The sequence below is a fragment of the Microbacterium sp. ZOR0019 genome (genome assembly GCF_000800925.1).
Classification (GTDB): Bacteria; Actinomycetota; Actinomycetes; order Actinomycetales; family Microbacteriaceae; genus Microbacterium; species Microbacterium aurugineum.
The window spans coordinates 1-55,757 of record NZ_JRKC01000056.1 but is presented as its reverse complement, the minus strand read 5'-3'; the positions used below and the strand labels follow the sequence as shown (position 1 = coordinate 55,757).

Sequence of the window (55,757 nt, the reverse complement as noted above, 5' to 3'; positions counted from 1 at the left end):
TCCACGCTCAAGGTCGCCGAGCCGAAGGCTCCCTTCGAGGTCGACGCGTCCAAGAAGTCCGTCGTCAAGCCCAAGGCCGAGAAGAAGGCGGAGGCTCCCGCTGAGGAGGCTCCCGCCGCCGCCGACGCGGAGGCCGCTGAGGCTCCCGCCGCAGACGCGGAGTAATCCGTCGTGCTCGCCGCCGCGCTCGAACACATCGTCAAGGGGATCGTCGATCACCCGGAGGATGTCCGCATCAACGAATCCACATCGCCGCGAGGCGATCTCCTCGAGGTGCGCGTGCACCCCGACGACCGTGGACGCGTGATCGGGCGCGGCGGCCGCACTGCGAAGGCCCTTCGCACGCTGGTCAGCGCTCTTGCTGACGGGCGTCGGGTCCGCGTCGATGTCGCGGACGACTGACGTGGTGTCGAAGGACCGCAATCAGGGCAAGAACCAGCTGCGCGTCGGACGTCTCGTCAAGGCGCACGGCCTGAAGGGTGGGCTCAAGCTCGAGCTCTACACCGACAACCCCGAGGGGCGATTCGTCCCCGGTGCCGGTTTCACGTTGCAGGTGCCCGAGGCATCTCCGTGGCACGGCAAGGACATCACCGTACGTGAGTATCGAGTGATGAACGGCAACCCGGTCGTCTTCTTCGAAGACGTCGACGACCGTGACGCGGCCGAGAGCCTCGTCAAGGCGATCCTCTGGATCGACCAGAACGTCGACGAGGTCGAGGACGACGCGTGGTTCGACCATCAGCTCGTGGGGCTCGATGTCGTCCGTGATGACGCCGTCATCGGTCGGGTCGTCCGTGTCGAGCACTTTCCCGCCCAGGATCTCCTCATCGTCAAGGCCGGTGAGAGCGAGGTCATGGTGCCTTTCGTCTCGGCGATCGTGCCGACCGTCGATGTCGCCGCAGGGCGTGTCGTCGTGACTCCTCCTGCGGGGCTCTTCGAGGAGCTTCCCGACGTCGCCGACACCGATCCGCAGGCGGACTCGGGCGCCGAAGCGGCCGAGTGACCGCTGATACGGTTCACCCGTGCGCATCGATGTCGTCTCCATCTTCCCGTCGTATTTCGACGGACTGACGCTCTCCCTGCTCGGTAAGGCTCAGGCGTCCGGCCTCATCGACCTCCGTGTTCGGGATCTGCGGGACTGGACCTCGGATCGCCACCGTACCGTCGATGACACGCCGTACGGCGGCGGCGCCGGCATGGTGATGAAGCCCGAACCGTGGGGGCTCGCACTCGATGAGCTGACCGATGCGTCGGCATCGCATGTCGATGAGCGCCCCACCATCATCTTCCCGTCTCCCGCCGGCGAGGTGTTCACGCAGAAGACGGCCAGACAGCTCGCGACGCGTCAGCATCTCGTGTTCGGGTGCGGGCGCTATGAAGGCATCGACGAGCGCGTCTTCGAGTACGCCGCGGACCTCGGCGAGGTGCGTCTGATCAGCCTCGGCGATTACGTGCTGAACGGGGGAGAGGTCGCCGTGATGGCGATGATCGAGGCGGTCGGACGACTCATTCCCGGAGTGGTCGGCAATCCGGAGAGTCTCGTCGAGGAGTCGCACGAGGACGGCCTGCTGGAGTACCCGTCGTACACGAAGCCCGCGTCATGGCGTGAACGATCGGTGCCCGATGTCCTGCTGAGCGGTAATCATGCCGCCATCGCGGCCTGGCGTCGCGAGCAGCAGTGGGAGCGCACGCGCCGGCGTCGACCCGACCTCCTGCCACGCGACGAGACCTCGGCATCCTGACGGCGATCCCGGTCAGAGGATGCCTTCCGAGAATCGGGTGATCTCGAAGACGACTCCGTGAGGATGTCGCAGTGCCAGCGCGTTCGTCGGGTCGAGTCCTCGCAACTCCGCGCGCAGCATCCGTCCGATCATCTCGTGGCTCACCAGCAGCGGCGCGCCGGTGGCAGCCCACCCGCAGGAGCTGAGCGCCTTTCGGGCGCGCACGCGCGCCTGAGCGTAGCTCTCCCCACCGGGGAACGCCCATCCGTAGCGGTTCGCAGCCCGCTCCTCCCGGAGCGTGGGATAGAGCTCGTCGATCTCGTCCCAGGTCATCCCCGCGAGTTCGCCGTGGTCGATCTCCGCGAGTTCGGGGACCTCGATCATCTCGGCGCCGATCCGCTCCGCGATGATGGCCGCGGTCTGCGTGGCTCGTCCCAACGGGCTCGTGCACACTGTCAGGACTCCGGCGTCCCGGAGGCGCTCGGCGACGGCGTGCGCCTGCGCCACCCCTTCATCCGTCAACGGCGAATCCTGTTGTCCCTGCAGCCGGTGCTCGAGATTCCAGGTCGTCCGCCCGTGCCGAGCGAGGAAGAGACGCTCGGGGACGTGACGATCCTGCGGAATCATGGACTCAGGATGGCACACGGGCTCCCGGTCAGTCGACGCCGAGGAAAGACCTGTCCGTCAGCACGATCGGTCCGTCCGCGGTCACCGCGATGGTGTGCTCGGAGTGCGCACCTCGGGACCCGTCCGCGCTGCGCAGGGTCCATCCGTCCGGGTCGGTCACCAGCTCGTCGGTCGTCGCGAGGAACCAGGGTTCCAGGGCGAGGACGAGTCCTGCGCGCAGGGGGAAGCCGCGGCCTGCACGACCGTCGTTCGGCACATGCGGATCCCCGTGCATGGTGCGACCGACGCCGTGTCCACCGAAATCGGTGTTGATCGAGTACCCCTCGCCGTGTGCGACGGCCGCCACGGCCGCCGAGATGTCGCCGATGCGATTGCCGACGGTGGCGGTCTCGATGGCTGCTGCCAGTGCGCGCTCCGTCGTGTCGATGAGGCGCAGATCTTCGTCGCGCGCGGCGCCCACGACGAAGGAGACGGCGGAGTCGGCGACCCAGCCGTCGACGGCCACCGCGAAGTCGAGGGTCACGAGGTCGCCGTCGCGCAGGGCATAGTCATGGGGGAGCCCGTGCAGCACGGCGTCGTTGACCGAGGTGCAGATGACCTTGCCGAACGGGCTCGCGCCGAAGGACGGGTGGTAGTCGATGTAGCAGGACTCCGCGCCTGCCTTGCGGATCATGTCGTGCGCGCGACGGTCGATCGAGAGGAGGTTGGTCCCGACCTTGGTCTCATCGCGCAGCGTCGCCAGCGTCTCGGCGACGAAGCGTCCTGCGGCGCGCATCTCGTCGATCTCGGCAGGGGTGCGCAGTTCGATCATCGGTTGTCCTCTCGTCATCTCCATTCTCCCTGATCCGAGGCCCCGGGATCTCCGACCGCTCTCAGCGAACATCGGGTCACGGGCACGTGTCCCGTCGTACGATCTGAGCATGTGGTTGCGACGGGCGTTCTTCCGCTGGCTTCTTCCGGCGGCGTTCCTGCTGCCGCTGTGGCTTCTGATCGGGTGGGGAGTCTTCCAGGGCGGCTGGGCGATCCTCTGGGTGTTGCTCATCGCGATGCCGTCCGTCTTCCTCGGACAGCTCCTGCTGACGCTCCTCACGCGCTCGCGTCCCTCCGTTCGCATCGAGCGCGCGGTCTCCTGGTGGGATGTGGCCGGTTTTACGCTCTGGCACGGTCTGACGATCGCGGTCGGTTTCTTCATCGACGGGGTGTTCCCGTGGGTGCTCACCGGCGCGATCGTCGTCGGCATCGCGCTCGTCTGGCTCCAGGTGTGGCAGTTGTGGCAGGAGGCCAGGGGGAGCGGCTCGCGGCTGCGCGAGACCATCACCTGGTCGACGATCCCGACCGCCGACGAGCAGGCCCCTCCGACCAGAGCGCACGAGGTCATCGTGGTGCGGGAGACCGACGGCCGCGACTGAGGTCACGGTTTTGGCCGAGCACGCCTTCCATGGCAGAATGAGTGTTTGTGCTGTGACCGGCTCTGCCACAGGGGAGCCCGCGGACGCATCAGCTCCGTACAGTTCATCCCTTTTCTTGTTCCTTTGAATACATGCATGCGACCTGTGGCGGGTGCAGAGAGAGACGATCATGCAGATCCTCGACGCCGTCGACGCGGCTTCCCTCCGTTCGGACATTCCGGACTTCTTCCCCGGTGACACCGTCAAGGTGCACGTCAACATCACCGAGGGCAACCGCTCCCGTATCCAGGTCTTCCAGGGCGTCGTCATCGGCCGCCAGGGCGACAGCGTGCGCGAGACCTTCACGGTCCGCAAGATCAGCTTCCAGGTCGGCGTCGAGCGTACCTTCCCGGTGCACTCCCCGGTGATCGACCACATCGAGGTCGTCACCCGCGGTGACGTGCGTCGCGCGAAGCTCTACTACCTCCGCCAGCTGCGTGGCAAGAAGGCGAAGATCAAGGAGAAGCGCGACCGCTGAGTCGCAGCATCTCCACAGCACCCCGGGACACGATGTCCCGGGGTGCTTCGTTCTCTCCCCGGTGTGCGAACCTAGATAGCGTCGCCGCACGACGGTGCATGATCGTGAAGGAACCTGATGACTGAATCCTCGTCCGCGCGCACGGCCAGACGTCGCCGCGGGTTCCTGGTCTTCCTCCGTGACGTCCTGGTGATCATCGTCATCGCCGCACTGGTGTCGTTCGTGGTCAAGACGTTCGTCGTGCGGTCCTTCTACATCCCCTCGGCGTCGATGGAGCGGACGCTCCTCGTGAAGGACCGGATCCTCGTCGATGAGCTCACCCCGCGGTGGGCGGCGTACGAACGCGGTGACGTCGTCGTGTTCAAGGACCCGGGCGGGTGGCTCGATCCCCAGCCGCAGACGCCTGCTCAGCCCCCTCTCGTCCAGGCGGTCGACTGGGTGCTGAACTTCGTCGGCATCTCCGCGACCGACTCGCAGGACCATCTCGTGAAGCGGTTGATCGGCCTTCCGGGAGATCACGTCGTCTGCTGCAACGCACTGGGTCAGATCACGATCAACGGTGCTCCGATCGACGAGCTGAGCTACCTCAACCTGCCCGACGGCGACACCGCCGCCTCCAATGAGCCGTTCGACGTCGTGGTGCCGGAGGATTCGGTCTGGCTGCTCGGTGACAATCGCGATCGTTCCCGCGACGCCCGTGCGCATCAGGACCTTCCCAGCGGAGGCTTCGTGCCCATGGAGAACATCGTGGGCAAGGCATTCCTGACCACGTGGCCGTTGAACCGGATCGGGCCCATCGACGGCCATCACGACATCTTCACCGGGGTTCCGGATCCCGAATGACCGTCATCACCCCGAAACTGACTCTCGAGCGCCGGCTCCTGAGGGAATGCGAGCTGATCATCTCGCTCGATGAGGTCGGTCGGGGCGCACTCGCGGGGCCGGTCGCCGTCGGCGCCGCCATGATGGATGCCACAGGTGCTCGTCGGCGTGTCCCCGAGGGGCTTCGCGATTCGAAGCTCGTGACCGAGAGAAGGCGTCCGGAGGTGGCGGAGCGAGCGTCCGCGTGGGTGCAGGCATCAGCGGTCGGATGGGCGACCGCGCAGGAAGTCGATGAAATCGGCATCATGTCCGCCCTCGGCCTCGCCGCCTCGCGGGCGGTGCAGTCGATCGCCGATCAGGGTGCGACTGTCGAAGACGCGCTCATCCTGCTCGACGGTAACCATGACTACGTCTCGAGGATCCATCCCGTACCGCTGCGTGTCCGGCCGGTGATCAAGGCCGACCGTGACTGCGCGTCGGTGTCCGCCGCGTCCGTGATCGCGAAGGTCGCCCGCGACGGGTACATGGCCGAGCTTCACGAGACTCATTCCGCGTACCAGTGGAACCGGAACAAGGGGTATGCGAGCCCGGAGCACCGCGAGGCCATCCGCAGCCACGGACTGTCCCCGTTCCATCGGGCCTCGTGGGCGATCGCCGACGTACCCACGCTGTTCTGAGCGGTGCGATGCCGCGCCCAGCGGCCTGCGACTCTAGGATGGACTCATCATGGATGAGGAAGCCTTCGACGACTACGACCGCGAACTCGAGCTGGCCCTGTTCCGGGAGTACCGGGACGTGGTCTCGCAGTTCCAGTACGTCGTCGAGACCGAGCGCCGCTTCTATCTGGCGAACGAGGTCAACGTCGTGCGTCGCGACAGCGAGCACGACTTCTACTTCGAGATTTCAATGACGGACGTGTGGGTGTGGGACATCTATCGTGCCGACCGGTTCGTGAAGGCCGTGCGAGTCCTCACCTTCAAGGACGTGAACGTCGAGGAATTGCAGCGTCGGGAGTTCGAGCTCCCGCAGGAGCTGTCGCTCGACGGTGAGTAACTCTCTCCACACTCCACCCCACGGGTGAGTTCTCCCCAGGATCCGCGCCGACGACGTCGAATCGAGCCGTGCGACGTGAGCGCCGCGTGATGCTGAGTCCATGGCAGCGAAGGATGAACTCGGCAGAGCTGGAGAAGAGCGCGCCGCGCAGCACCTGACGGGGAACGGCTACACCGTTCTCGCGAGGAACTGGCGGTGTGCGCAGGGAGAGATCGACATCGTCGCCACGCTCGGAGAGCACGTGGCGATCGTGGAGGTGAAGACGCGGCGAACGGTCGCGTTCGGGCACCCGTTCGAAGCGATCGATGCGCGGAAGCGCCGTCGACTGTGGCGACTCGCGCACGCCTGGGCCCGCGAGAATCCCGAGGCAGCACGGGGGAGGGCCGTGCGACTCGAAGTCATCGGGATCGTGGGAGCCGACCCGGCACGCGGGACGCTCGAGCATCTCGTGGACATCGGATGAGCACTGCGCGTACCTGGGCGGTGGCGCTCACCGGTGTCGACGGGCATCTCGTCGAAGTCGAGGCCGACCTGTCGAATCAGACGCCCGAATTCCGCATCATCGGGTTGCCGGACAAGTCCCTCGGCGAGGCCGTGCAGCGGGTCCACAACGCTTGCAAGAACGCGGGTCTCGATCTCCCTCGACGTCGGCTCACCGTGAACCTCTCCCCGGCGAGTCTTCCCAAGCACGGCGCAGGTTTCGACCTCGGCATCGCCATGGCCGCGCTGGCGGCAGGAGGGGCGATCGGGTCGCGGTCGATCGCGGCAACGGTTCACATCGGCGAACTCGGACTCGACGGGCGGATCCGCCCCGTCCCGGGCGTCCTTCCCGCGGTTTTCGCCGCCGCACGCGCCGGGTTCGAGACCGTGATCGTCCCGCGCGGCAACGAGTCCGAGGCGAGGCTCGTGCCGGGGGTCGAGGTGCGCGCTGCGGGCTCACTCGCAGAGGTCGCGGTCTGGCACGGCGCCGACGTCGAGGTGCCGGACGTCGACGTCGTCGAATCGGCGTCGGTGCCGGTGGCCGATCACCCGAGACTCGATCTGTGCGACGTCGTCGGTCAGGGTGAGGCGGTGGAGGCGCTCCTGGTGGCGGCGGCCGGCGGACACCACATGCTGCTGAGTGGTCCTCCGGGAGCAGGCAAGACGATGCTCGCTCGGAGGTTGCCCGGGATCATGCCGCTGCTCGACGAACAGGAAGCACTCGAGGTTGCGTCCATCCGATCGCTCAGCGGCGAAGCCGTCGCCGCACTCGATCGCGTGCCGCCGTTGGAGGCTCCGCACCACAGCGCATCGGTCGCTGCTCTGGTCGGCGGCGGGTCGCGGACGGCACGACCCGGGGCGATCGCGAGAGCGCACGGCGGGGTGCTCTTCCTCGATGAGGCGGCGGAGTTCTCGCGGGTGGCGCTCGACGCCCTGCGCCAGCCGCTGGAGTCAGGCGCGATCGAGGTCCACCGCGCGGGCTTCACGGCGCGGTTCCCGGCGAAGTTCCAGCTCCTGCTCGCGATGAACCCGTGTCCGTGCGGCAACTACGGCGTGAGAGGGGCCGAGTGCATCTGTCCGCCGATGTCGATTCGTCGGTACTCCACGCGATTGTCCGGTCCACTACGTGACCGCGTCGACATCGATCTCCAGGTCAGTCGTGTCGCGGCATCCCGGGCGATGGGTGAGGCCGGCGGGGAGACGACGACGGCTCAGGCGCGGGTCCGGGTGCAAGCCGCCAGGGAGCGGGCCGCACATCGGTGGCGGAGCAGTCCGTGGAGACGCAACGCGGATGTACCGGGGACCTGGCTGCGTCAGGGCGCTCAGCGTCTTCCGGCGGCCACGCGATCTCCGCTCGACCGGGCGCTGGAGCGCGGTCTGCTCACCCTGAGGGGATACGACCGAGTGCTGAGAGTGGCGTGGACGATGGCGGACCTGGCCGAGATCGAACAACCCGGTGTCGAGGAGATCGGGCGTGCGTTGCACCTGCGGAGAGGATTGCCGAGATGATGCGGCTACTGCTGGGGGACACCGTACTGATGGCTGCCGCCCGCCGCATCCACGGGGGTGAAGCGGTGGCGGATTGCGTGGCGCGAGCGGCCTGGACGGTGATCGCCGAACCCGGAGATGCGGTCGCCGGCGCACTGATCGGCGCCCTCGGCGCGGAGGAGGCCCTCTCCGTGGCAGCAGGAGGTCGAAGCAGGTCGCCGTTCACCGATGACACAGGCGACGTAGGCTTCCGCGCGCTTCAGGAAGCCCAAGCGCGATGGCGTCCTCGGCTGCAGCAGGAGGCCGTGCGATCGGCCTTTCTCAGAGCACTCGAGATCGGCGCGCGATTGGTGATCCCCGGCGATCCGCAGTGGCCGGAAGGCCTCGAGGACCTCGGACCCCACGCGCCGAGCGCGCTCTGGGTGCGCGGGCGCGTGGAACTGCTCACAGCGTCCCCCCGTGTGTCGATGGTCGGCGCGCGCGCCTCGAGCGGTTACGGGGAGCAGGTTGCCGCTGAGCTGGCCGGTGATCTCGCCTCGACAGGGGCCGTGGTGGTGTCCGGCGGCGCCTACGGCATCGATGGGGCGGTGCATCGGGCGGCGCTCGGCGTCGGTGGGGCGACCATCGCGTTCCTCGCCGGGGGAGTGGACCGCGCGTATCCGGTCGGTCATCAGCGATTGCTGCAGCAGATCTCTGAGCACGGGGCGGTGGTGAGCGAGCCGCCATGCGGCACCGCCCCGACGAAGTGGCGCTTCCTCGCACGAAACCGCCTCATCGCCGCACTCGGACAGGCGACGGTTGTCGTCGAGGCCGGGTGGCGCAGCGGCTCTCTGAACACCGCGGGTCACGCCGCGACGCTCGGTCGTCCGCTCGGTGCCGTACCGGGGCCGGTGACCTCGGCGTCGTCCGCGGGATGCCATCGTCTGTTGCGCGAGTATGACGCGCAGTGCGTCACTTCGGCAGCGGAGGTGCGGGAGCTGTGGGGGCAACTCGACGGCGTGCCGACAGTCGGTGCACTCGAGGATCCGAACAGGACGCGCGTACTCGATGCGCTGACCACGCGGTCGGTGCTCTCCGTCGATGAGATCGCCCGGCGCTCCGGCCTGTCTGCCGAGAGGGTGAGGTCCGTTCTCGGGCTGTTGCACCTGGAGGGCGATGTCGATGCCGATGGAACGGGCTGGCGTCGGGCACCGCGCCCGCGAGGCGGGTGACCGTCAGGCCGACACCGCGGCGAGGCTCCGGATCACGGTCCCCCGACCGGGGCAGAGTGGGAGGTATGGAACTCACGGCCGCCGCCGAAGCGTTCGTCGATCACCTGGAACGGGTGCGTCGGCTGTCGCCGGCGACCGTGAAGGCCTACCGTTCCGACCTTCGGGACCTCGCCGCGTCCACGGGCAGTGTCCAGCTCGAAGACGTCGACCTCGACGCGCTCCGGGACTGGCTCTGGCACGCGACGCAACGCGGCGATGCACGCTCGACCCTCGCGCGGCGTTCTGCGGCGGCCCGGTCGTTCTTCCGGTGGGCGCACGAACAGGAGCTCGTCTCTCAGGATCCGAGCCTTCGTCTGGTCACTCCGAAGAGGGGGCGCACTCTCCCGACCGTCGCGTCGCGGGAGGCGATGACCGCGTTGCTCGATGAGTATCGTGACGATGCCGCCGCAGGGGACCCGGTCGACTTGCGAGATCACGCGATCCTCGAGCTCCTGTACGGGTCGGGTATGCGGGTCTCCGAGCTGTGTGGGCTCGACATCGACGACCTCGATCTCGACCGAGCGACGGCGCGGGTGCTCGGCAAAGGGGCGAAGGAACGAGTCGTCCCCTTCGGCGCTCCCGCGCGGGACGCGTTGGACGCCTACCTCCGACGCGGGCGGCCCGTCCTGGTCGCCAGAGCACGCACCTTCAGTCCCGCGGTGATGCTGGGGAGTCGGGGTGCTCGGGTCGGACCGCGGACGGTGTACGAGCTCGTCGCACGCGTGCTGGCGCCGATCGTCGGTGCCGAGACCATAGGACCCCACGCGCTCCGTCACACGGCCGCGACACACCTCCTCGATGGCGGTGCGGATCTGCGCGCCGTGCAAGAGATCCTCGGTCACGCGAGCCTCGGCACCACGCAGATCTACACGCACGTCTCTGCGGAGCGTCTGACGGCCACCTATCGGCTCGCCCACCCGCGTGCGTGATCGTCGCTCACGGAGGTGATCGTCTCCGCGCGTCAGAGCGGCGCGCAGCAGGGGAGCAGGATCGACCGCGGGATATCACCGAAGAGCAGGAGCGGGTTGATGTAGGCGCCATCCCGTCTCACACCGATGTGGAGGGCCCCCGACGGCGTGTGCCCGCCGACATCGACCGCGCCGATCTCCTGGCCGGCCGACACCGCATCACCGGGATCGAGCGTCGAGCGCAGGGGTTCGAACGTCGTCACGAGACCGTCGGCATGCGTGATCGTCAACAGCGGGCGATCGACGACGGTTCCGCGGAACGCGATGACCCCGTCTGCCGGAGCGACCGCGATCGCCCCGACGGACGAGACCAGGTCGACGCCTCGATGCCCTGCGCCGTATTCGTGCGCAGGAGCGCGAAAGGGCTCGACCACGGCCCGCGTGCCCAGGAGGGGCCATCGCCATCGAGGGAGGTCCGCGGCTTCCGCAGTGCCGAACGAGTCCAGCGTTGCGAGTAGGACGAGAAGGAGGAGTCCGATCACGGAGCCGGACCTGGTGCGAGAGTGAAGGCTCATGCGGGGATCCTGTCGCGTGATTCCGGTCCGTGATCGGCGTTCCTGCGGCGTGGATGGCGACGGTGATCAACTCAGCGGGGACCGCCGCGGTGCAGAGGCAGTGAGGCCGCGGCATCCTGTATGCTGGAGGAGCACCTCGATATCGGGGTGACTACGCGTGCCCAGAGCGATCTCATCGCGGCATCGACACCCACAGGTCCTTCTTCCGAGGGGGAGGGTGCGTGCCGGGCACCAGGAAGTCCGGTCATCCGATCGGCTTGACAACCTCAACGGTACAGAAATGTGCCAGAACCAGGAGACGACCATGGCTGTGGTCACCATCCGCCAGCTGCTCGACAGCGGCGTGCACTTCGGACACCAGACCCGTCGGTGGAACCCGAAGGTCAAGCGCTTCATCCTCACGGAGCGCAGCGGCATCCACATCATCGATCTTCAGCAGTCGCTCGGCTACATCGACAAGGCCTACGACTTCGTCAAGGAGACGGTCGCCCACGGTGGCACCATCCTCTTCGTCGGCACGAAGAAGCAGGCGCAGGAGATCCTCGCCGAGCAGGCGACCCGCGTGGGCCAGCCCTTCGTCAACCAGCGCTGGCTCGGTGGACTCCTCACGAACTTCTCCACGATCTCGAAGCGTCTCGCACGCATGAAGGAGCTCGAGGAGCTCGACTACGAGACGCCGGCGAACAGCGGCTTCACCAAGAAGGAGCTCCTGCTCAAGAAGCGCGAGCTCGACAAGCTGCACAAGTCGCTCGGTGGTATCCGCAACCTCACCAAGACGCCTTCGGCTCTGTGGGTCATCGACGCCAAGCGCGAGCACCTCGCGATCGACGAGGCCAAGAAGCTCGGCATCCCGGTGATCGGCATCCTCGACACCAACGCGGACCCGGACGACTTCCAGTACCCGATCCCCGGCAACGACGACGCGATCCGTTCCGTCTCGCTGCTGACCCGCATCATCGCCGACGCCGCGGCCGAGGGCCTGCAGCAGAAGCACAACCCGGAGACGGGTGACGCTGAGCCGCTCGCCGACTGGGAGAAGGAGCTCCTCGAAGCTCCGGCCCAGGAGGTTCAGGAGTCCGCTGACGCCGCTGAGGTCGTGACCGCTGCCGACGAGGCCGCTGTCGTCGAGACCCCCGCTGCCGACGAGACCGCAGCCGACGAGGCCGGTGCCGAGGCTCACGACGAGGCGATCGCTGCTGCTTCCGGTGAGGAGACCGCTGAGGTCGCCGCCGCCGAGGCCGCAGACGCCAAGTAATCCCTCGTACACACCTACCTAACGAAGCAAGGAGCCACCACACATGGCCAACTTCACCATCGCTGACCTCAAGGCTCTGCGCGAGCAGCTCGGCACGGGCATGGTCGACACCAAGAAGGCGCTCGAGGAGGCCGACGGAGACGTCGCGAAGGCCACCGAGATCCTGCGCCTGAAGGGTGCGAAGGGCAACGCGAAGCGTGCTGACCGTTCCACCAGCGAGGGACTGATCGTCGCTCGTGAGCAGGACGGCGCCGTCACCCTGCTCGAGCTCGCCTGCGAGACCGACTTCGTCGCCAAGAACGAGCGTTTCATCACGCTGGCCGACAAGGTCGCCGATGCGGCCGCTGCGGTCAAGGCCGACTCGATCGAGGCAGCTCTCGCAGCCCCCGCGGGCGACAAGAGCGTCGAGCAGCTGATCTCCGAGGAAGCCGCGATCATCGGCGAGAAGGTCGAACTGCGTCGCGTGCGCACGATCTCGGGCGACAAGGTCGAGGTCTACCTGCACCGCACCAGCAAGGACCTGCCGCCGCAGATCGGTGTCGTCGTCGCGTACTCGGGCGACAACGCCGAGACCGCGCGCAGCATCGCGCAGCACATCTCGTTCGCCAACCCGTCGTACCTGTCCCGCGAGGACGTGCCGGCGGACGCCGTCGACAAGGAGCGTGAGATCGTCACCGAGATCTCCCGCAACGAGGGCAAGCCGGAAGCGGCTCTGCCGAAGATCGTCGAGGGTCGCGTGTCCGCCTTCATCAAGCAGGTCGCCCTGCTCGAGCAGGACTACGCGAAGGACAACAAGCTCTCTGTCGCCCAGGTGGCGAAGGACGCCGGTATCACCGTGACGGACTTCGCGCGCTTCAAGGTCGGCGCGTAGCGACGTCGAAGGGGTTCGGATCATCATGATCCGAACCCCTTCTTCATGCCCACGAGGCACTATCTTGAATCGGGACGAGAGGACACCCACCCATGACTGAACGCACCGGACGCCGTCGCGTCCTTCTCAAACTCTCCGGCGAGGCCTTCGGAGCGGGACAGCTGGGTGTCAGCCCCGACGTGGTGTCCCAGATCGCCCGGGACATCGCCGCGGCCGTCGACCGGGTGGAGGTCGCGATCGTCGTCGGTGGCGGCAACTTCTTCCGCGGCGCCGAGCTCAGCCAGCGCGGCATGGACCGCGGACGTGCCGACTACATGGGAATGCTGGGCACCGTGATGAACGCCCTCGCCCTGCAGGACTTCCTCGAGCAGGCCGGAGCCGCGACCCGCGTGCAGTCGGCGATCTCGATGACCCAGGTCGCCGAGCCCTACATCCCTCGTCGCGCGGAGCGCCACCTCGAGAAGGGGCGGGTCGTCATCTTCGGTGCTGGCGCTGGTCTCCCGTACTTCTCCACCGATACCGTGGCGGCCCAGCGCGCGCTCGAGATCGGAGCCGATGAGGTGCTCGTCGCCAAGAACGGGGTGGACGCGATCTACACCGCCGATCCCCACAAGCACGCCGACGCCGAGCGCATCGAGCAGGTCACCTACCGTGACGCACTCCAGCGCGGGCTCAAGGTCGTCGACTCGACCGCATTCAGCCTGTGCATGGACAACAGCATGGACATGCGTGTGTTCGGGATGGAGCCTGCGGGCAACGTGACGCGCGCCCTGCTGGGAGAGGCCATCGGCACCCTCGTCACCGCGTGAGCGTGTGACACGGCGGAGCCGCCTCCGCCCGATAGAATTTCCAGAACACCCCGACGATAGGAGTCACCGTGATCGCGGACGTCCTCGCTGAAACCACCACTCGTATGAACCGGGCGGTCGAAGCTGCCAAGGAGGACTTCTCCACGGTGCGCACCGGTCGTGCGAACCCGCAGATGTTCCAGAAGGTCCTCGTGGACTACTACGGCACGCCGACCCCCATCGCGCAGCTCGCATCGCTGGCGAACCAGGAGGCGCGCACCCTCATCATCACGCCGTACGACAAGTCGGCGCTCAAGGCCATCGAGCAGGCCATCCGGGACATGCCCAACCTCGGCGTCAATCCCACCAACGACGGCAACCTCGTCCGCGTCACGATGCCCGAGCTCACGGCTGAGCGCCGCAAGGAGTACGTCAAGCTGGTCAAGACCAAGGCTGAAGACGCCAAGGTGCATGTCCGCGGTATCCGTCGTAAGGCGAAGGACGAGCTGGACGCGCTCAAGAGCGAACTCGGAGAGGACGAGATCGCCCGCGGTGAGAAGGAGCTCGACGGTCTGACGCGTCAGCACGTCGAACTCATCGACGACGCGCTGAAGCGCAAAGAGGCCGAACTCCTCGAGGTGTAGTCGGGATGTCTGACGAAACGCGAGATGTCGATGACGGCACGCCACCGACGCGCCGGGATGCGCGTGGTGGTGCGCCGGCCGACGGCATCCCGCTCGTGGACGCGGCGTTTCCCTCCTTCGACGCGGACGCGATTCCGCCGCGTCCGCCGCTTCCGGTGACGCCGGAGAACACATCGCAGGACCCCATCGGGTCGCTGGACACAGCTGACCACAACGCGATCCGTGAACAGTGGCGAGCCGCACGGGACGAGCTCGGCAGCCACGTCTCACACGCACGGGATCAGCTCGATCAGGCCAACGAGCGGATCAAGCAGCGCACGGGCCGCGACCTCATCCTCGCGATCCTGATCGGCCTTGCGTTCGGCGCTGCCCTGCTCGCATCCTTGCTGTTCATCAAGGCGCTCTTCGTGCCGTTCGCTCTCGCCGCCGCGCTGTTGGGCGTGTACGAGCTCTCCCGCGCGCTGCGGGCGTCCGGCAGACGGATCGACGTCGTGCCCCAGCTGATCGCCGCGGCTTTCCTGGTTCTCTCCGCGTACTTCGCCGAGCCTTGGCTGTGCTGGGTGATGCTGTTCGTCGCGGTCGCCTTCGTGGTCGTCTGGCGCCTGATCGCGCAGATGGTGGTGAAAGACGGTCGTACCTACGGCGACGTGCTGACCGATGCTGTGATCAGTGGATTCGTGCAGATCTACGTGCCGTTCCTCGCCGGCGTCGCCCTCATCCTGCTGGAGCAGGAGGGCGGTCAGTGGTGGGTGCTCAGTTTCATCGCCATCGCCGTGGCCGCCGACACGGGGGCGTATGCCGCGGGGCTGGCGTTCGGGCGTCATCCGATGGCCCCGAAGATCAGTCCGAAGAAGACGTGGGAAGGGTTCGGTGGCGCCGTCGCGGCGTCCCTGATCGCAGGGGTGCTGCTCGCGATCTTCCTGCTGGAGCTGCCCTGGTGGGCGGGCCTGATCTTCGGCGCATCCATCCTCCTCTCCGCGACGCTTGGTGATCTCGGCGAGTCCATGCTCAAGCGTGACCTCGGTATCAAGGACATGAGCTCCTGGCTGCCCGGTCACGGCGGACTGCTCGATCGGTTGGACAGCATCCTGCCGTCGACCATTCCCGCGCTCTGCCTGTATTTCCTCCTTTCTCCCTGGGTGGTCATGTGATGAGTGACGGACAGCTCGAAGAACAGACGACGACGACACCGCCGGCGTTCGCGCTGACGACCGGGCGTGAGCGCGGCTACCATCGCGCAGCGGTCGACACCTTTCTCGCCTCTGCTCGTCGTGCCTTCGAGTCCGGGGGTGACGAGCTGAGTGCGGAAGACGTCCGCACTGCCTCGTTCCCGCTCGTGAAGGGCGGCTACGTGGTCGCTGACGTCGATGCGGCTCTCGGTCGCGTGGAAGACGCGTTCGCCGCTCGGGAGCGCGAGCGCGTCGTGCGCACGCAGGGAGCCGGCGCCTGGGTCGATCAGGCGAGAGCCGATGCGCAGGTGATCCTCGACCACCTCGCCCGACCCCGTCGTCATCGTTTCGCTCGCACCGGCGTGCTGACCTTCGGGTATCGCATCGACGAGGTCGACCACGTGTCGACGAGGATCGTGCGCTATCTGCGTGACGGCGATGCGCTCACCGCGGAACAACTCCGCTCGGCAGCCTTCCGGATGCAGCGCGGTGGCTACCGCGAAGAGCAGGTCGATGCTCTCCTCGACGCGACGATCGACGTCATCCTCGCCGTCCGCTGAGGTTCCTGATGGTCGATTCAGGCGCCTTTGCGTAGACTGTCCTTCATCGTGAACTCCCGAAACGACATGAACCTCGAACGAAGCGACTCCTCGCCGGTGCCCGCGGCCAGGGTGAAAGCCGCGCGCCCGGGTGCTCGCCGTTGGTCGCGTCGACGCGGTGTGGTGAGTGTCTTCAGTGCCCTCGCCGTGGTCGGATTCGCCGGAGCACTCGTCGCACCGACCGGAGTGGCGCTGGCGGACCCCACCCCGACCGACTCACCCGACTCGGCGTACTCGTTGGCTCTCGCCGATACCCAGAACCTCGCGGTCACCGTGAGCGGTGCGGCGATCACGCCGATCGAGCGCGGCACCTTCGAGGTGTACGTGAAGCCGAAGCCCAAGCCGAAGCCCGCTCCCACGGTCGCGTCCAGCTCGAACGGCGGGTCGTCCGGCGGATCGTCCCTGCCCCCGTACTCGGGAGGCGGAGCACCCGCCGAGTGGATGGCTGCCGCCGGGATCGCCCAGAGCGACTGGCAGTACGTCGACTACATCGTCTCGCGTGAGAGCGGTTGGAATCCCAACGCCACGAATCAGTCGTCGGGCGCATGCGGCCTGGTTCAAGCACTGCCCTGCAGCAAGGTGCCGGGGAACGGCTACAACCCGGTCGACAACCTGCGGTGGGCGACGGGGTACGCCACGGGACGGTACGGCAGCTGGGCCGGCGCCTACAACTTCTGGACCAACAACCACTGGTGGTGAGCAGGCGCCATGCCACGCTCACGCAGACGCCCTCCGGCGCGCCCGGAACCTGAGGACGCGTTCGACAGGTTGCTCGCCGGCTGGAAGCGCACGGAGACACGCCGCGGCGCGGAGTGGACCGTGCAGCCGGTGTCTGCCGTGCAGGCACAGAAGGCGTACGTGTGCCCGGGCTGTGGCGGACAGATCGTGATCGGCACGGCGCACCTCGTGACCTGGCGCGCCGACGGAGTGCTGGGCGACGCGGCGGACCTCGCCGCGCGCAGACATTGGCACACACACTGCTGGAGGATGGCGTGAGCATGGAGATCCGAGGACCGCTGGAGCTTCCGGCGCAGCGCGAGGACATCGAGCTGACGACCGCGGACGGGCTCACCCTCGTCGGCGAGCTCGCCGTGCCGCAGGAGACCGCACCGGTGGCGACGCTCGTGACGCTGCACCCGTTGCCCACCGCGGGCGGCTTCATGGACTCCCACATCATCCGCAAGTCAGCGGCCCGCCTGCCTGCTCTCGCCGACCTCGCGGTCCTGCGCTTCAACACCCGCGGAACGACATCGCCGCGCGGGACCAGCGATGGCGCGTTCGACGGCGGTGCCGCCGAGCAGTTCGACGTGGCGGCGGCGATGGATTTCGTCCGTGACCGCGCCTTGCCGAACCCCTGGCTCGTCGGATGGTCGTTCGGCACGGAGCTCGCCCTCAAGTACGGTCGCGACCATGACATCGCCGGCATCATCCTGCTCTCCCCGCCCTTGCACCGCGCGACGGACGCGGAAGTCGCTGCCTGGGGCGCGGTCGACGTGCCCGTGGTGATCCTGGTGCCGGAACTCGACGACTACCTGCGTCCGGACGAGGCACGTGAACGGTTCGCGTCGATCCCGCACGCGAATCTGATCGCCGTGGACGGCGGCAAGCATCTGTGGGTCGGGGAGACGCAGACCCGGCGCGTGCTCACCGAGATCGTGGCGGCGGTGAACCCGTCGGCGCTCCCGCTGGCGACGCACTGGCCCGAGGCCGACTGAGCCCTTCGCCTCGCCTCAGAGCTCGTTCATGCGGGGGATGAGCACCTGACGGTAGATGATCAGGATGCTCGCGGCGACGGGGATCGCGATGAGCGCCCCCAGCAGCCCGAGCAGGCTTCCTCCGGCGAGTGCGGCGACGACCACGACAGCTCCTGGAACGGAGACCGCACGACTCATGATGCGCGGGGAGATCACGTACGCCTCGATCTGCATGTAGATCAAGTAGTAGATGGCAGCGGCGATCGCGATTCCCGGCGAGCCGAGTCCGGGGATGAGACACACGAGCACGATGATCGTCGAGCCCGTCAGGGTGCCGACGAGCGGGATCAGCGAGAAGAAGAACGCGATGATCGCGAGGACCGTGGGGAACGGCGCATTGATGATGGAGAGGAAGATGGCGCTCAGGACGCCGTTGAGCACACCCTGGGAGACCTGGCCCATCACGTAGTAGCCGACCGAGTCGGTGATCTGCTCGGAGAGATCGATGAACCGATCGCGCTTCGAGGCCGGGGCGAGCTGGTAGACGGCGCGCTTGAGGGAGGGGGTCGACGCGGTCAGGTAGATCGTCAGGATGAGCACGATGAACGCCCCGAAGAGTCCACTGAGGACGGCGCCGCTCGCGACGAGGACCCCTTGACCGATCGAGCCGCCGATCTCGGCCAGGTTCGTCGTGAGCCATTCCGTCACGTAGGTGAAGACGTCATCGACGAGCAGGTTGGGGAACGTGGCCTGCATCCACTCCTTGAGATCGGGGATCAGGTTCCCGCGTGAGACGATCGCCGAGATCTGTGCGATGAGCTGAGAGATCTGGTCCACCAGCACCGGGAGGATGATCAGGACGATCCCACTGAACACGGCGAGAACAGCGACGATGGTCACCAGCACGGCGAGCCACCGGGGGAGTTTGCGGCGTTCGAGGAACGAAACCAGCGGATCCAGGCCCAGGCTGAGGAAGAGTGCGGTGCCGACGTAGAGGAGCACCGTGGAGAGCGTCTGCACGCTGCTGATCAGCAGGATCCCCAACCCCACTCCGAGCGTCGCCACCAGCGCGGTGCGGAAGGGATTGTGGATCTTCATCTGTGGACTCCTCGAAACGGCTGCAGCAAGGCTACCGAGCGGGAGCCTCGAGCAGCGGGCGACGTGCCGTTTCCTGCCCGCACTGCACCTCCTCGTGGGCAACACACAGCTGATTTCGCTAGTCTGAAATGTCGAGTGTTGCGTCGCGGGCAGATGCCGGTGATGCGTGAGGAGACTATTCGTGCGTTTCGTATGGGCCGTGGTGGCCTTCGTGCTGGCCGCGGTGCTGATCGGGGCGGGGATCGCCCAGCGCACCATATTCATGGGGCCCGACTCGCAGCAGACGCAGGTCGAGATCGATGAGCCCGCACCGTTCGTGCTGCTGGATGGCGACGTCCTGCGGACGAACCCGGGTGCGCAGAAGCTGATCGTCCGCGGCCAGGGCGACATCTTCAGCAGCTACGGCCGGACCGCCGACATGGAGGCCTGGCTGGCTGACTCCGACTACAACCGGGTGACGGTGGACGACGAGGGCGAGTTGTCGGTCGAGCACGTCACGGCTCCCGAGGACCCGGACTCGACGGACGCCGGTGAGGACGCGGGCGACGGGGCGACCGAGGAACCCGCAGGCCGCGACCCGCGAGGTTCCGACCTGTGGCTGGACTCCTTCGAGGATGAGAACCTCCTCACCGTCGACAAGATCCAGCTGCCCGAGGGAACGAGCACGTTGATCGCCTACGACGGCACGCTCGACGCGCCGGACCAGATCACGGTCTCCTGGCCGTTGGACACGAAGACGCCTCTGGCAGGGCCGCTGATGGTCGCCGGTGGCATCGTGCTGCTGATCGGACTCATCCTGTACGTGCTGGGGATCCGCCATCAGCGGCGAGGACGCGGCCCTCGTCGCAAGGGTCCAGGCCCGCTTCCGGCGACCGAGCCGATCGACGTCGCCGCGCTTCCACCCGCGGAGCGCGCCGCACTCGAAGCCGGGAACGATACATCGGAATCTCAGACTTCCGTCGACGGAGCATCGGACGGCGGGACCGAAGATGCGGAGATCGTGGACGATCACAAGGGAACCGACTCGAAGAACGCCATGCGTGCGGCGCGCCCGATACGGCGGCGTCGGATGCTGGCACTCCCGGCACTCGGTCTGACGGCCGTCCTCGCTGCCGGATGCTCGGCGGACTCCTGGCCCCAGTTCGACGGCGCTTCGACGTCTCCGTCGCCGAGCCCGACGGTGATCGCCCCCGAGAACCAGAAGCCGCCCGCTGTGACGGAGTCGCAGGCCAAGCGCATCCTGCAGTCCGCGTCCGAGACCGTCGCCGAAGCGGACTCCGCGCTCGACCTCGACCTCGCGACCACTCGTCTCGACGGCCCCGCACTCGCCGCGCGGACCACGGAGTATGCACTGCGGTCGAAGATCGCGGACATGGCGCTACCCGCAGCCATCCCGACCGACGACTTCGAGGTGGTGCTCCCCGAGGCCACCGACCGCTGGCCCCGCACGGTCCTCATGCTGTCGAAGAGCACCGGTGACGACACCGTGCCCCCGGTCCTCCTCATGATGACGCAGGCGGATCCGTGGTCGAACTACCGGATCAGCAACATGGCGGAGATGTCGGCGGACGCTGTATTCCCCGACGTCGCAGCCACCTGGCTCGGCACCTCCCTCGTGCCGTCCGACTCCGCCTTCCTGACGCTTCCACCGGCTGAGCTCGCTCCGGCCTTCGCCGATGTCGTCGATGCCGGGGAGAAGAGCGAGTACTACGGTCTGTTCGACGACCTCGCGTTGAATCTCGCGAGCTCGATCACCGACAGCAGGCAGGCCGTCGTGAAGAACCTCGCCGACAAGGGGGCGTCAGAGACGTCGAAGGCAGCCTTCGACATGTCCCCGACGACCGCCGAGCCCATCTCGATGACCACTCTCGACAGTGGTGCGATCGTCGCCGTGTCTCTCACCGACAAGGAGACCGTGACTCCGACGTCGTCGGATGTGGTGATCCGATTCGGTGACAACGCCGAGGCGAAGGCGCTGACGGGGGCGACCGAGTCCGCGAAGGGCGTCGAGACGACGTACGAGTTCCAGCTGTTCTTCTCGGTCCCCGCACAGGGATCGACGGAACAGATCCGACTCCTGGCAGTCCACCAGGACCTCCTCTCCGTGAAGGTGATCAAGTGAGTGAAATCTCCCCGGCCGCGCTGCGTGGCGCGGTGGACCTTTCGAGCCTCCGCAACCGGCCGGCGTCGCCGTCCGAGAGCACGGCCACGCCCGGCGTCGTCGATGTCGTGGTCGACGCCACCGATGAGACGTTCGGCCAGATCCTCGAGCTCTCGCGCACGGTGCCGGTCGTCGTCGACCTGTGGGCGGAGTGGTGCGGTCCGTGCAAGCAGCTCAGCCCGATCATCGAGAAGGTGACCCGCGAACTCGGCGGTCGCGTCCTGTTGGCGAAGGTCGATGTCGATGCGAACCCGCAGCTCGCGCAGAGCTTCCGCGCGCAGTCGATCCCGATGGTGGTCGCGTTGATCGCCGGCCAGCCCGTGCCGATGTTCACCGGTGCGGTGCCGGAGCAGCAGGTGCGAGAGGTCTTTACTCAGCTGTTGCAGGTCGCCGCACAGAACGGTGTCACCGGCACTCTCGCGGTCGAGGAGACGGCGGCGGCTGACGCACCGAGCGCACCGGAGGAGCCCGAGCTTCCGCCGCTGCACGCCGAGGCCTTCGCCGCGATCGAGGTCGGAGACTACGCCGCCGCGATCCGCGCGTACGAGAAGGCACTGGCCGAGAACCCGCGCGACGAGGAAGCCCTCGCCGGACTGGGACAGGTGCGCCTTCTCGATCGCGTGCAAGGGCTCGATCTGCAGGTGGCCCGTGCGGCCGCCGCCGAGCGTCCGCTCGATGTCCAGGCGCAGTTCGATGTCGCGGATCTCGACCTTTCGGGAGGTCACGTCGACGATGCGTTCGGTCGACTGCTCGACCTCTTCGCGCAGCTGCCCTCCGATGAGCGCACTCCTGTCAGGGAGCGCCTGGTCGAGTTGTTCGGACTCATCGGGGCAGCCGACCCGCGCGTCGTCTCCGCCCGCAACCGGCTCTCTTCGCTGCTCTTCTAGGGAAGACGGGAACCGGTCGGGTGCACTGTCACCCGTGACTCACGGTGGGCACGTGCGGCTCGGGCTGATGGCGCAGCCAGAGCGTCGAGAGCGCGGGGAGTGTCACCACCGCGGTGGGAGCGGCGCCCTCATCCGCGCTCGCGAAGACCATACCGAGGTTTCCCGAGCCTCGGCCGCCGTACTCGGCGGCGTCTGTATTGAGCACCTCCTGCCACACCCCTTCCCGGGGGAGCTCGAGGCGATAACCGGCGTGCTCGACGCCCGCGAAGTTGCTGACGACGACCAAGCGTCCTCCGTGGTCGTCGCGCCGCTCGAACGCGATCACGGAGGGATCCCAGTTCGGCGCACCGAGTCGATGGAAGGAGGACCCGTCGTTGTCCCGCGCCCAGAGCGGTGCCTGTGCGCGATAGGTCCGGTTCATCGCGCCCACGAAATCCTGCAACTGCAGATGCGAGGGCTGGTCGAGAAGCCACCAATCGAGTTCGCGACTCTCCGACCACTCGGCGAGCTGACCGAACTCCTGTCCCATGAACAGGAGCTTCTTGCCCGGGTGCCCCCACATGTATGCGAGGTACGCGCGGGTGTTGGCGAGCTTGTGCCAGTGATCGCCCGGCATCTTCGTGAGCAGGCTCCCCTTGCCGTGCACGACCTCGTCGTGGCTGATCGGCAGCAGGTAGTTCTCGCCGAAGGCGTAGACGAACGAGAACGTCATCTCGCCCTCATGATGCGAGCGGTACATGGGATCACGTGAGATGTACTGGAGCGAGTCGTTCATCCACCCCATATTCCACTTGAAGCCGAACCCGAGCCCCGCGTGATCGGTGGGGGCGGTGACGCCCGGGAAGCTGGTGGATTCCTCGGCGATCATCATGATCCCCGGATGCAGGCGGTAGGCGGTGGCGTTGACCTCCTGCAAGAACCGGATCGCTTCGAGGTTCTCGCGTCCGCCGTGGATGTTGGGCTCCCATTGGCCGGCCTCGCGGGAGTAGTCGAGATAGAGCATCGAAGCGACCGCGTCGACCCGCAGCCCGTCGACGTGGAACTCCCTGAGCCAGTAGAGCGCGTTGGCGACCAGGAATCCTCGGACCTCGGGCCGGCCGTAGTCGAAGATGAGCGTTCCCCAGTCCTGGTGTTCGCCGCGGCGCGGATCGGGGTGCTCGTACAGCGGCTGACCGTCGAAGCGGGCGAGGGCGAAGGCGTCCTTCGGGAAGTGCCCCGGCACCCAGTCCATGATGACGCCGATACCGGCCTGATGCAGACGATCGATCAGGTAGCGCAGATCGTCAGGGCTGCCGAAACGGCTCGTCGGCGCGTAGTACCCGCTCACCTGGTAGCCCCACGAGCCGCCGAACGGATGCTCGGCCAGAGGCATGAATTCGACATGGGTGAACCCTGCCGCCGTCACATGGTCGATCAGCGGACCCGCGAGCTCGCGATACCCGAGCCCGGAACGCCAGGACCCGACGTGGAGCTCGTAGATCGAAAGTGGCTGCGCGACGGCATGCGTTGCCGCACGCCGGGTCATCCACGCACCGTCGGACCAGGCATAGGACGAGGAGGTCACCACGGAGGCGGTGTCCGGAGGAACCTCGGCGGCGAGCGCCATGGGGTCGGCCTTGAGGATCCATGCCCCGTCACGCGTACGGATCTGGTACTTGTACCGGGTGCCGACCGACAGGTCCGGGATGAAGAGCTCCCAGACTCCACTCACCCCCATCGAACGCATCGCGTGGGCTTCGCCGTTCCAGTCGTTGTGGTCACCCACCACGCGCACCGCGGTGGCGTTGGGCGCCCAGACGGCGAAGGAGACGCCCGGCTCGCCCTCCGAGGTCCGGGGGTGCGCCCCCAGCGCCTCCCAGAGGCGTTCGTGACGCCCCTCGGCGATCAGATGCAGGTCGAGGTCGCCGAGGGTGGGACGGTGCCGATAAGGATCGCCCACGACGGTTTCCGCGTGATCGGCGTAGCGCGTCGCGACCCGGTAGGGGAGAGGGGGACCGACGTGCTGCCCCTCCCAGATGCCGTGCGCGGCGTGGGAGAGTTGGAGTCTGGTTCCATCATCGAAGACGGCGGCGACCTCCGACGCGAGAGGGCGTCGGACGCGGATGACGGTCACCGTCCGGTCGGCGGCGTCCTGGTGGGCATGTGCACCGAGCACGGAATGCGGATCATGGTGGGTGGCCGAGGAGACCGCCTCCCATTCGGTGGATGCGGCGACGTCTTCCGCGTAGCTCATGATCGCTCCCTCACCTTCAGGATGTGGACCGGCTCGGCGAAGGCGTCGAGTCGTACGTAGTTGTGGTCGCTCCAGGTCCAGATCGCGCCGGTGAGGAGGTCCTCGACCTCGAACGGGTGGCCGAGGGGAACACCCCACCGGGTGGTGTCGAGGTGGACGGTGGTCTCCCGCACCGAATGCGGGTCGACGTTGGCGACCACGATGATCGTGTCCGCGTGCCCGCTCCCGGTGAACGGCGCCGCGAGGTGCTTGCTGTAGACGAGGACGGCGTCGTCATCGCTCCAGTGGGTCGAGAAGTTGCGGAGCTGACGCAGCGCCGGGTGGGCGGCGCGGATCTCGTTGAGCCTGCGCAGCAACGGCGCGAGCGACTCCCCGCGAGCCTCGGCCCCGTTCCAGTCGCGGAACTTGTACTCGTACTTCTCGTTGTCGATGTTCTCCTCGGAACCCGGGCGGGCGACGTTCTCGAAGAGCTCGTAGCCGGCGTACACGCCGTAGACCGGTCCTGCCGTGGCCGCGATGCAGGCACGGACCCGGTAGGCCGCCCGACCGCCGAACTGCAGATACTCGGTCAGGATGTCGTGGGTGTTCACGAACAGGTTCGGGCGCATGTAGTCGGCGGTCTCGTGCGAGACGGAGGTGAGGAACTCCTCGAGCTCCGCTTTCGTGTTCCGCCAGGTGAAGTAGCTGTAGCTCTGCTGGAACCCCACAGCGGCGAGGGCGCGCATCACCGCGGGACGGGTGAACGCCTCCGCGAGGAAGATCACGTCAGGGTCGACCGCGTTGACTTCCGCGATCAGCCACTCCCAGAACTGCAGAGGCTTGGTGTGTGGGTTGTCGACCCGGAAGATCTTCACCCCCTGCGCGACCCAGTGCTGAACCACCCGGAGCATCTCCGCCGAGATCCCCGCAGGGTCGTTGTCGAAGTTGAGCGGGTAGATGTCCTGGTACTTCTTCGGCGGGTTCTCCGCGTACGCGATGCTGCCGTCGGGCAGCGTGGTGAACCACTCCGGGTGTTCTCTGACCCACGGGTGATCGGGGGAGGCCTGCAGTGCGAGATCGAGCGCGATCTCGAGGCCCTCCTTCCGCGCGGCGCGGACGAAGGCCCGGAAGTCCGCGAGAGTGCCGAGGTCGGGGTGGATCGCGTCGTGGCCGCCCTCTTCCGCACCGATGGCATACGGCGATCCCGGGTCGCCCTGCTCCGCCGTGAGGGTGTTGTTGCGTCCCTTCCGGTTCGTGATGCCGATCGGGTGGATCGGTACGAGGTAGACCACGTCGAAGCCCATCGCCGCGACTTCCGGGAGGCGCTTCGTCGCTGTGCGGAACGTCCCGCTCCGCACCGTCCCGTCCTTCAACCGCTTGGCGCCTTCGGAGCGCGGGAAGAACTCGTACCAGGCACCGACTCCTGCGGCCAGCCGATCGACGACGAGACTCTGCTCGGGGGTGGCGGAGCGGATCGCCGTGACAGGCCGGGCGCGGAAGATCTCCGTCAGCTGGGGGTCCGCGGCGAGGGCCGCGGTCACCGCGCCGTCGCCGCTCCGCAGTGACTCGGCGTCTGTGAGCAGCCGTCGTCGCTGCGCGGCCGGGCGGTCCTTCTCCGCGGCGGCGCGCTCGAGCAGTTCGGCCCCCAGGGCCGCCATCACGGGGATGTCGACGCCCGCGGCGACCTTCAACGCCGCCGCGTGGGCCCAGGTCGCGAAGTCATCGGCGAACGCCTCGAAGCGGTAGTGCCAGGTGCCCTGCTCGTCGAGCGCGACGTCTGCTGACCAGGTGTCGGTGCCGTCGTGACGAGGGGAGAGTCTGTGGAGCGTCTCTTCTCCGGAGGGCGACGTGAGGCGGAGATGCACACCGATGATGTCGTGGCCCTCGCGGAAGGACACCACGTGGAAGGGGACGACTTCGCCGACGAAGGCCTTGGCGGGAAAACCACCGGGGACGACGGGCGAGGGGTCGAGCAGCGGGAGCCGGGTCGTACGCAACGCACCGGGGAGGTCTACGTGCCCGGGCGCGCGCGCCGGGATCTGAGCGGGGCTCCGGAGAGCCGAGGACCGAGTACCAGCACGTGCAGCCACATCCCGAATCTACCGCGCAGACGTGATCGCGGGTAGCGCGCCGTGGGGTGCGTCGGAGCCGGGTGTCATTCGACCCGGAACAACCTCATCGACGTGCCCGATACGGGCAGGACGTCTCCGGGGGCGAAGACCTCCTCGTCGTCGGAGGGACGCTCCTGCGCACTCGACCACAACGAGACGAAGCGCGTCGCATCCTCGATCTCTTCCGGGAGACGCACGTCGATCGGTGACTCGGTTCCGTGCACGATGAGCAGGATGCGGTTGTACGCCTCGGCGTCAGGGGTGGATGCCGCGACGTACTGCAGGGTGCGGTTGCCGGGATCCGCCCATTGGCTCTGCTCCATCGTCTCGCCGTTCTGGTCGTACCAGTCCATGACGGAGGCGTTCGGGATGTGTTCACCCAGTCGGGCATAGCGACTGGGACGGAGCGCGGGGTTCTCCCGCCGCAGCCGGGTCAGGCGGGAGACATGCGCGCGCAGATCCTCCTGCCACGGTTCGAACTCCCACCCGAGCCACGTGAGGGCGGAGTCCTGCGCGTAGGCGTTGTTGTTGCCGCGCTGTGTGCGTCCGACCTCGTCGCCGGCCGTGAGCATCGGCACGCCCGCGGACAGCAGGAGCGTCCCCAGGAGGTTGCGCATGGCCTTGCGCCGCGCGGCAAGGATCGTCGGGTCGTCCGTCGGGCCTTCGATCCCGTGGTTGAACGCGCGGTTCATGTCGGCGCCGTCGCGGTTGTGCTCCCCGTTGGCCTCGTTGTGCTTCAGGTCATAGGAGACGAGGTCGTGCAGGGTGAAACCGTCGTGCGCGGTGATGAAGTTCACGCTGGCGAGGGGACCGCGCTCCTCGCTGAACGTGTTCGACGAGCCGGCGAGCCGCGTCGCGAACCCGCCGATCCCCACCGGTGCTGAGGCGCGACGCGCGTAGTCGATGTCGCTCAGCCAGAAGTTGCGCACGCGGTCACGGTAGCGGTCGTTCCATTCCTGCCAGCCGGTCGGGAAGTTGCCCGTCTGCCAGCCGCCGAGTCCGACGTCCCACGGCTCGGCGATGAGCTTGGTGTCCGCCAGGATCGGGTCGTTCGCGATGGCTGCGAGGAGCGGATGATCGGGCGTGTAGGTGTGCGTGCCGTCCCGCGCGATCGCGGTCGCGAGGTCGAAGCGGAAGCCGTCGATCTGCATCTCTTGCGCCCAGTAGCGGAGGGAATCGAGAACGAGCCTCGCACCGGCGTCGGTGGCCGTGTTCAGAGTATTCCCGCACCCTGTGGTGTCGATGTAGACCCCGGATTCGTCCTGTCGGTAGTAGGAGGCGTTGTCGATGCCGCGCAGGCTCGAGCGGGGGCCGCCGATGCCTTCTTCCGACGTGTGGTTGTACACGACGTCGAGGATCACCTCGAGACCGGCTTCATGCAGCAGCCTGACCATGCCCTTGAACTCGGCGAGCACGGCCTCGGGGCCTTCCTTACGGGCCTCCTCGGTGGCGTAGGCCGTGTGCGGGGTGAAGAAGTTCAGGGTGTTGTAGCCCCAGTAATTGGTGAGGCCGCGCTCGAGCAGGCGGGGCTCCGGCACGAAGGCATGCACGGGCAGCAGCTCGATCGACGTGATCCCGAGCGAGTGGAAGTACTCGATCATCGCGGGGTGCGCGAGACCGGCGTAGGTGCCGTGCAGAGCAGGAGGAACGTCGGGGTGACGCTTGGTGAGCCCTTTGAGGTGGCCCTCGTAGATGACCGTGCGATCCAGGGGCACCCGGGGCTTCTGCGAGTCGCCCCAGTCGAAGCCGTCGACGATCACGACCGAGCGCCACTCCTCGTAGCCGTCGCCCTGAGCGAGGCCGCGGGCGTAGGGGTCGAGGAGGAGGGTCTCCGGGTTGAAGGTGTTCCCGGGCCCGTGCGGCCCTCCGACCCGGATGGCGTACCGCACGCCGGGCTGCAACAGCTCCGTCGTGATCTCCCAGACACCTCCGGGGCGGCGCTCGAGTTCCAGCTCATCCGTCGCCCAGTCGAGGTCGGTGGCGTCGAACACCACGAGCTCGACGGAGGAGGCGTTCTGCGACCAGACGCGCAGCGTGCCGACGCCGTCATGGAGACGGACACCGAGGTGGTCGAGAGTGGAGCCGGAGGGCACGGCGAGGGCAGGGGACACGGGCATGAGTACACACTAGAGGCGATGTGTCGCCGTCTCATCTCCGGGCGTACCGGGTTCCACGCCCACACGCCCCGACTGAGGCCGATTCGCGAGAGAATCGAGGGATGCGGCACTATCTCGATCATGCGGCGACCACGCCTCTGCGCCCGGAGGCGCGCGCCGCGTGGCTCGATGCCTCCGAGACCGTGGGCAACGCGTCGTCGACACATGGGGCAGGACAGGACGCCCGGCGTCTGCTCGAGGAGTCGCGCGAGCGTGTCGCCGCGGTGTTGGGCGCCGATCCCATCGAGATCGTGTTCACTTCGGGTGGTACCGAATCGATCAATCTGGCACTGCAGGGGATGTGGCGATCCCGCGCGACCGGGACAGCGGCGGTCGTGATGCCGGAGGCGGAGCACCACGCCACGATGGACACCGTCTCCGCTCTCCTCGACGACGGCGCCGAGTTGCGTCGGGTGCCGGTCACCGCCCACGCGCGCATAGACCCCGAGGAATTCGCCGCACGCCTTCCCGGTGCCGCCCTCGCGACGGCCCTCGTCGCGAACAACGAAGCGGGCACGATCAACCCGGCCGCGATGCTCGCCCACCATGCGGCGATCGCGCGCGTGCCGCTCCACCTCGACGCCGTGGCCGCGCTCGGCCATGTTCCGGTGTCTTTCCGCTCGATGCGTGGCGATGCCGCCGACGGTGTCGGACTCGTGGCGATGAGCCTGGCCGGCCACAAGATCGGCGCGCCCGTGGGAGTCGGAGTCCTCGTCGCTGCCCGCACCGCACGGATCACGGCGCTGTTGCGCGGTGGTGCCCAGCAACGCGGGCTCCGGGCCGGGACGCAAGACGTCCCCGGAGCTGCGGCGTTCGCCACCGCGGTCGAACTCGCCGAGACCGAGCGCGAACAGGAGGCCGCACGATTGGCCGGTCTCCGCGAACGCCTCATCACGGGAATCCGCTCCGCCGTGCCCTCCGCCGTGCTCCTCGGTGACCCGATCGAGCGTCTGCCCGGCAACGCGCACGTGCTCTTCCCCGGTGCCGTGGGGGAGAGCCTGCTGTTCCTTCTCGACGTGGCCGGGGTCGCCGCATCCACAGGATCCGCGTGTCAGGCAGGGGTGGCCGAGCCCTCACACGTCGTGATGGCGATGGGGCGGAGCGAGCGGGAGGCGCGCAGTGTGCTGCGGTTCTCCCTGGGGCGCACGTCGACGGCCACGGATGTCGATGCGGTACTCGCCGTCATCGCCGATGCCTACGCCCGCGCATCCGGCGCCGGCACAGGCACACGCTCGTAGACTGTTCTCATGCGGATACTTGCGGCGATGAGCGGTGGAGTCGATTCCGCCGTTGCAGCCGCCAGGGCTGTGGAGGCGGGACACGACGTCGTCGGTGTGCATCTGGCTCTCTCCCGCGCCGGGGGCACGCTGCGAACCGGTAGCCGTGGATGCTGCACGATCGAAGACGCTCTCGATGCACGCCGGGCTGCCGACGTGCTCGGCATCCCCTTCTACGTCTGGGACTTCTCGGAGCGCTTCCGCGACGACGTGATCGAGGACTTCATCGCGGAGTATCAGGCGGGCCGCACGCCCAACCCCTGCATGCGTTGCAACGAGAAGATCAAGTTCGCCGCGCTTCTGGAAAGAGCCATCGAGCTCGGGTTCGACGCCGTGTGCACGGGCCACTACGCCACACTCATCGACGGCGAGCAGGGGCTGGAGCTGCACCGCGCCTCGGACAACGCCAAGGATCAGTCGTATGTGCTGGGCGTCTTGACTGCCGAGCAACTCGCTCACACATACTTCCCGCTCGGCACGACGCCGTCGAAGGCGATCGTGCGCGCGGAGGCGGAGTCGCGTGGGCTGAGCGTCGCGCAGAAGCCCGACAGCCATGACATCTGCTTCATCCCCGACGGCGACACCCGCGGCTGGCTGGCGGAGAAGGTCGGCACCGCCACGGGCGAGATCGTCGATCGCAGTGGTGAGGTCGTCGGATCGCACGAGGGCGCCCACGCATTCACGGTAGGACAGCGTCGCGGACTCAAGCTCGGCATCCCCGCCCCGGACGGCAAGCCTCGGTTCGTCCTCGAGGTCCGGCCGGTGTCGAACACGGTCGTCGTCGGTCCGAAGGAAGCGTTGGCGATCGCGGAGATCGCGGGGGAGCGCTTCAGCTGGGCGGGCGCCGCACCCACCGAATCCGCGTTCGAATGCCACGTCCAGATCCGCGCTCACGCGGAACCGGTCCCTGCGCGGGCCACGGTTTCGGACACCGGCGTCCGCGTCGTCCCGGAGATCCCGCTCGACGGGGTGGCGCCGGGGCAGACGGCGGTGCTCTATGTCGGCACCCGCGTTCTCGGACAGTTCACGATCGACACCACGGTCTCGGCCGTTCCGGTCGGCGCGTAGACGTTTCCGGTGTCGGTGCCCACTCATAGACTGTCGAGGTGCCGGAGAACATCTCGCTGGAAGACGCCCGAACCGAAGCCGAGGAGCTGACCACCCGCATCCTCGATGCGAAAGAGGCCTACTACGGCCGAGACACCTCGCTCGTCGACGATTTCACGTATGACGGGTGGATGCACCGGCTCGAAGAACTCGAGAGGCTCCATCCCGAGCTTCAGGGGCAGGACTCGCCCACGCAGATGGTCGGCGCCGCCGAGGCCACAGGGCTCGCGACCATCGAGCACGCCGAGCGCATGCTCAGCCTCGACAACGTGTTCTCCGTCGACGAGCTGAGGGACTGGGCGGCGAAGACCGAAGCCGCGGCCGGCCGTCACGTCGCATGGCTCACAGAACTGAAGATCGATGGCCTCGCGATCAACCTCCGGTACGAGAACGGGGTCCTGACCTCCGCCGCGACGCGTGGTGATGGACGAGTGGGGGAGGTCGTCACCGAGAACGCCCTGCGCCTTCCGGAGATCCCGTATCGTCTGAGCGGCGAGGGACACCCCGAGATCGTCGAGGTGCGCGGTGAGGTGTTCATCCCGGTCGCGGCCTTCGAACGTCTCAATGCCGCGCAGGCGAGCTACCGCGATCGCGCCTACGCCGATGCTCTCGCGAAGTGGGAAGCGCGGAGCGGGGTCAAGAAGCCCTTCGACGAAGAGAAGGCGCGCACCGCCGCCGCGCGACGCTTCCCGTCCTTCGCGAATCCACGGAACGCGGCCAGTGGAGGGCTCCGTCAGCAGATCGACAAGAAGAACGGGCTCGAGCTCGAAGCGGGACTTCTGCGCATCGAGTCCCTGTCGCTCTACGTGCACGGTGTCGGCGCGTGGACGAATCCTCCCGTCGCAGCGCAGAGCGAGGTGTACGAGTTGCTCGCCGGATGGGGCCTGCCGACGAGCCCGCACACGAAGGTCTGCCGCACGATCGACGACGTCGTCGCGTTCGTCGAGTACTTCGGCGAGCATCGGCATGACATCGAGCATGAGCTCGACGGCATCGTGGTCAAGGCCGACGAGCTCGAGCTGCACGCTGAACTCGGAGCCACGAGTCGTGCGCCGAGGTGGGCGATCGCCTACAAGTACCCGCCGGAAGAGGTGCAGACCACGCTGCTCGACATCGTGGTCTCGGTCGGTCGTACGGGTCGTGCGACTCCCTTCGCCGTCATGGCGCCGGCGCACGTCGCCGGTTCCGTGGTGCGTCAGGCCACGCTGCACAACAAGGACGTGGTCAAGGCCAAGGGCGTGCTGATCGGTGACACCGTCGTGCTGCGCAAAGCCGGTGATGTCATCCCCGAGGTTCTCGGACCCGTGGTCGAGAGACGAGACGGCACGGAGCGCGAGTTCGTGATGCCCGTCGAATGCCCCGAGTGCGGCACACCTCTTCGGGCGATGAAGGAGGGCGACATCGACCTGAGGTGCCCGAACGCCCGTTCCTGCCCCGCACAGGTCCGCGGTCGCGTCGAGCACATCGGCTCACGCGGGGCACTCGATGTCGAAGCACTCGGTGAGGTCACCGCAGCCGCGTTGACGCAGCCGACCTCGCCGGCGATCCCGCCTCTCGAGACGGAGGCGGGCCTGTTCGCCCTCACCCTCGAACAACTCGTGCCGATCGAACTCTTCGTGCGCGATGCCGAGACCGGGCTTCCGAAGGAGGATGACGACGGGGTCGTCAAGACGCGTGCGCCCTTCCGCAGGAATCCGACCCCGACCGAGAGGAAGTCCGGTCTCGAGGGGCCGCAGCCCTCCTCGCAGGCGTTGACACTCCTCGCTGAGCTCGAGAAGGCGAAGACGAAGGACTTGTGGCGTCTGCTCGTGTCGCTGAACATCCGCCACGTCGGGCCGGTCGCGGCGCGCGCACTCGCCCAGTGGTTCGGTTCTCTCGACGCGATCCGCGCTGCGACGCGGGACGAACTCGCCGCCGTGGAGGGGGTCGGGGGGATCATCGCGGATTCGGTCCTCGACTGGTTCGAGATCGACTGGCACCAGGAGATCGTGCAGCAGTGGGCGGACGCCGGTGTGCAGTGGTCGACGCCCGGTCACCCCGGTCCGGGTGGTGCGGTTCCCGCCGGCGGCGTCCTCGAAGGCCTGACCATCGTCGCCACCGGCTCGCTCGACGGATACACCCGGGAGGGCGCTCAGGAGGCCATCATCAAGGCGGGGGGCAAGGCGGCATCCAGCGTCTCGAAGAAGACGGACTTCGTCGCTGCCGGTCCGGGTGCCGGGTCGAAGCTGGCGAAGGCCGAAGAGCTCGGACTCCGGATTCTCGACGCAGCCCAGTTCCACGTGCTGGTGACGGAAGGGCCCGGGGCGCTTCCTCCCGCAAGCGAGGGTTCGTGAAGCGGTACGGTCCGCTGATCGTCGTCCCGGATGCGCTGGCCGTCGGCGACCCCGGCCGCCATCATCTTCGGCTGACGCCGGAGGCGGTGATGATCCGGGCGGGTGTCGAGAGCCGAAGCATCCTGCCGTGGGCGGGCGTCGAACGGGTCGTCCTCGACGTGCCGACCACCAGGTTTCGTCTGCCGGGTCTGGTCGGCACGCTGGTGCTCGGTGCCGTGACCGCGGCGATGCTGAGCGACCCCGGAGTCGAACCCGAAGACGGTACCGCGACCCTCACGGTCGATGGTGAGAACACCACCGTGCCGTTGAGTCGTCATCATGTCGGCGGATACTGGGCTCCGAGCGTCGCGGGGGCGCACCGCCTGATCGCCCATCTCATCGCGCACCCCGAACAGCGTGCACTGCTCGAGCATCCGGAACGGTTGATCGACGTGGCGGCGCAGCTCGCGCGCGGAACGGGGTAGCCCGCACCGCGCGCGACGACGCGTCAGCTCTTGTGACGGGGTTTGCGGTACGGCTTCTCGTCGCGGTTGTCGCGTGCCGGACGATCGTCGCGGTCGCGTCGTTCGAACTTGCCACCGTCGCGCGGAGCAGTGCGCCGAGCGCCCCCGGGGCCACGATCGGGCTTGATCTCGATCAGGCGACCGGAGATACGCGTGTCGCGGAGCTTCTCCAGGACGGCGGGGTCGAGATTGGAAGGCAGCTCGACGATCGAGAAATCGGGGCGGATGTTGATGGCTCCGAAATCATCTCGACCCAGCCCGCCTTCGTTCGCGAGGGCGCCGACGATCTGGCGGGGTTCGACACGGTGACGGCGTCCGACCTCGATGCGGTACGCCGCATAGTCGCCGCGGCTACGGCGTTCGGTGCGCGGCTCACGCGAGTCGCGGGCGCTGCGCTCCCGAGGCGGACGGTTGTCGGCCTCGACCGCCTTCGAGAGAGGATCGTTCGCGGGGTCCAGGAGCAGTGGCTTGTCGCCCTGAGCGACGACGGCCAGGGCGGCGGCCACGTCTCCCTCCGGCACATCGTGGTGGCGGACGTAGTGGGCGACGATGTCGCGGAACGCCTCGATCCGTCCCGTCTCCGAGAGCGCGGTGGTGATCGCGTCGTCGAAGCGGTTCAGACGCGTGGTGTTCACGTCCTCCGTGCTCGGCAGCTGCATCTGGGTCGGCTGCTGACGGGTCGCCTTCTCGATGTGCTTGAGCAGGTAGCGCTCACGCGGTGTGATGAAGCTGATGGCGTCGCCCGAGCGTCCCGCCCGACCCGTGCGACCGATGCGGTGCACGTACGACTCGGTGTCGGTGGGGATGTCGAAGTTCACGACGTGGCTGATGCGCTCGACGTCGAGCCCGCGCGCAGCCACGTCGGTGGCGACGAGGATGTCGAGCTTGCCGTCCTTGAGCTGGTTCACGCTGCGCTCACGCTGCACCTGGGGGACATCGCCGTTGATCGCTGCCGCGGAGTAGCCGCGGGCGCGGAGTTTCTCGGCGAGCGTCTCGGTCTCGTTCTTGGTGCGGACGAAGACGATCATCCCGTCGAAGTTCTCGACTTCGAGGATCCGGGTGAGAGCGTCGACCTTCTGCGCGTAAGACACCACGAGGTAACGCTGGGTGATGTTGGTGCCGGTGGCGGTCTTGGACTTGATGCTGATCTCTTCCGGCTCACGCAGATACTTCTGCGCGAGGCGGCGGATCTGCGGGGGCATCGTCGCCGAGAACAGGGCGACCTGCTTCTCTTCGGGAGTCTGCGCGAGGATCTGCTCCACGTCTTCGGCGAAGCCCATCTTCAGCATCTCGTCGGCTTCGTCGAGCACGAGGTACTGGAGCTGGGACAGGTCGAGAGTGCCCTTCGCGAGGTGGTCCATGATGCGGCCGGGCGTGCCGACGATGACGTGGACGCCGCGACGCAGCGCCGACAGCTGAACACCGTAGCCCTGTCCGCCGTAGACGGGGAGGACGTGGACGCCCTTCATCTTGGAGGCGTAGGACTCGAAGGCCTCGCAGACCTGGAGCGCGAGTTCGCGGGTGGGCGCGAGCACGAGTGCTTGCGGGGTCTTCTGCGAGACGTCGAGGCGCTCGAGGACGGGAAGCGCGAAGGCCGCGGTCTTTCCGGTTCCGGTCTGCGCCATCCCGACGACATCGCGTCCGGCCAGGAGCGTGGGAATGGTGGCCGCCTGGATGGGCGACGGGGTCTCATAGCCGAGATCCTTGATGGCTTTGAGGACGGGCCCGGTGATGCCGAGCTCCTCGAATCCGGGGGTCGCGGGGGAGTCCTCGGGGGCGTCGGTCAGCACTGCATCTTCAGGGGTCACTTCCCAAGGGTAGCGCGCCGCGATGCTCGGCGCCTGTGAGGGCGGCCTCAGACGCCGGTGGTCAGTGAGATCAGCCGCTCCTTCACCTGGCGTCGGAGCACCTTTCCGATCAGGGACTTGGGCAGTTCGTCGACCACGAAGACGCGACGGGGCACCTTGTACGGAGTCAAGATGCTGCGCGCGAAGTCACGGATCTCTTCGACATCGATATCGGTTCCGGTGTCCACGACGATCGCAGCGACGACCTCTTCGCCCGAATGCTCGCTGGGCAGACCGACGACCGCTGCATCGGCGACCTTCGGGTGCTGGCGCAGGACGTTCTCGACCTCGGTGGGAGCGACGTTGAAGCCACCCGTGATGATGAGTTCCTTGATCCGATCGACGATCCGTACGAAGCCGGCGTCGTCGATCGTGACGATGTCGCCCGTGCGGTACCAGCCGTCGACGAAGACGGCTTCGGTCTCCTCGGGCTTGCCGTAGTAGCCCGAGAAGACCTGCGGCCCGCGCACGACGAGTTCGCCGGCCGCCCCGGCCTCGACGTCGTGGCGGGGGTTCTCCGGGTCGACGACGCGACACTCCGTCCCCGGGAGGGGGAGCCCGACGGTGCCGGGCACACGGTTGTCGGCGACCGGGTTCGCCATGAGGACGGGCGAGCACTCGCTGAGCCCGTAGCCCTCGACGAGGTAGCCGTTGGTCGCCTCTTCGAAGGGGACCACCAGCTCATGCGGCAGTGCCATCGCGCCGGAGATCGCGACCTCTATGCCGTCGAGCGACACGTCCTTCGCCTTTGCCGCAGCGAGAAGACGGTCGGCGATCGGCGGCACGAGCGGCAGGAAGGTCGCGGGGTGCTTCTTGACGACGTCGAGGACGAGGTCGGGATCGAACTTCGGGAAGAGAACGAGTCGTGCACCCATCGACATCGCGAACGTGAGACACAGGGTGAGGCCGTAGGCGTGGAACATCGGCAGCACGGCGTAGACGACGCAGCCGTTCCCGCGTTCGATCGACGGTACCCAGGCTTGCGCCTGGGCGGCGTTCGCGAGCAGGTTGCGATGGGTGAGGGCTGCGCCCTTCGGCGTTCCGGTGGTTCCGGACGTGTACTGGATGATCGCGAGGTCGTCAGTTCCCGGTCTCGGATGCGATTCCGGGATCGGAGCCGCCGCGAGCAACGTCTCCCAGGCGACCGCCCCGCGGACCTTCTCGGTCAACGCTGCACGGGATTCGCGCGCCTTCGCCACGGGAAGTCGCAGAGCGACGCGGGTGAGGAATGGCATGGCCCTCGTCACATCGACGGCGATGAGGTTTGTCACGGCAAGATCCGCGGGGAACTCCTGCACGGTGGAGACGACCTTGTTCCACACGATCGCGTGCTTCGCACCGTGGTCCTCGAACTGCTTGCGCAACTCTCGCGGCGTGTAGAGGGGGTTATGTTCGACGACCACAGCACCGAGACGGAGGACGGCGTAGAACGCGATGATGTGCTGCGGGCAGTTGGGCAGCACGATCGCGACCGGGTCGCCGGCGCGGACGCCCAGGTCGCGCAGTCCCGTCGCGGCGCGGTCGATCGCGGTCTGCAGCTGCGCATATGTCGTCTCCCGCCCGAAGAACTGGAGGGCGGGTGCGTCCGGGTAGTCGCGGGCCGACGCGGTGACGATGTCCACGAGAGATCCGTCGACGGGAGGCAGGTCTTCCGGGACGCCTGCGGCGTAGCTGGCGATCCACGGGCGAGGGGGCTGGAACGTGCTCACCCGCCCAGCATATGTCGAGTCGCTCGTCGGGACGGAGGACCGGGGAACGCGCCAACTAGACTGAAGGGGTGTCTGAAATCACCCCTGATCTTGTACGCCATCTCGGCGTGCTCGCGCGCATCCAGCTGAACGACGACGAGGTGACGCGGCTCACGGGCCAGCTCGACGCCATCGTCGACAACATCGCCAAGGTGTCGGAGGTCGCCACCGCTGACATCGTCGCGACGAGCCACCCGATCCCGCTGAGCAACGTGTTCCGTCCCGACGTCGTCGGACAGACGCTCACGCACGAGCAGGTACTGCAGAATGCGCCCGACGCCGCCGACGGCCGTTTCCGCGTCACCGCGATCCTGGGAGAAGAGCAGTGAGCGACATCATCGGACTGAACGCGGCCGATCTCGCCGCGAAGCTGGTCGCGGGCGAGGTGTCGAGCGTCGAAGCGACGCAGGCCCATCTCGATCGCATCACCGCGGTCGACGGCGACGTCCACGCGTTCCTGCATGTCAACGAGGGTGCCCTCGAGGCCGCGGCGGCGATCGATGCCCGTCGTGCCGCGGGTGAGACACTCGGCCCGCTGGCCGGTGTGCCGCTGGCCATCAAGGATGTCCTCGTCACGACCGATCAGCCCACCACCAGTGGTTCGCGCATCCTCGAGGGATACCGCTCGCCGTACGACGCGACCGTCGTCGCCCGTTCGCGGGCGGCGGGACTGGTGCCGCTGGGCAAGACCAACATGGACGAGTTCGCGATGGGATCGTCCACCGAGCACTCGGCATACGGCCCCACTCGCAATCCGTGGGACCTCGACCGCATCCCGGGCGGCTCGGGCGGTGGCTCGGCCGCGGCGGTGGCGGCTTTCGAAGCTCCGCTGGCCCTGGGCTCGGACACCGGTGGCTCGATCCGGCAGCCCGCGCACGTCACGGGCACCGTGGGCGTCAAGCCGACCTACGGCGGCGTGAGCCGGTACGGCGCGATCGCTCTCGCATCCAGCCTCGACCAGGTCGGTCCGGTCTCGAGAACGGTCCTCGACTCGGGGCTGCTGCACGATGTGATCGCCGGGCACGACCCGAAGGATTCCACCTCCCTGCGTGACGAATGGCCGTCGTTCGCCGAGGCGGCGCGCGAAGGCGCGCGAGGGGACGTCCTCAAGGGACTCAAGGTCGGCGTCATCCGTGAACTGCCCGACAGTGGATTCCAGCCCGGTGTGGCAGCGTCGTTCCGCAGCGCACTCGCGATGATGGAGGCGCAGGGAGCGGAGATCGTCGAGATCGGTGCTCCGCACTTCGAGTACGGCGTGGCCGCCTATTACCTCATCCTGCCGGCGGAGGCATCGAGCAACCTGGCGAAGTTCGACTCCGTGCGCTTCGGCCTGCGCGTGACTCCCGACGGCACGCCCACGGTCGAGGATGTGATGTCCGCGACGCGCGATGCCGGTTTCGGCGACGAGGTGAAGCGCCGCATCATCCTCGGCACGTACGCGCTCTCCGCCGGATACTACGACGCCTACTACGGGAGTGCGCAGAAGGTCCGCACGCTCATCCAGCAGGACTTCGCGAACGCCTTTGCGGAGGTGGACGTGATCGCGACGCCCTCGGCTCCGACCACGGCGTTCAAGATCGGCGAGAAGGTCGACGATCCGCTGCAGATGTACCTCAACGACATCACCACGATTCCGGTCAACCTCGCCGGCGTCCCCGGCATCTCGATCCCGAGCGGTCTCGCCGACGAGGACGGGCTGCCCGTCGGCATCCAGTTCATCGCTCCTGCGCGTGAGGACGCGCGCCTGTATCGCGTCGGCGCCGCGTTGGAGACGTTGCTCGTCGATTCGTGGGGCGCTCCGTTGCTCACCCGCGCACCCCAGCTCGCAGGAGGGACCCGCTGATGGCCGCCGCCAAGCTCATGGACTTCGACAAGGCGCTCGAGCTGTTCGAGCCGGTCCTCGGTTTCGAGGTGCACGTCGAACTCAACACGAACACGAAGATGTTCTCCGACGCGCCCAACCCGGCCAACGAGGCCTACCACGCCGCGGAACCGAACACTCTCATCGCTCCCGTGGATCTCGGTCTCCCCGGCTCGCTGCCGGTCGTGAACGAGACGGCGATCCGTTCCTCGATCAGCCTGGGTCTCGCCCTCGGCTGCTCGATCGCGGAGTCGAGCCGGTTCGCCCGCAAGAACTACTTCTACCCGGATCTCGGCAAGAACTACCAGATCTCGCAGTACGACGAGCCGATCGCCTATGACGGGTCGGTCGAGGTCGAGCTCGAGGACGGCACGCTCATCACGATCCCGATCGAGCGCGCGCACATGGAGGAGGACGCCGGCAAGCTCACTCACATGGGTGGGGCGACCGGACGCATCCAGGGGGCCGAGTACTCGCTGGTCGACTACAACCGGGCGGGTGTCCCGCTGGTCGAGATCGTGACGAACATCATCTACGGCACCGAGCACCGTGCACCGGAGGTCGCCAAGGCCTACGTGCAGGCGATCCGCGACATCGTGCGTGGCCTCGGCATCTCCGAAGCGCGACTGGAGCGGGGCAACCTGCGTTGCGACGCGAACGTCTCGCTGCGTCGACGTGGCACCGACGAGCTCGGCACTCGCACCGAGACGAAGAACGTCAACTCGATGCGCTCCGTGGAGCGGGCCGTGCGGTACGAGATCCAGCGCCAGGCGCAGATCCTCGCCGACGGCGGCACGATCACCCAGGAGACGCGTCACTGGCACGAGGACACCGGGACCACCTCTCCGGGGCGCCCGAAGTCGGACGCCGATGATTACCGGTACTTCCCGGAGCCTGACCTGCTGCCCGTGGAACCGGCCGCCGAGCTGGTCGAGGAGCTGCGTGCGGCTCTTCCCGAGCAACCGGTGGCTCGCCGCCGTCGTCTGATGACGGAATGGGGATTCACCGATCTGGAGTTCCAGGACGTCCGCAACGGCGGCCTGCTCGAGGTCGTCGAGGCGACGATCACCGCGGGGGCGACACCCGCCACCGCACGCAAGTGGTGGACCGGTGAGATCACTCGCATCGCCAACGCCCAGGACCAGGACGCCACCGCGCTGATCAGCCCGGACAACGTCGCTGCTCTGCAGCGGCTCGTCGACGCGGGTACGCTCACCGACAAGCTCGCCCGCCAGGTACTCGAAGGCGTGATCGCCGGTGAAGGCACTCCGCAGGAGGTCGTGGATGCCCGCGGGCTCGCGGTGGTGTCTGATGACGGCGCGCTGATCGCGGCGATCGACGAAGCTCTGGCGGCACAGCCTGACGTGATGGCGAAGATCAAGGACGGCAAGGTGCAGGCGGCCGGAGCGGTCATCGGAGCGGTCATGAAGGCGATGAAGGGCCAGGCGGATGCCGCGCGCGTCCGTGAGCTCATCCTCGAGCGCGCGGCGCAGTAGCGCGCGCCCCCGGGCCTCATGTCTGAGGCTCGGGGGAGAATCCTCGCATGGGACACGGTGACGGCAGAGGGCGGATCGTCTCCGACGCGGGCGCGGAAGATACCGGCACGCGTATCCTGCACGTCGACATGGACGCGTTCTATGCGGCCGTCGAGGTGCTGGATGACGCCACGCTCCGGGGTCTGCCGCTGATCATCGGTGCACCGGATGGCCGTTCCGTCGTCTCGAGCGCCTCGTACGAGGCCCGTCGATACGGCGTGCGCGCCGCGATGCCGGTGTCGCAGGCGCTGCGTCTGTGTCCGTCTGCGCGCATCGTCCCGCCGCACTTCGCGCGCTACCAAGAGGTATCCCGACAGGTCATGGCGATCTTCGAGTCGTTCACGCCGCTCGTCGAGCCGCTTTCCGTGGACGAGGCCTTCCTCGATGTGCAGGGCGTGCGGCGTCTGTGGGGGAGCCCGGCGCGCATCGCCGAGCTGATTCGAGAACGTGTGCGCGACGAGGTCGGCATCACGTGCAGCGTGGGCGTCGCGGCGACCAAGCATGTCGCCAAGATGGCTTCGACGATCGCCAAGCCCGACGGGATGCTCATCGTCGCGCGCGACGACACCCTCGACTTCCTCGCGCCTCGGCCCGTACGTGCGATGTGGGGAGTGGGACCGAAAGCTGCGGAGGCGCTCGAAGCACGCGGTATCCGCACGGTGCAGGACGTCCGCGACGCGCCGACGGAGATGATCGATCGTGCCGTCGGAGCCGCGCTCGGGGCCCGCCTCAGACAACTCGCCCGCGGAGAAGACCCTCGAGCTGTCGATACGGAGCGAGTGGAGAAGAGCATCGGCCATGAGGAGACCTTCGACACGGACATCCTGGACCGGCCGTTCCTCCGTGCCGAACTGCTGCGTCTGGCCGACCGGGTCGCGGTCCGGCTTCGACGCGCCGGCTGGGAGGCGTCGACCGTCGCGATCAAGATCCGATTCGACGACTTCCGCACCGTGAACAGATCCCATACTCTGACGGAGCCCACGGCAGTCGGACAGCGGATCGGCGAGGCGGCACAGACGCTCTTCGAGCAGATCGACCGACGCGACCCCGTCCGTCTCGTGGGGGTTCGGGCAGAGAATCTGCGACCTGCCGGTGGCGCGGGAATGGCACTCTGGGACGACGACGAGGACTGGCGCAAGGTCGAAGGCGCGGTCGATGAAGCCATGGCTCGTTTCGGCTCGACGACGATCAGCCGCGCACGGCACATCGGACGCGGTGAAGGGCGAGGCGCGGCCCAACATCCCAAGGCGCACGGCGTGGATTGATCCCACACGCTCGGCGTTCCTCGACTACCGTGGGCTTATGCCGAACATTGCACTGGAACTCGGAAAGCAAGCTGCGTCCTTCGGCGTGAAGAGCGCGTATGGAGAGCCGCAGGACGTGGATGGGGTGAGCATCACGCCGGTCGCGTTCACCTATTCGGGATTCGGCGGGGGGAGTGGGGACGGCGCCGAAGGCGGTGGAGGCGGAGGCGTTTCCGTTCCGGTCGGTGTCTACGTGCGGCGTGAAGAGGGCCTGCGCTTCGAGCCCAACATCGTCACTCTGCTCGTTGTGGCCGTGCCGTTCGTCTGGGTCGCCGGACGAGCGTTCGCACGTATCATCCGTGCCCTCAAGAAGTGACGACCCGGTCGCGGCAGCACTCGAGCATGCGGCGACCCTGATCGCGCAGGACATCCGATCACTGGCTGCGGCCAACCCGGTCGTCCTCATCGACGGCGGCAGCGGTGCCGGCAAGTCTTCCCTCGCTGCGCGGCTCGTGCGGCGCTGGCCTGTGCTCGGCCACGTGCAGCTCGTCGCGCTCGACTCGATCTACCCGGGCTGGGACGGGCTCGATCAGGGCGCGGAACGCGCTCTCGAGTGGATTCTGCGCCCGCACGGACGGGGGTACCTGGGGACCTGGCGGCGCTGGGATTGGGAAGCGGAGACCGAGGCCGAGAGCCACGCCGTCGACCCTGCTCTCGGCGTGATCGTCGAGGGCAGCGGGATCCTGCGGCCGTCGACCGCAGGCCTCGCCGACGTCCGGATCTGGGTCGAATCGACGGAAGAATCCCGGAAGAGGCGCGCGCTCGCCCGTGATGGCGACACCTATCGCCCGCATTGGGACCGATGGGCCGCTCAGGAGCGACGCCACATCGACCGAGACGACCCACGCGCGCTCGCGACGCGCATCGTCGAGGTCCCGTAGCGGTCAGTCGATCGGAAGTCCTTCGGCCTCATCCGCAGCGTGGATCAGCAGATCCAGGCGATAACCCAGCCAGTCGTAGATGCCGTGGCGATCGTCTCCGCCGGGGTCCTCGTCGGAGGTGATGCCCAGTCGGGTGGCGATGACGAGACGGATGGCAGTGAGCGTGCGCAGCCAGGCGTCGATGCTCTCGATGGACACGAACACCTCTCGCGTCGTGAGAGCCGTTTCCTCCGTGAGCGCGTCGGAGTCCGGGGGCAGTGTGCCGAGAGCCGACCGTACGATGCGGGCGTCGGCGAGGCGACGGTCGAGAAGCTCGTCTCTCGTCGCGACGCTGAACTCCGCCGCCGCGTCCGAGTCCTCCGGATACGGGGTCGGAGTCAGCCGATCGACGGCGGGGTCAGCGATGTCCCGGGAATCGGTGACGAGTTCCACGAAGTCGTCCACCAGTCGCGCGAGGTGGAACGCCTCGATCAACGTCATCTCCTGAAGGATGCGCTCAGCGGTCACGATGCCGCCTTCCGGACTGTCGCCCAGAGCCCGAAGTCGTGCATCGCCCGGGCATGGACCTCCATCGTCTCTCTGGGGCCGGTCGCGACCACCGCATGGCCTTCGTGGTGGACGGCGAGCATGAGTGCGGTGGCATGGTCGATCGAGTAGCCGAAGTACGTCCGGAACACGCGCACCACGTAGCTCATGAGATTCACCGGGTCGTTCCAGACGACGACCTGCCACGGCTCGAGGGGAGCGGCGCGAAGATCGGTGGTCTCGTCGAGCTCGGGAAGCGCAGCCGGTGTCGTCATGCCCATCCCATCTCATGCAGCTGCTCGTCGTCGATGCCGTAGAAGTGGGCGATCTCGTGCACCAGTGTGGTGTGGATCTCATCGCGGAGTTCGTCTTCGGAATCGCACTGTGCCAGGTGCGGGTCACGGTAGACCACGATGCGGTCGGGGAGCTCGCCCATGCCGTACTGGGTGCGCTCGGTGAGGGCCAGACCGTCGTAGAGACCGAGAAGATCGAGGCTGCCGTCCTCCGGGCGATCTTCGACGACGAACACGATGTTCTCCAGCCCCTCGACCATGTCATCGGGGAGCCGGTCGAGCTCGTCGATCACGAGCTCTTCGAAGGCGTCGGCGTTCATTTCCATCGCATCCAGCCTAGAGGCGGTAGCCGCCCGGCGCCCGCTCAGTGCACGACGACGAGGACACCGGCGACGGCGATGAACAGCGTTCCGAAGACCACGTTGAGTACACGTTGTCCACGCGCGGACGCCGTCAGACGTCGGAAGGGCCGTGCGGCAGCTGCGAAGAACCCCCACATGACGATCACGTCGACCACGACCACGGTGGCGATCAAGGTGAGGTACTGGGGGAGTGGCGGTTCATCGAGCCGCACGAACTGGGGGATGAACGCCAGGAAGAAGACGATCGCCTTGGGGTTCAAGAGGTTCACCCAGAACCCCCGTCGGATCATCGACCAGTGGCTCTCACGGAGGTCGATCGGGGCCGGGGCGTCGACATCGACGTTGACCGCAGCGGGCCGGGCGAGCAGGAGCCGTACCCCGAGGAAGACGAGGTAGGCGGCTCCGGCATAGCGGATGGCGTTGAAAAGGAGTTCCGAGCGTGAGACGAGGAGACCGACGCCGGCAGCGACGATCGCCACGTGGACGACCAGAGCGATCTGCTGGCCGATGATGCCCCAGATCGAGCGCCGCCACCCTTGGCTCATGGCGTTGGACATGGTGTTGATGGCGCCCGCACCGGGCGTGAGGCTGATCACGACGGACGCGGTCAGCAACGAGAACCAGACCGCGAGTGACACGAGGTCAGTCTAGAGCTTCGGGGTGACGTGCCCGGCTTGTTCACGAGGGGACGAAGAAGGCCCGGATCATTCGACCCGGGCCTTCTTCCTGAGGGTGAGTAACGGGACTCGAACCCGCGACATCCGGCACCACAAGCCAGCGCTCTACCAGCTGAGCTATACCCACCATGCGCCCACCGGAGCGGGCAACCATACGAGTCTATTACATGTTCGGAGTGAACTCTGACACCGTGCGGGTCGAGATCTCTCGTGCTTCGTCGCTGGACGGTCCCGGCTCATCGACGAAGACCGCTTCGCGGTAGTAACGGAGCTCTCGGATCGACTCCAGGATGTCAGCGAGCGCACGGTGCCCGCCGTCTTTCGTCGGCGCTTGGAAGAACACACGCGGGTACCAGCGTCGCGAGAGCTCTTTGACGCTGGACACGTCGACGTTCCGGTAGTGCAACCACTGGTCGACCTGTGGCATGTACTTGGCGAGGAACATCCGGTCTGTCCCGATCGTGTTGCCGGCGAGCGGCGCTTTGCGCTCCAGCGGCACGAAGCGCTTGATGTAGGCGAGGGTCTGCGACTCGGCCTCCTCCACGGAGACACCGCCGGCGATCTCATCGATCAGGCCCGAGGTCTCATGCATCTTCGTGACGAAGTCGTTCATGTGCGCGAGAGCGTCCGCGCTGGGGCGAATCACCACCTGGAAGCCGGGATCGACAGGGTTGAGCTCGAAGTCGGTGATGACGACGGCTATCTCGACGAGCTCATCGACCGCCAGATCGAGACCCGTCATCTCGCAGTCGATCCATACGAGACGGTCGTTCTCGGACGCAGTTACCATGCGGCCATCCTATCGACGGCCCCGACATCGCTGACGTGGCGGGCTTCGTGCAAGGCCGCACGACCGCGATACTCTATACGCGTGCGCCTCCGTAGCTCAGGGGATAGAGCAGGAGCCTTCTAATCTCTTGGTCGCAGGTTCGAATCCTGCCGGGGGCACTTCGACTGCGTCAGCCAGAGCTGTCGGCAGGTGTCGTCCGTGCCTCACGAGTGGCGCAGCGCAGCAACGGCGTCGTCCACGTTCCAGAACTCGCCGACGACGCGAAAAGAGCCCGTGGCCAGGTGCAGGCGCTCGGCGCGATACCGGAGCCCGAGCGGATCGGCCGTGATCCTGAGATGCCCCAGGACGTGCTCCCTCCGATCCTGCACGCGCCAGAGGTGATCTGCGGCACGCACGAGGTGCTCACGGCTGGAAGAGAGCCGAGGCGTTGCGTACGGAACGTCGGGGAGGGCAGTGATCAGGTTGTCGGACATCGGAACTCCTTTCGCTCCTTCGAAGATATGACCGACCTCCGACATTCGATCTCCGCTCCGACACGCGGCCTGATCGGCCCTTTCTGCACTGACAGGCTCGGGACGCGATCGGTGCACGTTTCGCGTGATTCCGAGCTATCGAGTCGCGGTCGCGGATGCAGGCTGGAGACCCGGACGACACGCGTCCGGCCACCGGAAGGACAGGACATGATCGACACGCTGACCATCGTGGGACGAGTCGCCACGGATCCGACGCAGGGGCAGACGGGCGGCGGTGTACCCGTGACGAACTTCCGTCTCGCGAGCACCCACCGGCGGTTCGACCCGGCGACGCAGGAGTGGACGGATTCCGGGACGAACTGGTTCTCCGTCGCGGCGTTCCGGCAGCTCGGTGAGAACGTGAGGGCCTCACTGCGCACCGGTGACAGCGTGATCGTCACCGGACGATTGAAGATCCGCGAGTGGGAGAGCAACGGCAAGCACGGCACGAGTGTCGATATCGAGGCCGATGCGATCGGACACGATCTGCGTTGGGGGACGACGGCGTATCGACCGCGCGCCCGCCCGACTGCGGAGCCGGGCCTGCACGCTGTCCACAGCGACCGGTCCATGTCGCCGGCCGAAGAGCTTCGAGACGACGAGCCCGTCGGCGGCGAGGAGATGACTCCGTTCGATCTCTCCTGGACGGAGTCGAGCGCCACGACGGAAGCGGTGCGGTGAGCTCGCACGTGACTCCCACGACGACGCGGGATCTCCGTGACGTACCGAGGCGCTTCGACAGGAGCCGTAGACTCGGCACGTGATTCGTCGAACGGTCTTCTCACCGGCGCGCACGGCCTGCGTGGTGGCTTCGGTCGCTGCCGTCCTCCTGTTCGCCGGTTGCGCGCCGACACCTGAGCCTTCCGCCTCTCCGACGGCTCAGGTGTCGGCGGGCCCCACGCCCGTTCCCGAACCGGCGCTGGTTCCCGATGGCACGGCCGAAGAGAACCTTCCTGTCTTCACGGCGGTCGCTGAGCGCGTGTGGGCGACCGATCAGCGTGGTTCCGGCCGGGCATACGTGGATGCCCTGGTCGAGGCCGGCTTCGATCGCGACGCCATGCAGGTGACTCAGGACCAGACGACGGTGGGCAATCCGGCGGAGAGCCTTCAGTTCTCCGTGCGATGGGGTGATGAAGCCTGCCTGGTCGGACAAGTCGGACCGTCCACGGGTCAGGTCGTCGCGACCGTGATGCCGCAACTCGCCGAGGGGCGGTGTCTCGTCGGCACCACGCGCCCGATCGACTGGTGACAGGCCGAGGGGCCGGTAGGCTGGGGTGTCGATCTTCGACGCCAACAGAAGGAGCGGTTTTCGGTGGCTGAGTACATCTACTCGATGGTGCGTGCGCGCAAGGCGGTGGGCGAGAAGCTCATCCTCGACGACGTGACCATGGCGTTCCTGCCCGGAGCAAAGATCGGCATGGTGGGTCCGAACGGCGCCGGAAAGTCCACGATCCTCAAGATCATGGCCGGTCTCGACACCCCCTCGAACGGTGAGGCGAAGCTCTCCCCGGGTTATTCGGTGGGCATTCTGATGCAGGAGCCGGAACTCGACGAGTCGAAGACGGTGATCGAGAACATCCAGGACGGGATCGCCATCAAGGCGAAGCTCGACCGGTTCAACGAGATCTCCGCGCTCATGGCCGAGCCCGACGCCGACTTCGATGCCCTCCTCGCCGAGATGGGCACATTGCAGGAAGAGATCGATGCCGCCGACGGGTGGGACCTCGACTCCCAGCTCGATCAGGCTATGGATGCGCTGCGCACTCCTCCCGCTGACGCCGCGATCGCCCCGCTCTCCGGTGGTGAGAAGCGCCGTGTCGCGCTGGCGAAGCTGCTCCTGCAGAAGCCCGACCTCCTGCTCCTCGACGAGCCCACGAACCACCTCGATGCCGAGAGCGTGCTCTGGCTCGAGCAGCACCTGCAGGCGTACAAGGGCGCGGTGATCGCGATCACCCACGACCGGTACTTCCTGGACCACGTCGCTGAGTGGATCGCCGAGGTCGACCGCGGTCGTCTCATCGGCTACGAGGGCAACTACTCGACCTATCTGGAGAAGAAGGGCGAGCGCCTCGAGATCCAGGGCAAGAAGGACGCGAAGCTCGCCAAGCGCCTCAAGGAGGAGCTGGAGTGGGTGCGGTCCAGCGCCAAGGGCCGTCAGACCAAGTCGAAGGCTCGCCTGGCTCGCTACGAGGAGATGGCCTCGGAGGCGGAGCGCACCAGAAAGCTCGACTTCGAGGAGATCCAGATCCCGGCGGGTCCGCGTCTCGGCACGGTCGTCATCGAGGCGAAGAACCTCAAGAAGGGATTCGACGGGCGTTCACTCATCGACGGGCTGAGCTTCAGCCTTCCGCCGAACGGCATCGTCGGCGTGATCGGACCGAACGGTGTGGGAAAGACCACGCTCTTCAAGACGATCGTGGGACTCGAGCCGCTCGACGGTGGTGACCTGAAGATCGGTGAGACGGTCAAGATCAGCTATGTCGACCAGTCTCGCGCCAACATCGATCCGAACAAGACGCTGTGGGAGGTCGTTTCCGACGGCCTGGACTTCATCACCGTCGGCAAGACGGAGATCCCTTCGCGTGCCTACGTCTCGAAGTTCGGCTTCAAGGGGCCCGATCAGCAGAAGAAGGCCGGCGTTCTCTCGGGCGGTGAGCGCAACCGTCTGAACCTCGCTCTGACGCTCAAGGAAGGTGGCAACCTGCTGCTGCTCGACGAGCCGACCAACGACCTCGACGTCGAGACGCTGAGCTCGCTCGAGAACGCTCTGCTCGAGTTCCCCGGATGCGCCGTGGTGATCACTCACGACCGGTGGTTCCTCGACCGCATCGCGACGCACATCCTGGCGTACGAGGGCACCGACGAGAAGCCCGACCAGTGGTACTGGTTCGAGGGCAACTTCGAGGCCTATGAGGAGAACAAGATCGAGCGCCTCGGACCGGACGCCGCGAAGCCGCACCGGTCGACGCACCGCAAGTTGACGCGCGACTGAGACCGCGATGTCTACGTCGCCGGGGACCCGCCTGCACATCCCGATCCACCTTCGCTGGGGGGATCTGGATGCCTTCAACCACGTGAACAACACCTCGATGCTGAAACTGCTCGAGGAGGCTCGCGTGCGGGCATTCTGGCGGGCGGGCCCCGGCGAAGAGGCGCCGTCCACGGCGGTGCTCGATTCCGGCATCGACGAGGGCATCCTGACCCTCATCGCCCGCCAGGAGATCGAGTATCTCGCACCGGTGCCCTATCAACGCCGACCTCTCGAAGTCCAGATGTGGTTCGGCAAGCTCGGCGGCTCCAGCGTCGAAGTCTGCTACGAAGTCCACAACGACCCCACCGCCGCGCCCCGTCAGATCTACGCGCGGTCGACCGCGATCATCGTGCTCGTCGATGCGCAGACCGGGCGCCCGACCCGGCTCACCCCGGAGATGCGTGACGCCTGGGAGCCCTACGTGGGCCCATCTATCGAGTACTCCCACCGCTGAGGCCCCCGCGGAACAGCGCGAGGCCGGGGCGGCGTCAGGAGGCGTCTTCAGGGACGCGAATCATGATCTCCTGCGCGACGCTCGCCGCAAGAGAGCCATCGCGTGTGTAGATCCGTCCGGTGGCGAGCCCGCGGCCACCGCGGGCGTTCGGGGACTCCTGGACATACAGCAGCCACTCATCCACACGGGCGGGACGGTGCCACCACATCGCGTGGTCCAGGCTCGCGACCTTCAACCCGGGCAACGCCCAGTACACGCCGTGCGCGCGGAGGATCGACTCCTGGATCGTCATGTCGCTGAGGTAGGCGAGCGCGGCACGGTGCAGGCGCTGATCGTCGGGGAGTGGTGCACGCAGACGCATCCACACCGCCTGGCGCGCGACACGCTGGTCGTCACTCGGCAGATACAGCGGAGAGTCGACGTGCCGGATGTCGGCAGCGCGTTCGCTCAACATGCGCGTGGTGCCCTCGGGAAGGCCGTGAACGCGCTCCTCGTCCGGCGTGAGCTCCTCCGGGGAAGGGATGCCCTCCGGCATCGGCTCGGCGTGCTCCACGCCGGGATCACCGTCTTGGAACGACGCGATCATCGAGAAGATCGGCACGCCGTTCTGATAGGCCTGCGCCCTCCGGGTCGAGAAGGAACGGCCGTCGTGGATCCGATCGACGGCGATCGTGATTCCCTGACTCGCGTCGCCGGGGCGCAGGAAATAGCCGTGCATCGAGTGCACAGCCCGGTCTTCGGGAAGTGTGCGTTCGGCGGCGAGGAGCGCTTGCGCGAGGACTTGACCGCCGTAGATGCGTCCACTCGGCATGGGATGCGACGAACCCGTGAAGATGTCCTCCGTGGTCCGTGCCTGCGTCGCATCGAGATCGAGGATCTCACGCAGCCGCTCGACGGTCCGGACGGCATGGTCCTTCGCGCTCATATGTTCCTTCCCCGCGACCGCACACGCCGCTCCGTTGGTAGTTTAGAACGCGTGCCGCATCACCTCCTCCTCGCCGACCCGGACACCGCGAAGGATGTCCTCACTTTCGTCGGTCGAGCGACCCGGATCACGGACGACGGGGTGCGGCTGCAGGCAGCGAACGGCGTCCTCGCGCTGACCACCGCCGCGCTGGCGCCGCACGGTCTCTTCGACCAGACTCCGACGATCCTCGCCATGCGTATCGTGCATGCTGACCCGGAACTCCGCTGCGATGTCGTCGTGGATCAGCTCACCACGACGGACGAGCAGGCCCAGCTCGCGTTCCCGGACACGGGACTCTCGCCTGCGTGGGCCGGCGTCGCACCGCCCCGCTCCGGATGGGAGCAGGCCTCCGCGCTCCCGGCCTCGACCATTGCGCAGCGCGCGCAGTGGGGGATCTCCGCAGTGGCTCGCGGCGCGGGTGCAGGATCGGGCGAGGAAGCCGTCCGGGCTCTTCGCGCAGCGATCTGGGGGGAACCGGATGAGGAGCTGGGCGGACTGCCGCGTGGCATCGCCTTCGCCGCCGACGCCATGGGTTTCATCTCCGGGGACGAACAGGTGCCCGTCACCCGGTCCGGTCGGTGGACCCGGCTGTCCTTCCGCCGCGGTCATGTCCTGGTGCGAGGTCCGATCGCCTCCGGACTCACGGGCGTCCGCGACACGGGCTCCGCAGGCTGAGACGTCGTCGGGGACACGCGCCGCAGACCCGAGGATCAGCTCCCGGCTGCGGCCGCACGTCCGGCTGCACGACCGCTGAAGAGACAGCCGCCCAGGAACGTGCCTTCGAGTGCACGATAGCCATGGACCCCGCCTCCGCCGAAGCCACTCGCCTCGCCTGCGGCGAACAACCCCGGGATCGGTGCGCCCTGAGCGTTCAACGCGCGACCGTCGAGATCGGTGTTGATGCCGCCGAGCGACTTCCGCGTGAGGACGTGCAGCTTCACCGCGATGAGCGGGCCGGCGCTGCGCTCTTGCAGCCGATGAGGTGCGGCGGTGCGGATGAGCTTGTCGCCGCGATAGTTCCGCATGGACCGCAGCATCGCGATCTGTGCGTCCTTGGTGAAGTCGTTCTCCACCTCACGATCCCGGGCGACCACCTCCTTGCGCACGGCGTCGATGTCGAGCAGCTCTCCGCCGGGATGGCGCTGCATCTGCTCCAGGAGTGATTCGAGATCGTTCTCGACGATGAAGTCCTCGCCCTCGTCGAGGAACGACTGCACGGGACCTGTCGGACCCTTCGCGAGCCGTGAACGGAGCAGCAGCCCGACATCCTTGCCCGTCAGGTCGGGGTTCTGCTCGCTCCCGGACAGGGCGAACTCCTTCTCGACGATCTGCCGCGACGTCACGAACCAGGAGTGGTCGTGCCCTGTCGAGCGCAGATGCTCGAGCGTGCCCAAGGTGTCGAAACCCGGGTACAGCGGAACCGGCAGACGTCGTCCGGTGGCATCCAACCAGAGCGACGAGGGCCCCGGGAGGATGCGGATGCCGTGAGAGGGCCACACCGGGTCCCAGTTCGTGATGCCTTCGACGTAGTGCCACATCCGGTCACCGTTGATCAGCCGCGCGCCCGCCGCTTCGCTCACGCCGTGCATCGATCCATCGACGTAGGCCGGCACGCCGGAGAGCATGTGCGCGGGCGGCGCGCCGAGCCTCGACGGCCACGCGGCGCGGACGAGGTCGTGGTTGCCACCGATGCCGCCCGAGGAGACGATCGTGGCACCCGCTGAGATCTCGAACTCCCTGATGACCTCGCGGGTGGTCGGCTCACCCCGCTCCGCACCGCTCGATGCGAGGATGCTGCCGCGCGCACCCGTCACCGTGCCGTCCGTCACGATCAGTTCCGACACGCGGTGTCGAGGAAGCACGGTCAGGCGCCCCTCACGTTCGCCCTGCTCCACGGCAGCGGCGAACGGTGCCACGATCCCGGGTCCGGTTCCCCACGTGATGTGGAACCGTGGCACGGAGTTGCCCGGGCCGATCGCGCCGTATCCGCCTCGTTCCGCCCACCCCACCACCGGGAAGAAGCCGACGCCGCGTTCACGCAGCCAGGAGCGCTTCTCACCGGCCGCGAACTGCAGGTATGCCTCGGCCCAGCGCCGTGGCCATTCATCCTCCGGGCGGTCGAAGGCGGCATTGCCGAACCAGTCCTGCGTCGCGAGCTCGAGCGAGTCCCTGATACCGAGACGCCTCTGCTCGGGGGAGTCGATGAAGAACAGGCCGCCGAAAGACCACCAGGCCTGACCGCCCAGATTGGTGCGCGGCTCCTGATCGATCAGGATGACACGCCGCCCCGCATCCAGCGCCTCTGCGGCGGCGACGAGGCCGGACAACCCCCATCCGATCACCAGGACATCCGTGGACAGGGGCGTTGTCGTCATGAGTTCTCCGTTGATTCCTGACGTGAGCGGGTCTCGAGCGTGGGACGGTCGCCAGCTGCGGCGCCGATGCCCGACGGCTCGAATGTGTTCACCATGGCATAGGCGGCGCGCTCCAGGTAGTCCCACAGCGTCGATTCGTGCAGGGGGGACAACTGCGCCTCGTCGACGGCGGTCCTCATATGACGAAGCCAACGATCCCGGGCGTCCGGGTCGATGTGGAACGGTATGTGGCGCATCCGGAGCCGGGGATGCCCGCGGGTCTCCCCATAGGTCGTCGGTCCGCCCCAGTACTGCTCGAGGAAGAGGCGGAGCCGATCCTCTGCGGGCCCCAGATCCTCCTCGGGATACATCGGCTTCAGCACGGGATCGAGTGCGACCTCGCGGTAGAACACGGAGACGATCCTGCGGAAGGTCTCGTGACCGCCGACCTCGTCGTAGAACGTCACTTCTGGGTACTCCCGTCGTCGGTGGGCTTCTTGCGCCGCCAGATCCCGCGATCGGGAATGACGGGAACGCCGGTGACGGCGTTCGGGCGCGTCTTGGGCGGGTTCGCGCCTCGCACCCGGCGTGCGCCGTCGAGGCCGGTGGGCACGACGTCGGCCATCCGCGGGACGCTGATCTCCTTCTCGAGGAGGGCCGCGCGCAGGCGGCGGCGCAGTTCTTGCGCCACATCGTCCTTCGCGTTGGCTCGGGCCTTGATCACGATGCGGACGACGAGCGCGTCGCCGTCGATGGATTCGAGGCCCCAGAGCTCCGGCTTCTCGATGATGCGGGTGCGCCACTTCGGGTCTTTCGCGAGTCCCTGTGCCGTCTCCAGCATGGTGTGTTCGACCAGGTCGAGGTCGGAGTCTGCAGGAACACCGATGTCGATGATCGATCGCGCCCAGCCCTGAGACATGTTCCCGATGCGGGTGACCTCTCCGTTTCGCACGTACCAGAGGGTCCCGTTGACGTCGCGCACCTGGGTGATGCGCACGCTGACGTACTCCACGACCCCGCTCGCCAGGCCGAGGTCGACCACGTCACCGATGCCGATCTGGTCTTCGGCCACGATGAACATGCCGTTGAGCACGTCTTTCACGATGTTCTGGGCGCCGAAGCCCAATCCGGCACCGACGGCGGCCGTGAGGAGCGTCAGGGAGCCGAGGAGCGACGAGTTCAGTGCATTGACGATGAGCACGATCGCGATGACGACCAGCATCACGTTGACGATGTTCTGCAGGATCGTGCCGAGTGTCCTGGTGCGCTGCACCAGTCGCATGTCTGCGAGCGGCGAGCGCTCGAGTGCCTGCGTGTCGTCGACCGAGGCCTTGTTCTTGGCGCTGTCGACGATGCGACGCACGACCCGTCGGATGATGAGACGGAGCACCAGGCCGATCACGATGCAGCTGCCGATGATGAGCGCGACGGTGAGCGCGTTCTTGCCGACCTGCGTCAGCCAGGCGAGCAACGCTTCCACCCCATCGGGGAGGGGCGTCTCCGCGGGTGAGTCGGTGTCGGCGAAGGGGAGGATCATCAGTCACGATCCTAGCGATCGGGGCTCTGCGCGGGCTGGGTGCGCGCGCCAGACGAAAACGGAGACCATCCGTCCCTCTATCGCCGTGTCGGTGAGCGACACGCCGAGTGCAGGACGGATGGTCTCCGTTTCGGATGCGTCGGGGATCAGTCCTCGGCGTCGCGCGCCTGCGCGGCCAGCGCGCGCTCCACATCCGCCAGGTTCTCGAGCACGAGTCGGCGCAGCGCCGGCGCCGCGTCCTGGTGGGCGGAGAGCCAGGCGCGGGTCGCGTCGCGCAGCGCGATGTCGGCCAGCGCCGTCGGGAAGAGTCCGACGATCAGGTACTGCGCGATCTGATAGCTGCGCGACTCCCACACCGGAAGCAGCATGTCGAAGTACGCGGGGACGAACTCGGCGAGCACCGCCGTACCTGCCGGATGCGTGAACCCGAGCGCCGCAGAGCGGACGATCGTGTTCGGAGCGTCGTCACGCTCGATCAGCGATGCCCACGCCGCCTTCTTGGACGCCGAGTCGGGAAGGGAAGCGCGTGCCTGCGCGGCGAACTCTCCGCCCTTGGCCGTGTTGTCGGAAGCGAGGGCGGCATCGATCGTCGCGGCATCCGTGGCACCGATCGTGGCGAGGCCGACGAGGAGCTGCCAGTTCAGGTCGGCGTCGACCTCCAATCCGGGCAGGGTGTCCTCTCCGGATCGCAGTCGTCCGACGATGCCTGCGTGCTCCGGGGTGACCAGGGCGTTCGCGAACGCGGTGACGAACTGCAGCTGGCTGTCGCTGCCGGGCTCCGCTGCCTCTGCGAGGCTCCACAGGCCGTCGGCGACCTTGAGGCGGGCAGCCTCGCGATCAGCGGGCGCGACGTACAGCGTCGCGGCGGAGCGGAGCTGAGCGAGCGTGGTGCGCACGGTGGTCGACTCGGTCTCGCGGCCGATGTTGCCGAGCACGAGGTCGATGTACTCCGATGCACCGGTCTCGGCGTCGCGGGTCTGGTCCCAGGCGGCACCCCACACGAGCGAACGTGCGAGGGGGTCGTGGATGTCCGCCAGGTGCGCGATCGCCGTCGCGAGCGACTTCTCGTCGAGACGGATCTTGGCGTAAGCGAGGTCGTTGTCGTTCAGGAGGACGAGGTCCGGTCGGGCGAGGCCGTGCAGCTCGGGCACTTCGGTGCGGTCCCCGTCGACATCGACCTCGAGGTGATGCGTGCGGGTGAGCGAGCCGTCGGTCAGCGTGTAGAAGCCGATACCGAGGCGGTGAGGACGGATCGTCGGGTAGTCCGCGGGCGCGGTCTGGGTGATGGCGAAGCGCGAGATCGTGCCGTCGTCACCCTCGGCGATGACCGGCTCGAGCGTGTTGACGCCGGCGGTCTCGAGCCA

59 protein-coding genes and 2 tRNA genes (1 of these 61 running past the window's edge) are annotated in these 55,757 nt (G+C 67.4%); 40 read left to right on the top strand and 21 right to left on the bottom strand.

From position 1 onward, the window contains the following. The 4 genes in view from rpsP to trmD are tightly spaced (at most 19 nt apart) and all read left to right on the top strand, a layout consistent with a single transcriptional unit that may run on beyond the window. On the top strand, positions 1 to 165 hold the 3' portion of the coding sequence (gene rpsP / locus L978_RS12255) for a 30S ribosomal protein S16 (RefSeq protein WP_047523381.1). The gene continues 270 nt to the left of window position 1, outside the view; 165 of the gene's 435 nt are visible here — the last part of the coding sequence; its start codon lies beyond the left edge, outside the window; its stop codon occupies positions 163 to 165. A 6-nt stretch (positions 166 to 171) separates the two neighbouring features. After that, complete coding sequence (locus tag L978_RS12250; protein WP_017830729.1) at positions 172 to 402, top strand: RNA-binding protein; 231 nt, start codon at positions 172 to 174, stop codon at positions 400 to 402. Then, positions 386 to 1,003, top strand: coding sequence for a ribosome maturation factor RimM (rimM, locus tag L978_RS12245; RefSeq protein ID WP_052193669.1), 618 nt, complete (start codon positions 386 to 388; stop codon positions 1,001 to 1,003). Before L978_RS12250 ends, rimM begins: the two co-directional genes overlap by 17 nt. Before the next feature lie 19 nt (positions 1,004 to 1,022). After that, positions 1,023 to 1,742, top strand: a complete 720-nt coding sequence (gene trmD, locus L978_RS12240) for a tRNA (guanosine(37)-N1)-methyltransferase TrmD (protein WP_047523379.1) — start codon at positions 1,023 to 1,025, stop codon at positions 1,740 to 1,742. 12 nt (positions 1,743 to 1,754) lie between these two features. Here the strand turns inward: trmD and L978_RS12235 are convergent, their stop codons facing one another. Both L978_RS12235 and map read right to left on the bottom strand, forming a co-directional pair. Continuing rightward, positions 1,755 to 2,348, bottom strand: a complete 594-nt coding sequence (locus L978_RS12235; RefSeq protein ID WP_047523378.1) for a histidine phosphatase family protein — start codon at positions 2,346 to 2,348, stop codon at positions 1,755 to 1,757. A 28-nt stretch (positions 2,349 to 2,376) separates the two neighbouring features. Next, positions 2,377 to 3,159 carry a type I methionyl aminopeptidase gene (map, locus tag L978_RS12230; RefSeq protein WP_047523377.1) on the bottom strand — a complete coding sequence of 261 codons (783 nt, stop codon included), beginning with the start codon at positions 3,157 to 3,159 and terminating at the stop codon, positions 2,377 to 2,379. A gap of 109 nt (positions 3,160 to 3,268) precedes the next feature. Between map and L978_RS12225 the strand changes: the two genes are divergently transcribed. From L978_RS12225 to L978_RS12185, 9 genes are all read left to right on the top strand, one after another. After that, complete coding sequence (locus L978_RS12225; RefSeq protein ID WP_047523376.1) at positions 3,269 to 3,757, top strand: hypothetical protein; 489 nt, start codon at positions 3,269 to 3,271, stop codon at positions 3,755 to 3,757. A 169-nt stretch (positions 3,758 to 3,926) separates the two neighbouring features. After that, a complete protein-coding gene (gene rplS, locus L978_RS12220) occupies positions 3,927 to 4,274 on the top strand; it encodes a 50S ribosomal protein L19 (RefSeq protein WP_045265383.1) in 348 nt (115 codons plus the stop codon). A 117-nt stretch (positions 4,275 to 4,391) separates the two neighbouring features. Then, positions 4,392 to 5,117 (top strand): signal peptidase I, encoded by a 726-nt coding sequence (lepB, locus tag L978_RS12215; RefSeq protein ID WP_047523375.1) that lies wholly within the window; start codon positions 4,392 to 4,394, stop codon positions 5,115 to 5,117. After that, the gene (locus L978_RS12210) at positions 5,114 to 5,773 is read left to right on the top strand and encodes a ribonuclease HII (RefSeq protein ID WP_047523374.1); all 660 of its coding nucleotides are present in this window, start codon (positions 5,114 to 5,116) and stop codon (positions 5,771 to 5,773) included. Before lepB ends, L978_RS12210 begins: the two co-directional genes overlap by 4 nt. 49 nt (positions 5,774 to 5,822) lie before the next feature. Further along, positions 5,823 to 6,149: a DUF2469 family protein gene (locus tag L978_RS12205; protein WP_047523373.1), complete on the top strand. Its 327-nt coding sequence runs from the start codon at positions 5,823 to 5,825 to the stop codon at positions 6,147 to 6,149. 100 nt (positions 6,150 to 6,249) lie between these two features. Then, positions 6,250 to 6,612 carry a YraN family protein gene (locus L978_RS12200; RefSeq protein WP_047523372.1) on the top strand — a complete coding sequence of 121 codons (363 nt, stop codon included), beginning with the start codon at positions 6,250 to 6,252 and terminating at the stop codon, positions 6,610 to 6,612. Further along, a complete protein-coding gene (locus L978_RS12195) occupies positions 6,609 to 8,138 on the top strand; it encodes a YifB family Mg chelatase-like AAA ATPase (RefSeq protein ID WP_047523371.1) in 1,530 nt (509 codons plus the stop codon). The genes L978_RS12200 and L978_RS12195 overlap by 4 nt, the downstream gene beginning before the upstream one ends. Further along, complete coding sequence (dprA, locus tag L978_RS12190; protein ID WP_081997036.1) at positions 8,135 to 9,328, top strand: DNA-processing protein DprA; 1,194 nt, start codon at positions 8,135 to 8,137, stop codon at positions 9,326 to 9,328. The genes L978_RS12195 and dprA overlap by 4 nt, the downstream gene beginning before the upstream one ends. A 65-nt stretch (positions 9,329 to 9,393) precedes the next feature. Further along, a complete protein-coding gene (locus tag L978_RS12185; protein ID WP_047523369.1) occupies positions 9,394 to 10,296 on the top strand; it encodes a tyrosine recombinase XerC in 903 nt (300 codons plus the stop codon). A 32-nt stretch (positions 10,297 to 10,328) separates the two neighbouring features. Here the strand turns inward: L978_RS12185 and L978_RS12180 are convergent, their stop codons facing one another. Continuing rightward, a complete protein-coding gene (locus L978_RS12180; protein WP_052193668.1) occupies positions 10,329 to 10,850 on the bottom strand; it encodes a murein hydrolase activator EnvC family protein in 522 nt (173 codons plus the stop codon). A 304-nt stretch (positions 10,851 to 11,154) separates the two neighbouring features. Between L978_RS12180 and rpsB the strand changes: the two genes are divergently transcribed. From rpsB to L978_RS12135, 9 genes are all read left to right on the top strand, one after another. Continuing rightward, the gene (rpsB, locus tag L978_RS12175) at positions 11,155 to 12,105 is read left to right on the top strand and encodes a 30S ribosomal protein S2 (RefSeq protein ID WP_047523368.1); all 951 of its coding nucleotides are present in this window, start codon (positions 11,155 to 11,157) and stop codon (positions 12,103 to 12,105) included. A 43-nt stretch (positions 12,106 to 12,148) separates the two neighbouring features. Beyond that, positions 12,149 to 12,976: a translation elongation factor Ts gene (gene tsf / locus L978_RS12170; RefSeq protein WP_047523367.1), complete on the top strand. Its 828-nt coding sequence runs from the start codon at positions 12,149 to 12,151 to the stop codon at positions 12,974 to 12,976. A 92-nt stretch (positions 12,977 to 13,068) separates the two neighbouring features. Beyond that, the gene (gene pyrH, locus L978_RS12165) at positions 13,069 to 13,785 is read left to right on the top strand and encodes a UMP kinase (RefSeq protein WP_047523364.1); all 717 of its coding nucleotides are present in this window, start codon (positions 13,069 to 13,071) and stop codon (positions 13,783 to 13,785) included. Between the two features lie 68 nt (positions 13,786 to 13,853). After that, on the top strand, positions 13,854 to 14,408 hold the full coding sequence (gene frr / locus L978_RS12160) for a ribosome recycling factor (protein WP_047523362.1): 555 nt from the start codon (positions 13,854 to 13,856) through the stop codon (positions 14,406 to 14,408). Between the two features lie 5 nt (positions 14,409 to 14,413). Beyond that, entirely contained in the window at positions 14,414 to 15,559 is a 1,146-nt protein-coding gene (locus tag L978_RS12155) for a phosphatidate cytidylyltransferase (protein ID WP_047523360.1), read from the top strand. Next, a complete protein-coding gene (locus tag L978_RS12150; RefSeq protein WP_047523354.1) occupies positions 15,559 to 16,137 on the top strand; it encodes a DivIVA domain-containing protein in 579 nt (192 codons plus the stop codon). The genes L978_RS12155 and L978_RS12150 overlap by 1 nt, the downstream gene beginning before the upstream one ends. 48 nt (positions 16,138 to 16,185) lie before the next feature. After that, positions 16,186 to 16,875, top strand: a complete 690-nt coding sequence (locus tag L978_RS12145) for a transglycosylase SLT domain-containing protein (RefSeq protein ID WP_231555052.1) — start codon at positions 16,186 to 16,188, stop codon at positions 16,873 to 16,875. A 9-nt stretch (positions 16,876 to 16,884) separates the two neighbouring features. Beyond that, positions 16,885 to 17,172, top strand: a complete 288-nt coding sequence (locus tag L978_RS12140) for a hypothetical protein (RefSeq protein WP_047523352.1) — start codon at positions 16,885 to 16,887, stop codon at positions 17,170 to 17,172. A gap of 2 nt (positions 17,173 to 17,174) precedes the next feature. Then, positions 17,175 to 17,891, top strand: a complete 717-nt coding sequence (locus tag L978_RS12135; RefSeq protein WP_047523351.1) for an alpha/beta hydrolase — start codon at positions 17,175 to 17,177, stop codon at positions 17,889 to 17,891. A gap of 15 nt (positions 17,892 to 17,906) precedes the next feature. Here the strand turns inward: L978_RS12135 and L978_RS12130 are convergent, their stop codons facing one another. Then, the gene (locus tag L978_RS12130) at positions 17,907 to 18,968 is read right to left on the bottom strand and encodes an AI-2E family transporter (RefSeq protein ID WP_047523349.1); all 1,062 of its coding nucleotides are present in this window, start codon (positions 18,966 to 18,968) and stop codon (positions 17,907 to 17,909) included. Between the two features lie 181 nt (positions 18,969 to 19,149). Here L978_RS12130 and L978_RS12125 point away from each other — a divergent pair, with 181 nt between their 5' ends. Both L978_RS12125 and L978_RS12120 read left to right on the top strand, forming a co-directional pair. Beyond that, positions 19,150 to 21,090, top strand: a complete 1,941-nt coding sequence (locus tag L978_RS12125) for a hypothetical protein (RefSeq protein ID WP_052193666.1) — start codon at positions 19,150 to 19,152, stop codon at positions 21,088 to 21,090. After that, complete coding sequence (locus tag L978_RS12120) at positions 21,087 to 22,016, top strand: tetratricopeptide repeat protein (RefSeq protein WP_047523347.1); 930 nt, start codon at positions 21,087 to 21,089, stop codon at positions 22,014 to 22,016. Before L978_RS12125 ends, L978_RS12120 begins: the two co-directional genes overlap by 4 nt. 28 nt (positions 22,017 to 22,044) lie before the next feature. On the opposite strand, the gene glgB is transcribed toward L978_RS12120, so the two are convergent. From glgB to glgX, 3 genes are all read right to left on the bottom strand, one after another. Beyond that, positions 22,045 to 24,249 carry a 1,4-alpha-glucan branching protein GlgB gene (gene glgB, locus L978_RS12115; protein ID WP_047523346.1) on the bottom strand — a complete coding sequence of 735 codons (2,205 nt, stop codon included), beginning with the start codon at positions 24,247 to 24,249 and terminating at the stop codon, positions 22,045 to 22,047. After that, on the bottom strand, positions 24,246 to 26,318 hold the full coding sequence (locus tag L978_RS12110; protein WP_047523344.1) for an alpha-1,4-glucan--maltose-1-phosphate maltosyltransferase: 2,073 nt from the start codon (positions 26,316 to 26,318) through the stop codon (positions 24,246 to 24,248). The genes glgB and L978_RS12110 overlap by 4 nt, the downstream gene beginning before the upstream one ends. A 65-nt stretch (positions 26,319 to 26,383) precedes the next feature. After that, positions 26,384 to 28,456 carry a glycogen debranching protein GlgX gene (gene glgX, locus L978_RS12105; protein ID WP_047523343.1) on the bottom strand — a complete coding sequence of 691 codons (2,073 nt, stop codon included), beginning with the start codon at positions 28,454 to 28,456 and terminating at the stop codon, positions 26,384 to 26,386. Between the two features lie 101 nt (positions 28,457 to 28,557). Here glgX and L978_RS12100 point away from each other — a divergent pair, with 101 nt between their 5' ends. Genes L978_RS12100 through L978_RS12085 form a run of 4 tightly spaced genes read left to right on the top strand, consistent with a single transcriptional unit; the run spans position 28,558 to position 33,676 of the window. Then, entirely contained in the window at positions 28,558 to 29,733 is a 1,176-nt protein-coding gene (locus L978_RS12100) for a cysteine desulfurase family protein (protein ID WP_047523342.1), read from the top strand. A 9-nt stretch (positions 29,734 to 29,742) separates the two neighbouring features. Then, on the top strand, positions 29,743 to 30,840 hold the full coding sequence (mnmA, locus tag L978_RS12095) for a tRNA 2-thiouridine(34) synthase MnmA (RefSeq protein ID WP_081997034.1): 1,098 nt from the start codon (positions 29,743 to 29,745) through the stop codon (positions 30,838 to 30,840). 38 nt (positions 30,841 to 30,878) lie between these two features. Continuing rightward, positions 30,879 to 33,212, top strand: coding sequence for an NAD-dependent DNA ligase LigA (ligA, locus tag L978_RS12090; RefSeq protein WP_047523340.1), 2,334 nt, complete (start codon positions 30,879 to 30,881; stop codon positions 33,210 to 33,212). Continuing rightward, positions 33,209 to 33,676 carry a hypothetical protein gene (locus L978_RS12085; RefSeq protein ID WP_047523339.1) on the top strand — a complete coding sequence of 156 codons (468 nt, stop codon included), beginning with the start codon at positions 33,209 to 33,211 and terminating at the stop codon, positions 33,674 to 33,676. The genes ligA and L978_RS12085 overlap by 4 nt, the downstream gene beginning before the upstream one ends. Positions 33,677 to 33,699: 23 nt before the next feature. On the opposite strand, the gene L978_RS12080 is transcribed toward L978_RS12085, so the two are convergent. Together L978_RS12080 and L978_RS12075 are read right to left on the bottom strand one after the other, a co-directional pair. Further along, a complete protein-coding gene (locus L978_RS12080) occupies positions 33,700 to 35,523 on the bottom strand; it encodes a DEAD/DEAH box helicase (RefSeq protein ID WP_372492636.1) in 1,824 nt (607 codons plus the stop codon). 47 nt (positions 35,524 to 35,570) lie between these two features. After that, complete coding sequence (locus L978_RS12075; protein ID WP_047523336.1) at positions 35,571 to 37,271, bottom strand: long-chain-fatty-acid--CoA ligase; 1,701 nt, start codon at positions 37,269 to 37,271, stop codon at positions 35,571 to 35,573. Positions 37,272 to 37,339: 68 nt separating this feature from the next. On the opposite strand from L978_RS12075, the gene gatC reads away from it, so the two are divergent. From gatC to L978_RS12045, 6 genes are read left to right on the top strand one after another with little or no spacing between them, the layout of a single operon-like run. Next, positions 37,340 to 37,639 carry an Asp-tRNA(Asn)/Glu-tRNA(Gln) amidotransferase subunit GatC gene (gene gatC, locus L978_RS12070; RefSeq protein WP_047523335.1) on the top strand — a complete coding sequence of 100 codons (300 nt, stop codon included), beginning with the start codon at positions 37,340 to 37,342 and terminating at the stop codon, positions 37,637 to 37,639. Then, positions 37,636 to 39,153, top strand: a complete 1,518-nt coding sequence (gatA, locus tag L978_RS12065; RefSeq protein ID WP_047523334.1) for an Asp-tRNA(Asn)/Glu-tRNA(Gln) amidotransferase subunit GatA — start codon at positions 37,636 to 37,638, stop codon at positions 39,151 to 39,153. Before gatC ends, gatA begins: the two co-directional genes overlap by 4 nt. After that, positions 39,153 to 40,667: an Asp-tRNA(Asn)/Glu-tRNA(Gln) amidotransferase subunit GatB gene (gene gatB / locus L978_RS12060; RefSeq protein ID WP_047523332.1), complete on the top strand. Its 1,515-nt coding sequence runs from the start codon at positions 39,153 to 39,155 to the stop codon at positions 40,665 to 40,667. Before gatA ends, gatB begins: the two co-directional genes overlap by 1 nt. 47 nt (positions 40,668 to 40,714) lie before the next feature. Next, positions 40,715 to 41,971, top strand: coding sequence for a DNA polymerase IV (dinB, locus tag L978_RS12055; protein WP_047523331.1), 1,257 nt, complete (start codon positions 40,715 to 40,717; stop codon positions 41,969 to 41,971). Positions 41,972 to 42,008: 37 nt separating this feature from the next. Continuing rightward, positions 42,009 to 42,326, top strand: a complete 318-nt coding sequence (locus L978_RS12050) for a hypothetical protein (protein ID WP_047523330.1) — start codon at positions 42,009 to 42,011, stop codon at positions 42,324 to 42,326. Beyond that, positions 42,310 to 42,891 carry an aminobenzoate synthetase gene (locus tag L978_RS12045; RefSeq protein WP_047523329.1) on the top strand — a complete coding sequence of 194 codons (582 nt, stop codon included), beginning with the start codon at positions 42,310 to 42,312 and terminating at the stop codon, positions 42,889 to 42,891. Before L978_RS12050 ends, L978_RS12045 begins: the two co-directional genes overlap by 17 nt. Positions 42,892 to 42,894: 3 nt before the next feature. Here L978_RS12045 and L978_RS12040 read toward each other — a convergent pair whose 3' ends face one another. The 6 genes from L978_RS12040 to orn all read right to left on the bottom strand — a co-directional run bounded on the left by L978_RS12040 (position 42,895) and on the right by orn (position 45,538). Further along, complete coding sequence (locus L978_RS12040; protein ID WP_047523328.1) at positions 42,895 to 43,398, bottom strand: DUF2017 family protein; 504 nt, start codon at positions 43,396 to 43,398, stop codon at positions 42,895 to 42,897. Next, complete coding sequence (gene clpS, locus L978_RS12035; protein WP_081997037.1) at positions 43,395 to 43,691, bottom strand: ATP-dependent Clp protease adapter ClpS; 297 nt, start codon at positions 43,689 to 43,691, stop codon at positions 43,395 to 43,397. The genes L978_RS12040 and clpS overlap by 4 nt, the downstream gene beginning before the upstream one ends. After that, complete coding sequence (locus L978_RS12030; RefSeq protein WP_047523326.1) at positions 43,688 to 44,035, bottom strand: metallopeptidase family protein; 348 nt, start codon at positions 44,033 to 44,035, stop codon at positions 43,688 to 43,690. Before L978_RS12030 ends, clpS begins: the two co-directional genes overlap by 4 nt. Before the next feature lie 38 nt (positions 44,036 to 44,073). After that, positions 44,074 to 44,709, bottom strand: coding sequence for a LysE family transporter (locus L978_RS12025; protein ID WP_047523325.1), 636 nt, complete (start codon positions 44,707 to 44,709; stop codon positions 44,074 to 44,076). A 93-nt stretch (positions 44,710 to 44,802) separates the two neighbouring features. Further along, positions 44,803 to 44,875 (bottom strand) — tRNA-His (locus L978_RS12020). 36 nt (positions 44,876 to 44,911) lie between these two features. Further along, positions 44,912 to 45,538 (bottom strand): oligoribonuclease, encoded by a 627-nt coding sequence (orn, locus tag L978_RS12015; protein WP_047523323.1) that lies wholly within the window; start codon positions 45,536 to 45,538, stop codon positions 44,912 to 44,914. Positions 45,539 to 45,623: 85 nt separating this feature from the next. On the opposite strand from orn, the gene L978_RS12010 reads away from it, so the two are divergent. Further along, positions 45,624 to 45,696 (top strand) — tRNA-Arg (locus L978_RS12010). Between the two features lie 45 nt (positions 45,697 to 45,741). Here L978_RS12010 and L978_RS12005 read toward each other — a convergent pair. Further along, a complete protein-coding gene (locus L978_RS12005; protein WP_047523321.1) occupies positions 45,742 to 46,011 on the bottom strand; it encodes a hypothetical protein in 270 nt (89 codons plus the stop codon). Positions 46,012 to 46,218: 207 nt separating this feature from the next. On the opposite strand from L978_RS12005, the gene L978_RS12000 reads away from it, so the two are divergent. The 4 genes from L978_RS12000 (at position 46,219) to L978_RS11985 (ending at position 49,535) form a co-directional block, all read left to right on the top strand. Further along, a complete protein-coding gene (locus L978_RS12000) occupies positions 46,219 to 46,731 on the top strand; it encodes a single-stranded DNA-binding protein (RefSeq protein WP_047523320.1) in 513 nt (170 codons plus the stop codon). A 79-nt stretch (positions 46,732 to 46,810) separates the two neighbouring features. Next, positions 46,811 to 47,299, top strand: a complete 489-nt coding sequence (locus L978_RS18965) for a DUF6993 domain-containing protein (RefSeq protein ID WP_197055658.1) — start codon at positions 46,811 to 46,813, stop codon at positions 47,297 to 47,299. 63 nt (positions 47,300 to 47,362) lie between these two features. Next, positions 47,363 to 49,042, top strand: a complete 1,680-nt coding sequence (gene ettA, locus L978_RS11990; protein ID WP_047523319.1) for an energy-dependent translational throttle protein EttA — start codon at positions 47,363 to 47,365, stop codon at positions 49,040 to 49,042. Positions 49,043 to 49,049: 7 nt separating this feature from the next. After that, positions 49,050 to 49,535 (top strand): acyl-CoA thioesterase, encoded by a 486-nt coding sequence (locus L978_RS11985; RefSeq protein WP_047523318.1) that lies wholly within the window; start codon positions 49,050 to 49,052, stop codon positions 49,533 to 49,535. A 34-nt stretch (positions 49,536 to 49,569) separates the two neighbouring features. Here L978_RS11985 and L978_RS11980 read toward each other — a convergent pair whose 3' ends face one another. Then, the gene (locus tag L978_RS11980) at positions 49,570 to 50,460 is read right to left on the bottom strand and encodes an acyl-CoA thioesterase (protein WP_052193664.1); all 891 of its coding nucleotides are present in this window, start codon (positions 50,458 to 50,460) and stop codon (positions 49,570 to 49,572) included. A 51-nt stretch (positions 50,461 to 50,511) separates the two neighbouring features. Here L978_RS11980 and L978_RS11975 point away from each other — a divergent pair, with 51 nt between their 5' ends. Continuing rightward, entirely contained in the window at positions 50,512 to 51,177 is a 666-nt protein-coding gene (locus L978_RS11975; protein ID WP_047523317.1) for a hypothetical protein, read from the top strand. Between the two features lie 35 nt (positions 51,178 to 51,212). On the opposite strand, the gene L978_RS11970 is transcribed toward L978_RS11975, so the two are convergent. The 4 genes from L978_RS11970 to L978_RS11955 form a co-directional block, all read right to left on the bottom strand. After that, on the bottom strand, positions 51,213 to 52,877 hold the full coding sequence (locus L978_RS11970; protein WP_047523316.1) for an FAD-binding dehydrogenase: 1,665 nt from the start codon (positions 52,875 to 52,877) through the stop codon (positions 51,213 to 51,215). Continuing rightward, the gene (locus L978_RS11965) at positions 52,874 to 53,323 is read right to left on the bottom strand and encodes a globin (protein ID WP_047523315.1); all 450 of its coding nucleotides are present in this window, start codon (positions 53,321 to 53,323) and stop codon (positions 52,874 to 52,876) included. The genes L978_RS11970 and L978_RS11965 overlap by 4 nt, the downstream gene beginning before the upstream one ends. Beyond that, the gene (locus tag L978_RS11960; protein ID WP_047523314.1) at positions 53,320 to 54,393 is read right to left on the bottom strand and encodes a mechanosensitive ion channel family protein; all 1,074 of its coding nucleotides are present in this window, start codon (positions 54,391 to 54,393) and stop codon (positions 53,320 to 53,322) included. Before L978_RS11960 ends, L978_RS11965 begins: the two co-directional genes overlap by 4 nt. Before the next feature lie 146 nt (positions 54,394 to 54,539). After that, on the bottom strand, positions 54,540 to 55,757 hold a 1,218-nt coding region (locus L978_RS11955), incomplete at its 5' end, for an ERAP1-like C-terminal domain-containing protein (RefSeq protein ID WP_047523312.1).

Bases quoted from the DNA above. Each gene is read 5' to 3' on its own strand.
- rimM (WP_052193669.1), top strand. From the start codon at position 386: ATGTCGCGGACGACTGACGTGGTGTCGAAGGACCGCAATCAGGGCAAG.
- L978_RS12235 (WP_047523378.1), bottom strand. From the start codon at position 2,348: ATGATTCCGCAGGATCGTCACGTCCCCGAGCGTCTCTTCCTCGCTCGG.
- map (WP_047523377.1), bottom strand. From the start codon at position 3,159: ATGATCGAACTGCGCACCCCTGCCGAGATCGACGAGATGCGCGCCGCA.
- L978_RS12225 (WP_047523376.1), top strand. From the start codon at position 3,269: ATGTGGTTGCGACGGGCGTTCTTCCGCTGGCTTCTTCCGGCGGCGTTC.
- rplS (WP_045265383.1), top strand. From the start codon at position 3,927: ATGCAGATCCTCGACGCCGTCGACGCGGCTTCCCTCCGTTCGGACATT.
- lepB (WP_047523375.1), top strand. From the start codon at position 4,392: ATGACTGAATCCTCGTCCGCGCGCACGGCCAGACGTCGCCGCGGGTTC.
- L978_RS12210 (WP_047523374.1), top strand. From the start codon at position 5,114: ATGACCGTCATCACCCCGAAACTGACTCTCGAGCGCCGGCTCCTGAGG.
- L978_RS12205 (WP_047523373.1), top strand. From the start codon at position 5,823: ATGGATGAGGAAGCCTTCGACGACTACGACCGCGAACTCGAGCTGGCC.
- L978_RS12200 (WP_047523372.1), top strand. From the start codon at position 6,250: ATGGCAGCGAAGGATGAACTCGGCAGAGCTGGAGAAGAGCGCGCCGCG.
- L978_RS12195 (WP_047523371.1), top strand. From the start codon at position 6,609: ATGAGCACTGCGCGTACCTGGGCGGTGGCGCTCACCGGTGTCGACGGG.
- dprA (WP_081997036.1), top strand. From the start codon at position 8,135: ATGATGCGGCTACTGCTGGGGGACACCGTACTGATGGCTGCCGCCCGC.
- L978_RS12185 (WP_047523369.1), top strand. From the start codon at position 9,394: ATGGAACTCACGGCCGCCGCCGAAGCGTTCGTCGATCACCTGGAACGG.
- L978_RS12180 (WP_052193668.1), bottom strand. From the start codon at position 10,850: ATGAGCCTTCACTCTCGCACCAGGTCCGGCTCCGTGATCGGACTCCTC.
- rpsB (WP_047523368.1), top strand. From the start codon at position 11,155: ATGGCTGTGGTCACCATCCGCCAGCTGCTCGACAGCGGCGTGCACTTC.
- tsf (WP_047523367.1), top strand. From the start codon at position 12,149: ATGGCCAACTTCACCATCGCTGACCTCAAGGCTCTGCGCGAGCAGCTC.
- pyrH (WP_047523364.1), top strand. From the start codon at position 13,069: ATGACTGAACGCACCGGACGCCGTCGCGTCCTTCTCAAACTCTCCGGC.
- L978_RS12155 (WP_047523360.1), top strand. From the start codon at position 14,414: ATGTCTGACGAAACGCGAGATGTCGATGACGGCACGCCACCGACGCGC.
- L978_RS12150 (WP_047523354.1), top strand. From the start codon at position 15,559: ATGAGTGACGGACAGCTCGAAGAACAGACGACGACGACACCGCCGGCG.
- L978_RS12140 (WP_047523352.1), top strand. From the start codon at position 16,885: ATGCCACGCTCACGCAGACGCCCTCCGGCGCGCCCGGAACCTGAGGAC.
- L978_RS12135 (WP_047523351.1), top strand. From the start codon at position 17,175: ATGGAGATCCGAGGACCGCTGGAGCTTCCGGCGCAGCGCGAGGACATC.
- L978_RS12130 (WP_047523349.1), bottom strand. From the start codon at position 18,968: ATGAAGATCCACAATCCCTTCCGCACCGCGCTGGTGGCGACGCTCGGA.
- glgB (WP_047523346.1), bottom strand. From the start codon at position 24,249: ATGAGCTACGCGGAAGACGTCGCCGCATCCACCGAATGGGAGGCGGTC.
- glgX (WP_047523343.1), bottom strand. From the start codon at position 28,456: ATGCCCGTGTCCCCTGCCCTCGCCGTGCCCTCCGGCTCCACTCTCGAC.
- L978_RS12100 (WP_047523342.1), top strand. From the start codon at position 28,558: ATGCGGCACTATCTCGATCATGCGGCGACCACGCCTCTGCGCCCGGAG.
- mnmA (WP_081997034.1), top strand. From the start codon at position 29,743: ATGCGGATACTTGCGGCGATGAGCGGTGGAGTCGATTCCGCCGTTGCA.
- gatB (WP_047523332.1), top strand. From the start codon at position 39,153: ATGGCCGCCGCCAAGCTCATGGACTTCGACAAGGCGCTCGAGCTGTTC.
- dinB (WP_047523331.1), top strand. From the start codon at position 40,715: ATGGGACACGGTGACGGCAGAGGGCGGATCGTCTCCGACGCGGGCGCG.
- L978_RS12050 (WP_047523330.1), top strand. From the start codon at position 42,009: ATGCCGAACATTGCACTGGAACTCGGAAAGCAAGCTGCGTCCTTCGGC.
- clpS (WP_081997037.1), bottom strand. From the start codon at position 43,691: ATGACGACACCGGCTGCGCTTCCCGAGCTCGACGAGACCACCGATCTT.
- L978_RS12030 (WP_047523326.1), bottom strand. From the start codon at position 44,035: ATGGAAATGAACGCCGACGCCTTCGAAGAGCTCGTGATCGACGAGCTC.
- orn (WP_047523323.1), bottom strand. From the start codon at position 45,538: ATGGTAACTGCGTCCGAGAACGACCGTCTCGTATGGATCGACTGCGAG.
- L978_RS12005 (WP_047523321.1), bottom strand. From the start codon at position 46,011: ATGTCCGACAACCTGATCACTGCCCTCCCCGACGTTCCGTACGCAACG.
- L978_RS12000 (WP_047523320.1), top strand. From the start codon at position 46,219: ATGATCGACACGCTGACCATCGTGGGACGAGTCGCCACGGATCCGACG.
- L978_RS11985 (WP_047523318.1), top strand. From the start codon at position 49,050: ATGTCTACGTCGCCGGGGACCCGCCTGCACATCCCGATCCACCTTCGC.
- L978_RS11980 (WP_052193664.1), bottom strand. From the start codon at position 50,460: ATGAGCGCGAAGGACCATGCCGTCCGGACCGTCGAGCGGCTGCGTGAG.
- L978_RS11970 (WP_047523316.1), bottom strand. From the start codon at position 52,877: ATGACGACAACGCCCCTGTCCACGGATGTCCTGGTGATCGGATGGGGG.
- L978_RS11960 (WP_047523314.1), bottom strand. From the start codon at position 54,393: ATGATCCTCCCCTTCGCCGACACCGACTCACCCGCGGAGACGCCCCTC.